This is a genomic window from Sphingobium fluviale (assembly GCF_004122115.1).
Classification (GTDB): Bacteria; Pseudomonadota; Alphaproteobacteria; order Sphingomonadales; family Sphingomonadaceae; genus Sphingobium; species Sphingobium fluviale.
The window spans coordinates 276,422-332,938 of record NZ_SBKP01000001.1 but is presented as its reverse complement, the minus strand read 5'-3'; the positions used below and the strand labels follow the sequence as shown (position 1 = coordinate 332,938).

Annotated in this window: 52 protein-coding genes (2 of these 52 only partly in view); 35 read left to right on the top strand and 17 right to left on the bottom strand. The window is 62.3% G+C overall.

Annotated features, from left to right (window positions below; all coding sequences use genetic code 11):
* Window positions 1–964, top strand: partial view of a nucleotidyltransferase domain-containing protein gene (locus tag EQG66_RS01755; RefSeq protein ID WP_129402795.1) — the 3' portion only. It extends 32 nt beyond the left edge of the window; only the last 964 of its 996 coding nucleotides appear in the window; its start codon lies off the left edge, out of view; its stop codon occupies window positions 962–964.
* 140 nt (window positions 965–1,104) lie between these two features.
* Here EQG66_RS01755 and EQG66_RS01750 read toward each other — a convergent pair whose 3' ends face one another.
* Window positions 1,105–1,770: an HAD family hydrolase gene (locus EQG66_RS01750; protein WP_129402794.1), complete on the bottom strand. Its 666-nt coding sequence runs from the start codon at window positions 1,768–1,770 to the stop codon at window positions 1,105–1,107.
* Between the two features lie 150 nt (window positions 1,771–1,920).
* Here EQG66_RS01750 and glmU point away from each other — a divergent pair, with 150 nt between their 5' ends.
* From glmU to glmS, 3 genes are read left to right on the top strand one after another with little or no spacing between them, the layout of a single operon-like run.
* The gene (gene glmU, locus EQG66_RS01745; protein ID WP_245987797.1) at window positions 1,921–3,216 is read left to right on the top strand and encodes a bifunctional UDP-N-acetylglucosamine diphosphorylase/glucosamine-1-phosphate N-acetyltransferase GlmU; all 1,296 of its coding nucleotides are present in this window, start codon (window positions 1,921–1,923) and stop codon (window positions 3,214–3,216) included.
* A 32-nt stretch (window positions 3,217–3,248) separates the two neighbouring features.
* Window positions 3,249–4,079, top strand: coding sequence for an AIM24 family protein (locus EQG66_RS01740; RefSeq protein ID WP_129402942.1), 831 nt, complete (start codon window positions 3,249–3,251; stop codon window positions 4,077–4,079).
* Between the two features lie 35 nt (window positions 4,080–4,114).
* The gene (gene glmS / locus EQG66_RS01735) at window positions 4,115–5,938 is read left to right on the top strand and encodes a glutamine--fructose-6-phosphate transaminase (isomerizing) (protein WP_129402793.1); all 1,824 of its coding nucleotides are present in this window, start codon (window positions 4,115–4,117) and stop codon (window positions 5,936–5,938) included.
* 186 nt (window positions 5,939–6,124) lie between these two features.
* On the opposite strand, the gene EQG66_RS01730 is transcribed toward glmS, so the two are convergent.
* Together EQG66_RS01730 and EQG66_RS01725 are read right to left on the bottom strand one after the other, a co-directional pair.
* Window positions 6,125–8,536: a TonB-dependent receptor gene (locus EQG66_RS01730; protein WP_129402792.1), complete on the bottom strand. Its 2,412-nt coding sequence runs from the start codon at window positions 8,534–8,536 to the stop codon at window positions 6,125–6,127.
* An 83-nt stretch (window positions 8,537–8,619) separates the two neighbouring features.
* Window positions 8,620–8,796 carry a YezD family protein gene (locus EQG66_RS01725; protein WP_129402791.1) on the bottom strand — a complete coding sequence of 59 codons (177 nt, stop codon included), beginning with the start codon at window positions 8,794–8,796 and terminating at the stop codon, window positions 8,620–8,622.
* Window positions 8,797–9,010: 214 nt separating this feature from the next.
* Here EQG66_RS01725 and trxB point away from each other — a divergent pair, with 214 nt between their 5' ends.
* On the top strand, window positions 9,011–9,976 hold the full coding sequence (gene trxB / locus EQG66_RS01720) for a thioredoxin-disulfide reductase (RefSeq protein WP_129402790.1): 966 nt from the start codon (window positions 9,011–9,013) through the stop codon (window positions 9,974–9,976).
* Window positions 9,977–9,988: 12 nt separating this feature from the next.
* On the opposite strand, the gene EQG66_RS01715 is transcribed toward trxB, so the two are convergent.
* Window positions 9,989–10,285, bottom strand: a complete 297-nt coding sequence (locus EQG66_RS01715) for a phosphopantetheine-binding protein (RefSeq protein WP_129402789.1) — start codon at window positions 10,283–10,285, stop codon at window positions 9,989–9,991.
* A gap of 16 nt (window positions 10,286–10,301) precedes the next feature.
* Entirely contained in the window at window positions 10,302–11,306 is a 1,005-nt protein-coding gene (locus EQG66_RS01710) for a GNAT family N-acetyltransferase (RefSeq protein WP_129402788.1), read from the bottom strand.
* Between the two features lie 30 nt (window positions 11,307–11,336).
* Between EQG66_RS01710 and EQG66_RS01705 the strand changes: the two genes are divergently transcribed.
* The 12 genes from EQG66_RS01705 (at window position 11,337) to EQG66_RS01650 (ending at window position 26,862) form a co-directional block, all read left to right on the top strand.
* Complete coding sequence (locus EQG66_RS01705; RefSeq protein WP_129402787.1) at window positions 11,337–12,884, top strand: acyl-CoA ligase (AMP-forming), exosortase A system-associated; 1,548 nt, start codon at window positions 11,337–11,339, stop codon at window positions 12,882–12,884.
* Window positions 12,885–12,886: 2 nt separating this feature from the next.
* Window positions 12,887–14,125, top strand: coding sequence for a pyridoxal-dependent decarboxylase, exosortase A system-associated (locus tag EQG66_RS01700; protein ID WP_129402941.1), 1,239 nt, complete (start codon window positions 12,887–12,889; stop codon window positions 14,123–14,125).
* A gap of 206 nt (window positions 14,126–14,331) precedes the next feature.
* Window positions 14,332–14,928, top strand: coding sequence for an XrtA/PEP-CTERM system exopolysaccharide export protein (locus EQG66_RS01695; protein WP_425470204.1), 597 nt, complete (start codon window positions 14,332–14,334; stop codon window positions 14,926–14,928).
* 27 nt (window positions 14,929–14,955) lie between these two features.
* Window positions 14,956–16,476 (top strand): XrtA system polysaccharide chain length determinant, encoded by a 1,521-nt coding sequence (locus tag EQG66_RS01690; protein ID WP_129402785.1) that lies wholly within the window; start codon window positions 14,956–14,958, stop codon window positions 16,474–16,476.
* Window positions 16,477–16,490: 14 nt separating this feature from the next.
* Complete coding sequence (locus EQG66_RS01685; protein ID WP_129402784.1) at window positions 16,491–17,453, top strand: tyrosine-protein kinase family protein; 963 nt, start codon at window positions 16,491–16,493, stop codon at window positions 17,451–17,453.
* Between the two features lie 6 nt (window positions 17,454–17,459).
* On the top strand, window positions 17,460–19,052 hold the full coding sequence (locus tag EQG66_RS01680) for a hypothetical protein (RefSeq protein ID WP_129402783.1): 1,593 nt from the start codon (window positions 17,460–17,462) through the stop codon (window positions 19,050–19,052).
* Between the two features lie 28 nt (window positions 19,053–19,080).
* Window positions 19,081–20,304, top strand: coding sequence for an XrtA/PEP-CTERM system-associated ATPase (locus tag EQG66_RS01675; RefSeq protein WP_129402782.1), 1,224 nt, complete (start codon window positions 19,081–19,083; stop codon window positions 20,302–20,304).
* Window positions 20,305–20,329: 25 nt separating this feature from the next.
* A complete protein-coding gene (locus EQG66_RS01670; RefSeq protein WP_181951766.1) occupies window positions 20,330–21,199 on the top strand; it encodes an XrtA system polysaccharide deacetylase in 870 nt (289 codons plus the stop codon).
* Window positions 21,181–22,242, top strand: a complete 1,062-nt coding sequence (locus EQG66_RS01665) for a FemAB family XrtA/PEP-CTERM system-associated protein (RefSeq protein ID WP_129402781.1) — start codon at window positions 21,181–21,183, stop codon at window positions 22,240–22,242. Before EQG66_RS01670 ends, EQG66_RS01665 begins: the two co-directional genes overlap by 19 nt.
* Before the next feature lie 6 nt (window positions 22,243–22,248).
* The gene (locus tag EQG66_RS01660) at window positions 22,249–23,460 is read left to right on the top strand and encodes a TIGR03087 family PEP-CTERM/XrtA system glycosyltransferase (RefSeq protein WP_129402780.1); all 1,212 of its coding nucleotides are present in this window, start codon (window positions 22,249–22,251) and stop codon (window positions 23,458–23,460) included.
* Window positions 23,457–24,956: an exosortase A gene (xrtA, locus tag EQG66_RS01655; RefSeq protein WP_129402779.1), complete on the top strand. Its 1,500-nt coding sequence runs from the start codon at window positions 23,457–23,459 to the stop codon at window positions 24,954–24,956. Before EQG66_RS01660 ends, xrtA begins: the two co-directional genes overlap by 4 nt.
* Window positions 24,957–24,969: 13 nt before the next feature.
* Window positions 24,970–26,862, top strand: coding sequence for an XrtA/PEP-CTERM system amidotransferase (locus tag EQG66_RS01650; RefSeq protein ID WP_129402778.1), 1,893 nt, complete (start codon window positions 24,970–24,972; stop codon window positions 26,860–26,862).
* Here EQG66_RS01650 and EQG66_RS01645 read toward each other — a convergent pair.
* Genes EQG66_RS01645 through argJ form a run of 3 tightly spaced genes read right to left on the bottom strand, consistent with a single transcriptional unit; the run spans window position 26,859 to window position 29,516 of the window.
* The gene (locus tag EQG66_RS01645) at window positions 26,859–27,656 is read right to left on the bottom strand and encodes an inositol monophosphatase family protein (protein ID WP_129402939.1); all 798 of its coding nucleotides are present in this window, start codon (window positions 27,654–27,656) and stop codon (window positions 26,859–26,861) included. The two genes, EQG66_RS01650 and EQG66_RS01645, sit on opposite strands and share 4 nt — an antisense overlap.
* Window positions 27,656–28,285, bottom strand: coding sequence for a LysE family translocator (locus tag EQG66_RS01640; RefSeq protein WP_129402777.1), 630 nt, complete (start codon window positions 28,283–28,285; stop codon window positions 27,656–27,658). The genes EQG66_RS01645 and EQG66_RS01640 overlap by 1 nt, the downstream gene beginning before the upstream one ends.
* Before the next feature lie 7 nt (window positions 28,286–28,292).
* On the bottom strand, window positions 28,293–29,516 hold the full coding sequence (gene argJ / locus EQG66_RS01635) for a bifunctional glutamate N-acetyltransferase/amino-acid acetyltransferase ArgJ (protein ID WP_129402776.1): 1,224 nt from the start codon (window positions 29,514–29,516) through the stop codon (window positions 28,293–28,295).
* Window positions 29,517–29,621: 105 nt separating this feature from the next.
* On the opposite strand from argJ, the gene EQG66_RS01630 reads away from it, so the two are divergent.
* Together EQG66_RS01630 and secA are read left to right on the top strand one after the other, a co-directional pair.
* On the top strand, window positions 29,622–30,566 hold the full coding sequence (locus EQG66_RS01630; protein ID WP_164975557.1) for an energy transducer TonB: 945 nt from the start codon (window positions 29,622–29,624) through the stop codon (window positions 30,564–30,566).
* A gap of 104 nt (window positions 30,567–30,670) precedes the next feature.
* Entirely contained in the window at window positions 30,671–33,388 is a 2,718-nt protein-coding gene (gene secA / locus EQG66_RS01625; protein ID WP_129402774.1) for a preprotein translocase subunit SecA, read from the top strand.
* A 9-nt stretch (window positions 33,389–33,397) separates the two neighbouring features.
* Here secA and EQG66_RS01620 read toward each other — a convergent pair whose 3' ends face one another.
* Window positions 33,398–33,916, bottom strand: a complete 519-nt coding sequence (locus EQG66_RS01620) for a GNAT family N-acetyltransferase (RefSeq protein WP_129402773.1) — start codon at window positions 33,914–33,916, stop codon at window positions 33,398–33,400.
* Window positions 33,917–34,030: 114 nt separating this feature from the next.
* Between EQG66_RS01620 and EQG66_RS01615 the strand changes: the two genes are divergently transcribed.
* Complete coding sequence (locus EQG66_RS01615) at window positions 34,031–34,423, top strand: dihydroneopterin aldolase (protein WP_129402772.1); 393 nt, start codon at window positions 34,031–34,033, stop codon at window positions 34,421–34,423.
* A 129-nt stretch (window positions 34,424–34,552) separates the two neighbouring features.
* Here the strand turns inward: EQG66_RS01615 and EQG66_RS01610 are convergent, their stop codons facing one another.
* A complete protein-coding gene (locus EQG66_RS01610) occupies window positions 34,553–36,343 on the bottom strand; it encodes a cation:proton antiporter domain-containing protein (protein WP_129402771.1) in 1,791 nt (596 codons plus the stop codon).
* Window positions 36,344–36,485: 142 nt separating this feature from the next.
* Window positions 36,486–37,706 carry an NADP-dependent isocitrate dehydrogenase gene (locus EQG66_RS01605; protein WP_129402770.1) on the bottom strand — a complete coding sequence of 407 codons (1,221 nt, stop codon included), beginning with the start codon at window positions 37,704–37,706 and terminating at the stop codon, window positions 36,486–36,488.
* A gap of 171 nt (window positions 37,707–37,877) precedes the next feature.
* On the opposite strand from EQG66_RS01605, the gene EQG66_RS01600 reads away from it, so the two are divergent.
* The 14 genes from EQG66_RS01600 to rpmE all read left to right on the top strand — a co-directional run bounded on the left by EQG66_RS01600 (window position 37,878) and on the right by rpmE (window position 50,942).
* Window positions 37,878–38,633, top strand: a complete 756-nt coding sequence (locus tag EQG66_RS01600) for a phosphatidylserine decarboxylase (RefSeq protein ID WP_129402769.1) — start codon at window positions 37,878–37,880, stop codon at window positions 38,631–38,633.
* Window positions 38,630–39,406 carry a CDP-alcohol phosphatidyltransferase family protein gene (locus EQG66_RS01595; protein ID WP_129402768.1) on the top strand — a complete coding sequence of 259 codons (777 nt, stop codon included), beginning with the start codon at window positions 38,630–38,632 and terminating at the stop codon, window positions 39,404–39,406. The genes EQG66_RS01600 and EQG66_RS01595 overlap by 4 nt, the downstream gene beginning before the upstream one ends.
* A gap of 449 nt (window positions 39,407–39,855) precedes the next feature.
* Window positions 39,856–40,617 carry a 30S ribosomal protein S2 gene (gene rpsB, locus EQG66_RS01590; RefSeq protein WP_129402767.1) on the top strand — a complete coding sequence of 254 codons (762 nt, stop codon included), beginning with the start codon at window positions 39,856–39,858 and terminating at the stop codon, window positions 40,615–40,617.
* Between the two features lie 100 nt (window positions 40,618–40,717).
* Entirely contained in the window at window positions 40,718–41,644 is a 927-nt protein-coding gene (gene tsf, locus EQG66_RS01585; RefSeq protein ID WP_129402766.1) for a translation elongation factor Ts, read from the top strand.
* A 104-nt stretch (window positions 41,645–41,748) separates the two neighbouring features.
* The gene (gene pyrH / locus EQG66_RS01580) at window positions 41,749–42,483 is read left to right on the top strand and encodes a UMP kinase (RefSeq protein WP_129402765.1); all 735 of its coding nucleotides are present in this window, start codon (window positions 41,749–41,751) and stop codon (window positions 42,481–42,483) included.
* 21 nt (window positions 42,484–42,504) lie between these two features.
* Entirely contained in the window at window positions 42,505–43,062 is a 558-nt protein-coding gene (frr, locus tag EQG66_RS01575; RefSeq protein WP_129402764.1) for a ribosome recycling factor, read from the top strand.
* On the top strand, window positions 43,052–43,783 hold the full coding sequence (gene uppS, locus EQG66_RS01570) for a polyprenyl diphosphate synthase (protein WP_425470201.1): 732 nt from the start codon (window positions 43,052–43,054) through the stop codon (window positions 43,781–43,783). The genes frr and uppS overlap by 11 nt, the downstream gene beginning before the upstream one ends.
* Before the next feature lie 41 nt (window positions 43,784–43,824).
* Complete coding sequence (locus EQG66_RS01565; RefSeq protein WP_342775092.1) at window positions 43,825–44,499, top strand: phosphatidate cytidylyltransferase; 675 nt, start codon at window positions 43,825–43,827, stop codon at window positions 44,497–44,499.
* The gene (locus EQG66_RS01560) at window positions 44,496–45,665 is read left to right on the top strand and encodes a 1-deoxy-D-xylulose-5-phosphate reductoisomerase (RefSeq protein ID WP_129402763.1); all 1,170 of its coding nucleotides are present in this window, start codon (window positions 44,496–44,498) and stop codon (window positions 45,663–45,665) included. Before EQG66_RS01565 ends, EQG66_RS01560 begins: the two co-directional genes overlap by 4 nt.
* Window positions 45,662–46,795, top strand: a complete 1,134-nt coding sequence (gene rseP, locus EQG66_RS01555; RefSeq protein ID WP_129402762.1) for an RIP metalloprotease RseP — start codon at window positions 45,662–45,664, stop codon at window positions 46,793–46,795. Before EQG66_RS01560 ends, rseP begins: the two co-directional genes overlap by 4 nt.
* A gap of 73 nt (window positions 46,796–46,868) precedes the next feature.
* The gene (gene bamA / locus EQG66_RS01550) at window positions 46,869–49,421 is read left to right on the top strand and encodes an outer membrane protein assembly factor BamA (protein WP_129402761.1); all 2,553 of its coding nucleotides are present in this window, start codon (window positions 46,869–46,871) and stop codon (window positions 49,419–49,421) included.
* Complete coding sequence (locus EQG66_RS01545) at window positions 49,421–50,116, top strand: OmpH/Skp family outer membrane protein (RefSeq protein ID WP_129402760.1); 696 nt, start codon at window positions 49,421–49,423, stop codon at window positions 50,114–50,116. Before bamA ends, EQG66_RS01545 begins: the two co-directional genes overlap by 1 nt.
* Window positions 50,117–50,165: 49 nt before the next feature.
* Window positions 50,166–50,606, top strand: a complete 441-nt coding sequence (fabZ, locus tag EQG66_RS01540) for a 3-hydroxyacyl-ACP dehydratase FabZ (protein WP_129402936.1) — start codon at window positions 50,166–50,168, stop codon at window positions 50,604–50,606.
* Between the two features lie 111 nt (window positions 50,607–50,717).
* Window positions 50,718–50,942, top strand: a complete 225-nt coding sequence (gene rpmE, locus EQG66_RS01535; protein ID WP_129402759.1) for a 50S ribosomal protein L31 — start codon at window positions 50,718–50,720, stop codon at window positions 50,940–50,942.
* Window positions 50,943–51,143: 201 nt separating this feature from the next.
* On the opposite strand, the gene dcd is transcribed toward rpmE, so the two are convergent.
* The 3 genes from dcd to EQG66_RS01520 form a co-directional block, all read right to left on the bottom strand.
* The gene (gene dcd / locus EQG66_RS01530) at window positions 51,144–51,698 is read right to left on the bottom strand and encodes a dCTP deaminase (RefSeq protein ID WP_129402758.1); all 555 of its coding nucleotides are present in this window, start codon (window positions 51,696–51,698) and stop codon (window positions 51,144–51,146) included.
* 75 nt (window positions 51,699–51,773) lie between these two features.
* The gene (locus tag EQG66_RS01525; RefSeq protein ID WP_164975556.1) at window positions 51,774–52,451 is read right to left on the bottom strand and encodes a GH25 family lysozyme; all 678 of its coding nucleotides are present in this window, start codon (window positions 52,449–52,451) and stop codon (window positions 51,774–51,776) included.
* A gap of 20 nt (window positions 52,452–52,471) precedes the next feature.
* Window positions 52,472–52,954 (bottom strand): UPF0262 family protein, encoded by a 483-nt coding sequence (locus tag EQG66_RS01520; protein ID WP_129402935.1) that lies wholly within the window; start codon window positions 52,952–52,954, stop codon window positions 52,472–52,474.
* A gap of 137 nt (window positions 52,955–53,091) precedes the next feature.
* Between EQG66_RS01520 and EQG66_RS01515 the strand changes: the two genes are divergently transcribed.
* Entirely contained in the window at window positions 53,092–54,579 is a 1,488-nt protein-coding gene (locus tag EQG66_RS01515) for a replicative DNA helicase (protein ID WP_129402934.1), read from the top strand.
* 16 nt (window positions 54,580–54,595) lie between these two features.
* Here EQG66_RS01515 and EQG66_RS01510 read toward each other — a convergent pair whose 3' ends face one another.
* The 3 genes in view from EQG66_RS01510 to EQG66_RS01500 are tightly spaced (at most 3 nt apart) and all read right to left on the bottom strand, a layout consistent with a single transcriptional unit that may run on beyond the window.
* Window positions 54,596–55,378: a phosphoadenylyl-sulfate reductase gene (locus EQG66_RS01510; protein ID WP_129402756.1), complete on the bottom strand. Its 783-nt coding sequence runs from the start codon at window positions 55,376–55,378 to the stop codon at window positions 54,596–54,598.
* Between the two features lie 3 nt (window positions 55,379–55,381).
* The gene (locus EQG66_RS01505) at window positions 55,382–55,813 is read right to left on the bottom strand and encodes a DUF934 domain-containing protein (protein WP_129402755.1); all 432 of its coding nucleotides are present in this window, start codon (window positions 55,811–55,813) and stop codon (window positions 55,382–55,384) included.
* Window positions 55,806–56,517, bottom strand: partial view of a nitrite/sulfite reductase gene (locus tag EQG66_RS01500; RefSeq protein ID WP_129402754.1) — the 3' end only. 920 nt of this gene lie beyond the right edge of the window; the window shows 712 of its 1,632 coding nt (coding positions 921–1,632); its start codon lies off the right edge, out of view; its stop codon occupies window positions 55,806–55,808. The genes EQG66_RS01505 and EQG66_RS01500 overlap by 8 nt, the downstream gene beginning before the upstream one ends.

The following is a 56,517-nucleotide window of genomic DNA, read 5'->3' as shown; positions in this document are numbered from 1 at the left end:
CACACCGGAATCCGCCGCTGCATTGCGCGCGGATCAGTGGAACGGCATCCTTTCTGCCGCGCGTGCAGAGCGGCTGCTCGGTACGCTGGCGGCGCTGCTGGAGTATGTGGCGGTGCCCGATGCGGTGCGGGCAATCCTTGCCGATGCGCGCCGCGATGCCGAGCGGGAACAACGCATCGCCCTGTGGGAGGCGAACCGCGCGGTGGAAGCCCTCGCGCCGCTAGGGCTGGAGCCGATATTGCTGAAAGGCGCGGCCTATGCGGCGGCGGGTCTGAACGCAGCGCGAGGGCGCATGATCGGGGACCTCGATATCCTCGTGCCGCGAGATCGGCTGGAGGAGGCTGAGGGCGCGCTGCTGGCCGCAGGATGGGAGTGGGTGAAGCCGGACCCCTATGACGACGCCTATTACCGCCGCTGGATGCACGAGCTGCCGCCGCTTATCCACCGCGAGCGGGACCGGATGATCGACGTCCATCACACGATCCTTCCCCTCACTGCGCGGCCCCGGCCAGACGCAGCGGCGCTGATCGCGCAGAGTGTGGAGATTGGCGGGGGGCTGCGTGTGCTGTCGCCAGCGGACAGGATAATCCATGCGGTCGCGCATATGCTGGCCGATGGAGATTTATCCGGCGGTCTAAGAAACCTATGGGATATTAAATGCTTGTTTGCAGAAATTGAGGATAAATCTGAATTAGAGCGTCGGGCCGCGCGCCATGGCCTGACTGCGCATCTCGCCCGCGCGCGGCGACTGGCCGATCATGTTTATGGGCAGGGCGAAACGCGCGTCACTTTGGCCGACCGCGTGTTCCTCCGCCGCCTGCTATCCCGTGACGCGTGGGGGCGAGACAGCCGCAAATGGCTGGGCCTTGCCTTCTATATCCGCTCGCACCTGTTGCGTATGCCGCCGCTGATGCTGATCCGGCATTTGTGGACGAAATGGCGCAAGGGCCATCGGCCGGTTTAGCCCCAACGTCATCCCGGACTTGATCCGGGATCCCGCTTCTGTAGTCGGGGCTTCGATTTTGGATCCCGGATAGCGCGATTTTCTGACCAAATCCCAATGGATTTGGAGAAAATCGGCTTCCGGGATGACGGTGCGGGAATCTAACGCTCCCATCCCTCCAGCAGCGTCACCAGATCCTCGAACCGATGCAAAATCGCGTCCGCGCCCAGTTCGTGGCTCACATCCACAAAGCCAAAGCTCACCGCAACGCTCGCCAGCCCGGCATTTTTCGCGCCGTCTATGTCGTTCGATGTATCGCCCAGAAACACACAGCGCCCGCCGCCCGCGCGCCGCACCATCTCGTGCAGCGGCTCCGCATGCGGCTTGGCCTTGCCGACGGTATCGCCGCCGATGATCGCATCGAAATGCGGCTCCAGCTCCAGCGCCCTCAACAGCGGCAGCGTGAACCGCTCGAACTTGTTGGTGCAGATGGCGAGCCTGATCCCGCGCCCGCGCAGCTCCGCCATAGCCTCTGCCGCGCCGGGATAGAGCCGGGTATGGTCATGGAGATGCTCCTGATACCACGCCATGAGCACGGGCGTCAGTTCGTCCAGCAGCTCTGGCGTATAATCGCCCGAAGCCTTCAATGCGCGCTCCAGCATCACGCGCGTACCCTTGCCGACGAAGCGCTTGATCTCGTCTACCTCGTGCAGCGGCAAGCCGACGGTGGAGAGCGTGTGGTTCACGGCGGCGGCCAGATCGAGGCTGCTGTCCACCAAGGTGCCATCAAGGTCAAAGCCAACAATGTCGAAAGGAATTTGTGCCATAGGCGCGCCCATGCCTTCTCGCATGTGGAAAAGGCAAGCCAAACATGGCAGAGGGCATATTTCATACAGGCACGGGACTGAATCGTGAATAGCGCATCGAACGAACGGCCGCTGGCGGTCATCATATTGGCGGCCGGGCAGGGCACGCGGATGAAATCCGGCCTGCACAAGGTGCTGCACACCATTGCCGGGCGGCCGATGCTGATGCACCTCCTTGCCACGGTCGAGGCGCTGGGGGTGGAGCGCAAGGTTGTGGTCGTGGGCGCAGGGCGTGAGCAGGTCGAGGCAGCCGTCGCTGGGCATGGCGTCGATATCGTGGTGCAGGCGCCGCAGCTCGGCACCGGCCATGCCGTCGCGCAGGCGCATGATGCACTGGCCGGCTTTGCGGGCGATGTGCTGATCCTCTATGGCGATGTGCCGCTGGTGCGCGCCGAAACGATGCGCGCGATGATCGAGCGGCTGAACATGGGCGATGCCCCGCGCAGCGTGGTGCTGGGCTTCCGGCCCGATGACGCCGCCGCTTATGGCCGGATCATTGCCGATGCGCAGGGGCTTATTGGCAAGATGGTGGAGTTTAAGGACGCTTGCGCAGAAGAACGCGCGGTGACTTTATGCAACAGCGGGCTGATGGCGGTGCGCGCGACCGATCTGTTCATTTTGCTCGATCAGATCAACAACGATAACGCCGCCGGGGAATATTATCTGCCGGATATCGTGATGCTGCCCGGCAGCCAGAGCGCGGTGATCGAGACGGACGCTGACGAGGTGGCGGGCGTCAACAGCCGGATCGAGCTGGCGGCGGTCGAGGCGCGCTGGCAGGCGCGGCGGCGCGATGAGGCGATGCGCGAAGGCGCCACGCTGATCGCGCCGGAAACGGTGTTTTTCGCGCACGATACCGTGCTGGGGCGTGATGTGGTGGTGGAACCCCATGTCGTGTTCGGGCCGGGCGTGGTGATTGAAGATGGCGTGACGATCCACAGCTTCTCGCATTTGGAGGGCGCGGTGGTGCATATGGGCGCGCAGATCGGCCCTTATGCGCGGCTGCGGCCCGGCGCGGATATCGGCAAGAAGGCGCGGGTGGGCAATTTCGTCGAGATCAAGAAGGCGAGCCTTGGCGAGGGCGCGAAAGCCAATCACCTCTCCTATATCGGCGATGCGTCCGTGGGTGCGGGGGCGAATATCGGCGCGGGCACGATCACCTGCAACTATGACGGCTTCCTCAAATACAAGACCGAGATCGGCGCGGGCGCTTTCATCGGCTCCAACAGCGCATTGGTTGCCCCGGTGAAGATCGGCGACGGCGCGATTATCGGCGCGGGCAGCGTGGTAACGCAGGACGTGGCGGCGGATGCGCTGGCGCTCGTCCGCGCGCCGCAACAGGAGAAACCGGGTTGGGCCGCCAGGTTCCGCCAGATCATGACGGCTCGCAAGGCCACAAAGTCCTAACCCCCAGTCTCATTCGTTTCGAGGAGCATGTGATGCAGAACAGCCCGTGGAGCCATCAACGCAAACCCGGCGTGGCCGACGATATCGACTTCGAGATCAAGGGGCAGGAGCTTCAGTTCCTTGAGGTAGAGCTGGATCCAGGCGAAAGCGCCATATCCGAGGCGGGCGCGATGGTGTGGAAAGACGCGGCCATCACAATGAGCACCGTGTTCGGCGATGGCAGCGGCGGCGCCGACCAGGGCTTCATGGGCAAGCTGCTCGGCGCGGGCAAGAGGCTGGTGACGGGCGAGAGTCTGTTCACCACCGTCTTCACCCATCAGGGGCAAGGCAAGGCGCGCGTCGCCTTTTCGGCGCCCACGCCGGGCGCGATCCTTCCGCTCAAGCTTGATCAATATGGTGGCACGCTGATTTGCCAGAAAGACAGTTTCCTGGCGGCGGCGAAAGGCGTTTCCATCGGCATAGCTTTTCAGCGGCGGGTGATGACCGGCCTGTTCGGCGGCGAGGGCTTCATCATGCAGCAGCTGACCGGCGATGGCTGGGTGTTCGTGCAGATGGGCGGTACGGTGGTGGAGCGGGAGCTGGCGCCCGGCGAGGAAATTCATGTCGATACCGGCTGCCTTGCCGCCTATACCGCCAATGTCGACTTCGATCTGGTCGCGGCGGGTGGCATCAAGTCCATGCTGTTCGGCGGCGAAGGCGTGTTCTTCGCGCGCCTGCGCGGGCCGGGGCATGTCTGGGTTCAGTCGCTTCCCTTCGCGCGGCTTGCCGGGCGGATGCTGGCGGCGGCGGGCAGCCGGGGCGGTCAGAACCGCGGTGAGGGATCGGCGCTCGGCAGCCTGGGCGATCTTATCAGCGGCAACTGAACAAAACGAACACTTGAAATCGAAGGCTTGAGACGATGTGCGGCATTATCGGAATTGTGGGGAAGGAAGATGTCGCGGAGCGGCTGCTGGATGGTCTGAAGCGCCTCGAATATCGCGGATATGACAGCGCGGGCATCGCCACCGTGTTTGACGGCGCGATTGAGCGGCGGCGGGCAGAGGGCAAGCTGGGCAATCTGGCCAGAGAACTGCGCGACGAGCCGCTGCCCGGCACCATCGGCATCGCGCACACCCGCTGGGCGACGCACGGCGCGCCGACGACCGCCAACGCCCATCCCCACGCCACGCGCGAGGTGGCGCTGGTCCACAACGGCATCATCGAGAATTTCAAGCAGCTGCGCGAGGAGCTGATCGCGCGCGGACGGCATTTCGATAGCCAGACGGATACGGAGGTTGTCGCGCATCTGGTGAGCGAGCGGATCGAGCAGGGCGCCTCGCCGGAGGAGGCTGTGCGCGATGTGCTGCCCCGCCTGCATGGTGCCTTCGCGCTCGCCATCCTGTTTCGCGCGCACCCGGATTTGCTCATCGGCGCGCGATTGGGTTCCCCTCTGGTGGTGGGCTATGGCGATGGCGAGACCTATCTGGGCTCCGACGCGCTGGCGCTCGCGCCATTGACGCAGAAAATCGCGTATCTGGAAGAAGGCGACTGGGTGGTCATCACCCGGACAAGCGCGCAGATCTTCGACCGTGACAACAACCCTGTCGAACGCCCCGTCACCGTCTCCGGCGTGTCGGGCGCGATGATCGACAAGGGCAACCACCGCCACTTCATGGCGAAGGAGATTTACGAGCAGCCCGTCGTCGTCGCGCAGACGCTGCGCTCCTATCTGCGGCGCATGGAAAATCAGGTGTCGCTGCCCGATATGGATTTCGACCTGGGGCAGGTGAAGCGCGTGACGATCGTGGCGTGCGGCACGAGCTTTTATGCGGGGTTGGTCGCGAAATATTGGTTCGAGAAGTTCGCGCGCGTACCGGTCGACATCGATGTGGCGAGCGAGTTCCGCTATCGCGACCCGGTGCTGGAGCCGGGCGGGTTGGCGCTGTTCATCAGCCAGTCTGGCGAGACGGCGGATACGCTGGCCGCGCTGCGTCATGCCAAGGCGCAGAGCCAGATCATCGCCGTCGTCGTCAACGTGCCGACCAGCAGCATGGCGCGCGAGGCCGACTTGCTGCTGCCTACCCATGCCGGGCCGGAGATTGGTGTTGCCTCGACCAAGGCGTTCACCTGCCAGTTGGCCGTGCTGGCTGCGCTCGCCGCCAATCTGGCGCGGGCGAACGGCCGGTTGAGCGCGGAAGAAGAAGCTGAAATCGTCTGGCACCTGTCCGAAGCGCCCGCCGCGATGAATCAGGCGCTCTCTCACGATGCGGAGATCGAGGCGATGGCGCATCTGGTCGCGCATGCGCGGGACGTACTCTATCTTGGGCGCGGGCCGGACTATCCGATGGCGCTCGAAGGCGCATTAAAGCTCAAGGAGATCAGCTACATCCATGCCGAGGGCTATGCGGCCGGAGAGATGAAGCATGGCCCGATCGCGCTGATCGATGACAATGTGCCTGTGATCGTCATTGCGCCGTCCGGTCCGCTGTTCGAGAAAACCGTCTCCAACATGCAGGAGGTGCAGGCGCGCGGCGGCAAGGTTGTGCTGATCTCGGACGCGGAAGGCATTGCGCAGGCGGGCGAAGGCTGCATGGCGACGATCGAGATGCCCAAGGTCCACCCCTTGATAGCGCCCCTGGTCTATGCCGTGCCGGTCCAGCTGCTTGCCTATCATGTCGCGGTGGCGAAGGGCACGGATGTCGACCAGCCGCGCAACCTCGCCAAATCCGTGACGGTGGAGTAGCGGGGCCGGCCATCGCCCGGCCCCACACCCGGCTCAGGGGTGCTAGGGCCGATCGACATTCAGATGATGACGTGACGAAAATGGTGGTTTTGCGTGACCCGGAGCGCAGCGTACTACAGGTACGTGAGCACCGGAAGCTCGGAAAATCGCCATTTGCAGGCCGTCAGGGCTGAATGTCGATCGGCCCTAGAAAACGGCCCTCACGGTTGCGCCCCAGGTGCGTGGGTCGCCCGGCAGGCCGGCGATCAGGCCCGTGTTGCCGGGGCCAACGAACAGCTGTTCGAAATAATCCTTCTTGAAGGCGTTGCGCACCCATCCATAGATGTCGAACCCTTCCTCGGTCCGGAAGCCCACGCGGAAGTTCGAGAGCGAATAGCCATCGACCCATGTATAGCGTGAGGGCGTGGGGTTCGAAGAAAAGTTGGAGCGATAGCTGCCGTCATAACCGAGATAGACCTCGCCACTCTTGCCGAGCAGCTGGGCTGGCACATTGCCCTCTGCCCCGAACGAGAACGACCATTTGGATACGCCCGGAAGCCGCTGACCCGAAATGTCGCAGTTCGCCGGGCTGCTGGTTCCGCCGGAAAGCTCTGGCGGGCAGGGAGCGTCAGTGAACTTGCGATAGGTCGCGTCAGTGTAAGCGCCATTGACGAATGCGTTGAAGCGCTCGCTCGGCCGCACCGAGAAGTCCCACTCCAGCCCCTGCGAACGCACCGCCCCCGCATTGGCGAGATAGCCGCGCAGCACACCGAACTGGCCGTTGTTCACGTTGGCCTGATAGTCCTTGATGTCGGTGCGGAAGAGCGAGACGTTGAGGATCGCGCGGCGATCCAAAAACTCCGTCTTCACGCCCAGCTCGTAATGATCCACCGATTCCGGCTTCACGGTAGCCGCGGCCAGGATCGGGTTGTTGGCCGCATCGACAGGCACGCCGTTCTGATTGATGCCGCCAGACTTGAAGGTCTTGGCATAGGTTGCGTAAAGCAGCACGTCGCGGGTGGCCTTATAGCTCGCGGTGAAATCATAGCTGAAGTTCCAGTCGCTGAACTTGGGCGCGATCGTCTGCGGCGTGAAGATGGCAAGTTGCGCGGTTGTGACAGCGCTGGATGGACCGCCGATAACTATCTCCGTGCCCGTGCCGGTGAAGACACGCCGCTGATAAAAGCCGTCCTTCTTGTCATAGTTGAGGCGAACGCCGGGTTGCAATGTGATCTCCGGAGTGACCTTCCAGCTCGCCTGACCGAACAGCGCGAGGCTGGTGTTCTTGAGATACTGGGTGTTGCGGGCGGTCAGGCCATCGAGCACGTTCGAATTATACAGCGCGTTCGTGGGAGCCAGGTTCCACCTGGTTGATGCGCTGCCATGCGCTTCGGTCCCCTGTGTATCGATGCGCTGATGAAAGCCGAACGCCCCGACCACGAAATCCAGCCCGTCGCCGCTATAGTTAAAGCGCAACTCCTGGGTATACTGGTCCTGCTGCGAAGGGTTCTGGGATCGGGTGACGATGGGCAGCCCGGTGAAATCGCGGTCATTCTGCGGCCTCCAATCCCAGAAGCGCCACGCGGTAACGGAGGTGAGCGTGCCCGGCCCGACATCCCAGTTTGCCTTCAGCGATACGCCACCGATCTTGTTGCCCGCCTGAAGTGCGGCATCGAGATCGGTCACGCGAGCGAAGGGGTTGAGGCTGGGAACGGCATAGCCCTGCGCGGCTGCAAGCGCCGCGAACTGGCGGTTGGTGGCGCGCTGGGTTGTGCCGGTGCGCACGAACACAGAGCCGCAGCAGACGGCATCCTGCTCGGAAAAGTCGGCAGCAAGCGTCAGGTTGAACGCCTCGCTGGGCTTGAACAACAGCTGGCCGCGCAGTCCGAGATTGTCCTGGCTCTGAATCCAGCGGTTGGTGGTGACATTATAGATCGTGCCGCGACGGCTGGTAGTAGACAGGGCGACGCGCGCCGCCAGCGTTTCGGTCAGCGGACCGGAGACTGCCGCCTTGGCCTGCTTGAACCCATAATTGCCGAGTGAGATCTCAGCGCGACCCTCGAAATCAAAGGTCGGCTGGCGGGTCGTGATGTTGATGGCGCCTGCGGTCGTGTTCTTGCCATAGAGCGTGCCCTGCGGCCCGCGCAGCACCTCGACCTGTGCGACATCGAGAAAATCGAAGGTCGCGGACGCCACGCGCGAATTATACACATCGTCCACATAAATGCCGACGCCCTGCTCGATGCCATCGTTGGTGAGGCCAAACGGCACGCCGAGGCCGCGAATGTTCACGGCGGTGTTGCGCGGGTTCGATGAGTAGAATTGCAGCGTCGGCGTCAGCTGCTGAAGGCGGCCCACATTGAAGCTGCCGGTGCTGTCGATATGTTCGCCGCCCACGACGGAGATGGCGAGCGGAACATCCTGCGAGGTTTCCTGGCGGCGGCGGGCGGTTACAGTGATAACCTCATCATCGCGCTGGCCGGTGCCGATGGATGTCTGGTCTTCGGGAGCGAATGCGGGATCTTCTGCTGCGGCAGCCGGGGCTTCGGCAGCGAAAGCGGGAGTGGCTATGAGCGTCAGCAATGCCGCGCCTGCGAGAAAATATGAACGGGAGGTCATCGTATGTCCTTTGGATGAGGGTCACGATGCCTCCGGTGGTCCGGTCGGCTTGTGGTTGAAAAATGAGTTTGGAGCTTGTGTGTTTAGCTCGGTTTGAGCCGTTTCTTCTCGGTTACGTCTATCTGGACGACGCGGCCATCATGGACCGTCACGAGCACAGTGCCGAACTGCATCCGGGCAAGCGCCTCGTGGATCGACTGAAGACTTTCGTCCAGCCCGGTGAGCGCAGTCGGCGGCGGCTTTTCGGGCAGCGAATCCATAGAAATCTCCTTCCTGAATGACATGTTTATAATCTATCATATAAGTAGACAATAAAGAAATCAAGAGGGGGCAGGAGTTTTGCTTTCCGCTCTGCTTGCAGGCGGTGCGGGTGGTCGGGTGTTGCCGCTGCGCATGGACCGGCAATTTCCCCTTGCGTTCGGACCGCTGGCGCCTATCTCAGGCGAAGATCAAGACACGCAAAAAGGCGCCCGCATGACCACATCTCGCCATACCCGCATGCTCATCCTCGGCTCTGGCCCGGCGGGCTTATCTGCCGCCATCTATGGCGCGCGGGCGGGCATGAAGCCGCTGGTGGTGCAGGGGATGCAGCCCGGCGGCCAGCTGACCATCACCACCGACGTAGAGAATTATCCCGGCTTTCGTGACGTGATCCAGGGGCCGTGGCTGATGCAGGAGATGCAGGCACAGGCCGAGCATGTCGGCGCGGAAATGGTGTGGGACCAGATCGTCGATGTCGATCTGTCCCGCCGACCGTTCCGTCTCACGGGTGACGGCGGCAGCGTCTATACGGCGGACACGCTGATCATTTCCACCGGGGCGCAGGCGCAGTGGCTCCATGTCGAGGGGGAAGAGGCGCTGTCTGGCAAGGGCGTCTCCGCATGCGCAACCTGCGATGGCTTCTTTTATCGCGGCAAGAAGGTTGTGGTGATCGGCGGCGGCAACACGGCGGTGGAGGAGGCGCTTTACCTCACCAACCATTCCACGGACGTGACGCTGATTCACCGGCGCGACAGCCTGCGCGCCGAAAAGATATTGCAGGAGCGCCTGTTCGCCCACCCGCACATCAAGGTGCTGTGGAACAAGCGGGTCGAGCGGTTTGTCGGCGGTGGCAACCCGGAGGGACTGGTCGGCGTCGATCTTGTCGATACTGTGACGGGCGAGGCGTCTTATGTGGGGATTGATGGCGCATTCGTCGCGATTGGCCACAAGCCCTCGACCGAGTTGTTCGCGGGTAAGCTGCCGCTCGATAATGGCTATCTTGTCGTGGAAAAGGGCGGATCAAAAACCGCGATACCGGGTGTGTTCGCTGCAGGCGACGTCGCCGATCAGGTCTATCGTCAGGCGGTGACGGCGGCGGGAATGGGCTGCATGGCCGCGCTGGATGCCGAGCGGTTCCTCGCGGAAGCTGAGTTCGAGGCGGCGCAGGCGGCAGAGTAAGGCAGTCGCCGCTCAGCGTCGGGCGGCGAGTTTGCTTTCGACGAACGCGGCCAGTGTGCCAAATGTTTCGAAGGTTTCGCCGTCCACATCGTCATCATCGATAACGATGCCAAACCGATCCTCTATCTCGGTAAGCAGAGTCGCGACCGCCATCGAATCGAGTTCCGGCATCGCGCCGAACAGCGGCGTATCGGCCTCCAGCCCCGCCGCTGTGCTCTCCGCGAGCGCGAGCACGTCCCGCAATGTATCACTTAGAAGCGCTTTGACGGGCAGCGGCATCGCGTTCTTTTCCTGAGATTTCTTGCGCATCCGCGCGCCTCTAACCTCAAGATGGGCGTCGGACAAGCTGAGAAATGCGGGTTCTGAGCGCGGGCAGCCATTGGCGCGCGCTGCGGGGATCAAAGCAATCGAGCCTCAGCATTGGTCGCTCCTGCTCCATCCAGTCCCGCTTATAGGCGTTGCCGCCCGTGCCGTAATCGATGCGGGCGACTTTCTCGTTGCCGATCATGTGGGCGAACATGTGGTGGCTGAGAAGCGTGCCGGGGGAATGGATGTCCTCCGCATTGTCATGCGCTATCTTGTGGATGCAGGCGGTAGTGCCCTCTAATGTCCAGAGCTGCGCGGCGATGGCGCTCTCCCCCCTGCGCGCGATTCCGAGGCGCAGCGCATCGCGTTGTGCGGCCTCGGCCGCGATCGCGCGGATCATGTCGGGGTATGGCTCGGCATTTTTCCAGCTCGCACCATAGACCGAGCAATATTCCTGCCACAGGCGCTCATCGATCTGCCGGTGGATATGAAATTCATATCGCGCGGCACGGCTTTTGCGTCTGACGGAGGTGCGGAGCGCGCCGGGCCGTTTGCGCCAATAGGCGTCAAAGGATCGCCCATTGATGTCAACGATATGGTTGCTGTTCTGATCGGTCAGCAACGCGATCCACCCCGCAGCGGCAAAGGCGCGGCGCAGCAGCTCCGGCATGGCATCGCCATCATTGTCGATAAGCGGATAAAGGCTCACCCGCCCGGCGGACCCACGCAACCCCACCGCTATCTGGCGGACCAACGCCTCGCGTTCGCCCACATCCTTCGCCCTTTCGAACATCGGCGAATAGGAAAAGCTGTAGTAGTTAGCGAGCGCAGTCAGACGGCCATCGTCGGCATCGCGCACCAGCGGCAGAACCGCGGACGCATCGCCGATCCGCGCCTGCGGCATCATGACGTCGCTCCCGGCAAAGCAGTGTCGCGCCAGCATGTCGAACCACGCGCGCCGGTGAAAGCCGTTTGCGGTGCTATCGTCTTTCCGTGGCGGGGAAATGTCTCTATCCCGGTTCATGATGCGTCTGCATAGCGTATAGTCGTGCACATGGAGTTAAGTGATTTGTCCCTGAACCCGATAGACCATCTGCCGCTCGCTGGCATGGCCACTGTTGGCGCAGAGGGGCAGGCGATAGCGGGCAAGGCAGGCGCGCTGAGCTACGCGGCGCTGGAGGAAGCGGTGGGCCGGACGGCGGGCTGGCTCGGTTCAATGGGCTTTGCGCCGGGCAGCCGGATTGCAAGTTGGCTCGCGAAGGGAAAGCTCGCCTGCATCCTGCCGCTTGCCGCGCCGCGCGCCGGGCTGATCCATGTGCCGATCAACCCCCTGCTCAAGCGCGCGCAAGTGGCGCATATCCTTTCCGACAGCGGTGCCGCACTATTGATCGGCACGGGCGCGCGGCTTGCGGCGCTGGAGCCGGGCGATGTGCCGCATGAGTGCCGGACAATTGCCGATGACGCGGCGCTGGCCGGAGCGCAAGCCAGCGCTGCCTTACCACCCTCTGGCGCCGGGCCGGATACGCTCGCCGCCATTCTCTATACCTCTGGTTCGACAGGCAGGCCCAAGGGCGTGATGCTGAGCCATGCGAACCTCTGGCTCGGCGCGGTTTCTGTCGCGGAGTATCTGCGCCTGACACCCGCAGACCGTGTGCTTGGCGTGCTGCCGTTCAGCTTCGACTATGGGCAGAACCAGCTCCTGTCCACCTGGGCCGCTGGCGGCACGGTGGTTCCGCTCGATTACCTGACCGCGCGCGATGTGGTGAAGGCGGTGGAGCGGGAGGAGATTACCACGCTCGCCGGAGTGCCGCCGCTCTGGGTGCAGCTCACCGAGGCGGACTGGCCTGCCGAAACAGCGGGGCGGCTACGGCGGATCACCAACAGCGGCGGGGCATTGACCAAAGCCCTGATCGGGCGGCTGGCCGCACTGTTTCCCAACGCCGACATCTACCCCATGTATGGCCTGACGGAAGCGTTTCGCTCCACCTATCTGCCGCCGGAACTGGTGGCGACCCACCCAGAGAGCATGGGCCGCGCGATACCCCATGCGGAGATCCTCGTCTGCCGCCCTGACGGCAGCCTGACGGCAGATGACGAGCCGGGCGAGCTTGTCCACTGCGGGCCGCTGGTGGCGCAAGGCTATTGGAACGATCCCGTGCGCACGGCGGAGCGGTTTCGCCCCGCGCCGCCCTCATCAAGCTATGACGGAGTGGCGGTGTGGTCCGGCGATACGGTGCGGCGGGATAGCGAAGGCTTGCTCTATTTCGTGGGGCGCGAGGATGCGATGATCAAATCAGCAGGCAACCGCATCAGCCCCACGGAGGTTGAGGAAGCGGCGCAGTCTGTGGCGGGTGTCGCCGAGGCAGTGGCCTTGGGTGTCTCGGACGCGCGTCTGGGGCAGGCGGTGGTGCTTTTGGTACGGGTAACACAGGAGGGAGCGCTGGATGCGCTGCGGGAAAGTTTGAAGAAGGAGCTGCCCAATTTCATGATACCGTCTGATATCCGCGTGGTCGAGGCCTTCCCGCGCAACGCCAATGGCAAGATCGATCGTGTGCTGGTGGCGCAGGACTGGCGCATGCTGGCCGGGGAGAGCGTAGCATGAGCATGAAGCCGATGGGGCCGATCCCGCCCGGTTACGAAGCAGAAGACGGCATGCTCTTGATCGGCGGCTGCGGCGCGGCTGCGCTGGCTGATGAAGCGGGGGATACCCCGCTCTTCGTCTATGACATGGCGCTGGTGCGCGCGCGTATAACGATGCTGCGCGCGGCGATGCCCGATGGGCTGCACCTGCATTATGCGATCAAGGCCAACCCTTTCCCGCCGCTGCTTGCCGCCATGACGGAGCTGGTCGACGGGTTCGACATCGCCTCTGGCGGGGAGCTCAAGCATGCTCTTGATGCGGGCATGAAGGCGGAAGCGATCAGCTTCGCGGGGCCGGGCAAGCGGGATGACGAGCTGCGCGCCGCGATCCAGGCAGGGGTAACGATCAATCTGGAGTCGGAGGGCGAAGCGGCGCGGGCCTTGCGGATCGGGGAGGCGGTGGGCGTTGCTCCGCGCCTTGCCGTGCGCGTAAACCCGGATTTTGACCTCAAAGGCTCCGGCATGAAGATGGGCGGCGGAGCAAAGCCGTTCGGTGTCGATGCGGATCGCGCCGCGGCGCTGGCGCGGCGGGTGATCGCCGCCGGGGCGGACTGGCGCGGCTGGCATATCTTCGCGGGCAGCCAGGCGCTAGATGCCGTGGCGATCATAGAGGCGCAGGCGGCAACTGTGGGGCTGGCGGCGCGGCTGTCGGAGGAGGTGGGCGCGGTTCCGCCACTTGTTAACCTGGGTGGCGGATTTGGTGTGCCCTATTTCCCCGGCGATCTGCCGCTCGATATCCGCGCGGTCGGCCTCGCGCTGGAGGAGGGGCTGACGCTGGTGCCCGCTGCGCTGGAAGGAGCCGCCTTCGCGCTGGAGCTGGGGCGGTATCTGGTGGCCGAGGCGGGCGTTTATCTCACCCGCGTGATCGATGTGAAGGAGAGCCACGGTGAGCGGTTTGCCGTGGTCGACGGCGGCCTGCATCATCAGCTTGCGGCGAGCGGCAATTTCGGCACCGTGGTTCGGCGCAATTATCCCGTTGCCATCGCCAACAAATATGGGCTGGCAGATGGGGTGGAAGAGCCGGTGAGTATCGTGGGCTGCCTGTGTACCCCGCTTGACCGGCTGGGAGAGCGCGTGCAGCTTCCCGCGGTGGAGGCAGGAGACCTCGTCGCCATCTTCTGCGCCGGAGCCTATGGCGCCACCGCATCGCCCGCCGCCTTCCTCGGTCATGCGCCCGCGCGCGAGATTTTAGTCTCGGAATGAGGAATTCCGCCGGGCATACGAGATTTTACAGCCAATCCTAACGCAATGTTCACCGTTTCCGGGCAATAGCAGCTAATATTGCTGACCTGTGTGTTTTGGCCGTTTTCAGTGAAGACGCCCGGAAGCACGGTGTTGAACGTGGGATGGATGGTATGAAGCGAGCGGGATTTTCCAGATTAGTCATGGGGTTGGCGGCATCCGCGACGATGCTGGCGGGCTGCTCCGGCGGCGGACCCTCGACGAACGCGCAGCTTCCGCCCGCAAGCTTCGTCGGCACGCAGGAAGCGCCGGGCGAGGAATATATCATCGGCCCGCTGGATGAGCTGACGATCTTCGTCTGGCGTAACCCGGAGCTGGGATCGAAGGTGCAGGTGCGCCCCGATGGCCGGATTACAACGCCGCTGATTGCGGATATGCCCGCCGTGGGCAAGACGCCCAAGATGCTGTCCGAAGACATCAAGCTGGCGCTGTCCAACTATATCCAGAATCCGCTGGTATCGGTGATCGTCAACAACTTCTCCGGCACTTACAGCCAGCAGATCCGCATCGTCGGCGCGACAGAAAAGCCCGCCTCGCTGCCCTATCGCGCGAACATGACCCTGCTTGACGCGATGATCGCGGTCGGCGGCCTTTCCGAATATGCCGCCGGCAACCGTGCGCGCCTCGTCCGCTATGACAAGACTAGCGGCAAACAGAAGGAATATAAGGTGCGGATCAACGACCTCATCAAGCAGGGCGACATCAAGGCCAATGTTCAGCTCTCGCCCGGCGATGTGATCATCATCCCAGAGAGCATGTTCTGACCCGCGAGAAAGACCGGACGACCTATTATGCCCAGCCTCTATGACGAACTGCTGATCGCGCTCCACGGCGTCTGGAACCGGCGCTGGCTGGCGCTGGCGGTGGCATGGGGCGTGTGTGTCGCGGGGTGGCTGGCCGTCTCGCTGATCCCCAATGCCTATGAATCGAAGGCGAAAGTCTTTGTCGCCACGCAGTCGGTGATTCAGGACAAGATCGGCATTTCGGCGGTTGAACAGCAGAAAAACCTCGATGCCATCCGCCAGACTTTGGGCAGCGCGGCCAATCTGGAAAAGGTGGTGCGCGGCACCGATCTGGCAGGCACGGTGGCGTCAGAGGCGGATATTGCCGCGCGCGCCGGGTCGCTGAAAGACAAGATCGCCATCGTCTCCAGCGAGAACAACCTGTTCGAGATCACCACCACAATCGCGGACAGCGGCAATTCTGACCGTGCCAATGCGCGCCTTGCCAACCAGATCACGCAGAAGCTGCTCGACATCTTTCAGGAAGAGAACATCACCGGCAACCGCGATGAGACGAAACAAGGCCTCGCCTTCCTCGATCAGCAGATCGCGCAGACCGGCAAGGCGCTGGCCGACGCGGAAAAGAAGCGGGTGGAGTTCAACCAGCAGTTTGCGGGGATTTTGCCCGGCGCAGGCTCGATCTTTGACCGCATGGCAGCGGCGCAGACCGAACTGAACCAGATCGAGTCTCAGCTCATGGGCGCGCAGAGCGCATTGGCGGCGATGAACGGCCAGCTTGCGGGAACGCCCGCGACGATTCCGGGCGGCAGCGTTGGCGGCGGCAGCCCCTCGGCCTTGGCTCAGGCGCAAGGAGAACTGGCGTCTGCCAAGGCGCGTGGCTGGACCGACAATCACCCTGACGTGATCGCGATGAAGCGCCAGATTGCCGCGATCAAGGCGGCGGGCGGTGGCGCGGCGAACGCAGGCAGCAGCGCGCCCAACCCGGCCTATCTCTCGATCCGTTCGATGCAGGCAGAGCGCGCGGCGGCGGTAAATGCGCTTTCGGCGCGCAAGAGCCAGATCGAGGCCGATCTTGCGGCGATCACCGCGCGGCAGATCGCCGACCCCGGCCTCGCTTCCGAAGGCGAGCGGCTGGACAGGGATTATGACGTCCTGAAGGCCCAATATGACAAGCTGCTCTCTGACCGGGGCGAAGTCCGCCTGCGTGGCGACGTGCAGAGCGAGACCAAGGGCGCGAGCTTCCGCATCATCGACCCGCCGAGCATGCCGACCGCGCCTGCCTCGCCCAACCGGCCGTTGCTGCTCGTTGGTGTGCTGATCGTCGGTATTGGCGCGGGCGTTGGCACCGCGTTCATGCTGGGGCAGGTGCATCCCACCTTCCCGACGGCGGCGCGGCTGGCGAAAGCGGCTGGCCTGCCGGTTATCGGCACGATCACAGAGACGCTGAACGCCACGCAGATTGCGGAGCGCAAGCACAAGATGAAGCTGTTTGCAGGCGCGAGCGGCGCGTTGGGCGCGGCGTGCATGCTGCTCATCGTCGTCGAGTTCATCCAGCGCGGCATGGCATGAAGGAGCCGCCAGACATGGGCAAACAGGATTTTCCGCATAGCGACCGCGACGCTGCCACCCCGGCCAAGGGGCTGCTGGAGCGCGCGTCTGACATATTCGATTTCGGCGGCGCGCTGAAAGGGCAGGGGCTGCCGCCACTCGCGGTGCCGCAGGAGCTGATTCCGCCGCCGCCGGTTTATACACCCGCGCCTGTTGCGCAGACGAGCGCGCCCGGCATCGCGCCCAGGCCGCGCGCGGCAGACTGGACCGGCCCGGTGCAAAAGCTTGACCGCGATGTGCTTGGCGAGAACGGCTTCATCGTCCCCGGCGCGCCGATCACCGGCTTGGCCGAGGAGTTCCGCATCATCAAGCGCGAATTGCAGGCGGGTTTGCGGTCAGAGGGCAGCCCTCATGAGGATGGGCGCGTCGTGCTCGTTGCGTCTGCGCATCCCGGTGATGGCAAGACCTTTTGCGCGGTCAACCTCGCGCTCTCGCTCGCTGCCGAGAGCAATATCGAGGTGCTGCTGGTCGATGGCGATGTCGCCAAGCCCGATGCGCCGCGCGTGTTGGGGCTGGAAGTACATAAGGGTTTGCTCGACGTGCTGGCCGATCCGGCGCTGCGCGTTGAGGATTATGTGATCCGCACCGATGTGCCCGGCCTTTCCGTCCTGCCGGCTGGAACCGGCACGACGCGCGATGGCGAGTTTCTTGCCTCGGCGCAGATGGACTCTGTGATTGCGGCGCTGGTTTCAGGCCGGCCAGAGCGGATTGTCATCATCGATTCCGCGCCCTTGCTGGCCGCTTCCGCTGCCTCTATCCTCGCCGCGCATGTTGACCTGACGCTTCTGGTTGTCCGCGCAGATCGCACCAGCGAGACGGCGCTGCGCGATGCGGCAGAGCTTCTGAACGGCTGCCGCAACGTGCAACTGATGCTCAATGGCGTCAAATTCTCCGCCAGCGGACGCCGCTTCGGCACCTATTATGGCCGGGAGGGCTGATACGCCGTGCGCAGTTCCCTCCTCGCCCTGACAGCACTTGCCGCCACCGCCTCCTCGCACCCTGTGCTGGCGCGGACCGAGGTGCATCCCTATATCGAGGCGAACCAGACCTTTGTGGCGAACCTCAAGGGCGGCGCGGAGGATGTGCTGACCTACACCTCGCTCGCGGCGGGCGTGGACGCCACGTTCCAGACCGCCCGCACCGAGGTGCGTGCCGACGCCCGCTATGAGCATCAATTCGGCTGGGGCAAACGCGCACCCGACAGCGATATCCTCTCCGGCATGCTGCGTGGCCGCTATGCGGTGATCCCCAGCAAACTGTCCATCGAGGGCGGCGCGCTCGCCACGCGGGTGCGTACCGATGGCCTGTCGAGTGCCAATGGCGGCACGCTTATCACGGCGGGCGACTCTGTGTCGCAGCTTTATTCGCTCTATGCCGGGCCGACGCTCACCACCCACGTCAACGATCTCTCGGTCAACGCGGCCTACCGCATCGGCTATACGCGGATCGAGGATGATGTGAACCTGAGCGTAGGCGGCATCCCGGCGTTCGGCGTGTTTGACGAAAGCGTCTACCAGAGCGCAACCGCATCCGTCGGCATGCAGCCCGGCCCGCTGCCCTTCGGCTGGGCGCTCGGCGTCGGCTATGACCGCGAGGACGCGAGCGAGCTCGATCAGCGTTATCAGGATAAGTGGATTCGGGGCGATGTGACCGTGCCCGTCTCTCCCACGCTCGCACTGGTGGGCGGCGTTGGCTATGAGGACATCAAGATCGATCAGCGCGCCGCACTGGTGGATGGCGCGGGCAACCCGGTGCTCGATGGCAAAGGGCGGTTGATCTCGGATACGTCCGTGCCGCGCCTCATCGCCTATGACACGGAAGGCCTCATCTGGGATGCGGGCGTACTCTGGCGCCCCAGCCGCCGCACTTCGCTGGAGGCGCGCATAGGCGAGCGCTATGACAGCATGCACTATATCGGCAGCTTCACCTGGCGCGCCAGCCCGCACAGCCTGTTGCAGATTGCCTATTTCGACCGGATCGACAGCTTCGGCCGCGCGCTGCACGGCAATCTCGTCGCTCTGCCGACGGATTTTACCGCCGGACGCAATCCGTTCAGCGGCGACCTGACCGGATGCGTCAGCGGCCAGAACGGCGGCACCTGCCTCAACGATACGCTGGCCGCGATCAACGGCTCCAACTTCCGTCATCGCGGCATAGCGGCGCAATATGGATGGACAGGGCGCCGGTGGAACTGGGGCGCCGCCGGTGGGTGGTCCCAGCGCAAGTTCCTCGCCCCACGCGGCTCGATCTTCACCGGCGTCAGCGGCGCGCACAGCGACTATTATTACGCGCAGCTGTTCGGCGGGCACAAGATCGACATCGCGTCGAGCCTGGGCGCCAGCCTCTATGCCAACTATCTCGATGCGCCGGTGGGCGGCATTGATGTGACCAATTACGGGGCGTACACCACTTACAACCGGCAATTCGGGCGGCACTTAAGCGCGCAGGCCTCGCTGGGGCTGGATGCGCTCGATACCACCGCCATCGAAACCGTCGTCAACCTGCTGGGGCAGGTGGGCGTGCGCTATACATTCTAGGGGCGCGGCCCCGTGGAGAAACACGACGATGTATGACCAGTTTTACGCGCTGAAGGGCCGCCCGTTTCAACTGACGCCGGACCCGCATTTCTATTTCGAGAGCGGCACGCACCGCAAGGCGCTGTCCTATCTCGGCTATGGGCTGGCGCAGGGCGAGGGCTTCATCGTCATCACCGGCGAGATCGGCGCGGGCAAGACGACTCTGGTCGGCCATGTGATGTCGAGCATCGACCCGCAGCGCCTCACCGCGGTCAAGATCGTCTCGACGCAGGTGGAGGGGGATGACCTGCTCCGCCTTGTCGCGCAACAGTTCGGCGTCACCGAAGAGCATCTGCCCAAGGCGCAACTGCTTCAGAGGATCGAGGCGTTTCTGCATGCGCAAGCGCGCAAGGGGCTTCGCACGCTCCTGATCGTCGATGAGGCGCAGGGGCTTTCGGTCTCCGCCATCGAGGAGCTGCGGATGCTCAGCAATTTCCAGCTCGGCGGGCAGGCGCTGCTGCAGATCTTCCTGCTCGGCCAGCCGGAGTTCCGCGATCTGATGAACGCGCCGGAGCTGGAGCAGCTGCGCCAGCGCGTGATCGCGACGCATCACCTTGAGCCGATGCTCGCCAACGAGGTGGAGCCGTATATCCGTCACCGGCTTTCGCTTGTCGGCTGGACCGGCAATCCGCATTTCACGGGTGATGCCTTTGCCGCCATCTATGCGGCGACTGACGGCGTGCCCCGCCGCATCAACGCGCTGATGAGCCGGGTGATGCTGCTTGGAGCGGTCGATCACTTGACTGAGATCGGCGCGCAGGCGGTGCAAGCCGTCGCTGCCGATATGGGGCTGGACGATAGCGGTGCCGTCGCCGCATCTACATCTGCGTCTGAGCCGGTGGCGACCGAGGTCGTGGCGACAGAGGACCCCGTTGCCGCGCCAGACGCGCTTGCCGAGGAAGTCGAGCCGCTGCATATGGCCGATGTGACAGAAGATGATGTGTCAGTCGTCGATCTGGACGATGCGCCAGATGCCGCCCCGCTGGAGCTGTACCGCATCCGCGAGGAGCTGGACGCGCTGCGCCGTGTCATCAACCTCAGCGGCGATCGCGCGCCGGAGCAGCGGGCGCTGGCCGAGCGTCTTGACGCCATCGAGGCGCGGGTCCACGGCCTTGAGGCGCGTGGCGACGAGCAGGAAGCAGCGCTGCGCAAGGTGCTGAACCTGCTGGTCGACTGGGTGGAAAATGAAAACCCGGAAAGCCGCGCGGCCTGAGGGCGGATTCTGAGCAGGGGCGTTGATGTCAAATATAATCAATGCTTTATCTATTGATGTTGAGGACTGGTTTCAGGTTGGTGCCTTTGAGACCACGTTCTCGCGCGCTGACTGGTGCCACTGCGAATCCCGCGTGGTTGGCAATACCGACCGGCTGCTCGATCTGTTTGCCCGCCGCGATGTGAAGGCGACGTTCTTCACGCTGGGCTGGGTGGCGGAGCGGCACCCGGACCTCATTCGGCGCATCGTTGCCGCTGGGCATGAATTGGCGAGCCATGGTTATGATCACCAGCGCGTCTTCACTTTCAGCCCTGAGCAATTCCGTGCGGACCTGCGCAAATCACGCACGCTGCTGGAACAGGCGGGCGCGGTTCCGGTGCGTGGCTATCGCGCGCCGAGCTTTTCCATCGACGCACGCACCCCATGGGCGCATTCCGTCCTTGCCGAAGAGGGCTATAGCTATTCGAGCAGCGTCGCCCCGGTGCGCCACGATCATTATGGCTGGCCGGAAGCGCCGCGCTTTGCCTATCGCCCACTCAATGATTCACCGCTGATCGAACTGCCAGTGACGACGGCGCAGCTTCTGGGTCGCACCATTGCGGCGGGCGGCGGCGGGTTTTTCCGGCTGATGCCTTATGGCTTCACCCGCTGGGCCGTGGGGCAGGTGAACCGCACCGATCAGCGCCCGGCGATCTTTTACTTTCACCCGTGGGAGATAGACGCGGATCAGCCTCGCGTGAGGCACGCGCCGCTCAAGTCTCGCCTGCGCCACTACACCAACCTTGCGACCACCGAGGCCAAGCTTGACCGGCTGATCGCGGCGTTTCGCTGGGGCAGGGTGGACGCGGTCGCAGCCGATCAGGCAAAAGATGCGCCATGCTGGCCCGCCGCATGATCGTCTCGCGCGCCAATCTGGATGACGCGGCGCAAGTCGCCGCGCTGGAAGCGTGGATCGGCGCGCGCTCGGACTCCACCCCCTTTCATCGCCCGGCGTGGATCAGCGCAGTGGCGCGCGGCACCGGCCAGCAGGCGATGATGCTGGTGTGCCGTCATGGCGGCGGAGACATTGCTGGCGTGCTTCCCCTCAATCTCATCCACTCGCCCCTGTTCGGGCGGGCTTTGGTATCCAGCGGCTTTGCTGTCGATGGCGGGATCCTCGCAGAGGATGCACCAGTTGCGGAAGCTCTTGCCGCCGAATGCTGGCGATTGGCGGAGGCGATGAGCTGCCCCACGGCGGAGCTGCGCGGCGGGGCGCTGCCACGCGAGGGCTGGGCGCTCAAGACCGGCGCCTATCTCAATTTCGCCAAGCCACTGGAGGCGGATGACGAGGCGCAATTGCTCGCCATCCCCCGCAAGCACCGCGCAGAGGTGCGCAAGGGGCTGGACAATGGCCTCGCTATCGAATTCGGCCGCAGCAAGCGCCTACTCGATATTCACTATCGTCTCTATGCCGAGAATGTGCACCGGCTCGGCACGCCGGTTTTCCCCAAAGCGATGTTTGCTGAAGTGCTAGCTGCCTTTGGCGAGGATGCCGACATCGTGCTGGTGAGCAAGGACGGCGCGCCGCTCACCACCATTTTCAGCCTCTATCACAATGGCGTCTGCATGCCCTATTGGCAGGGCGCGACGCTCGCCGCGCGCAAGCTGCGTTCCAACGAGTCAGGCTATTTCCACCTGATGAGCCATGCCCGCCAACGTGGATGCACCCACTTCGATTTTGGCCGCTCCAAGGTCGGCACCGGCCCGGCGGCGTGGAAAAAGACCTGGGGCTGGGAGGGCGAACCGCTGACATACGCCACCCGCGCCGCGCCGGGCCGCGAGGCGCGCGACATCAACCCGCTTTCGCCGCAATATCAACGCAAGGTTCAGCTGTGGAAAAGGTTGCCGCTTCCTATCGCGAGCTTCATCGGCCCCTACATATCGCGCGGGCTGGGCTGAGGCGTCATGGCGGCAGGGGGCGAAATATTGTTTCTGGTGCATCGCATCCCGTTCCCGCCGGACCGGGGCGACAAGATCCGCTCGCACCATATCCTTCATGCGTTGCGGGAGATCGGGCCGGTGCATGTCGGCTGCTTCGCCGATGACGCGCGGGACATGGGCTTCGCGGAAGAGATGGCGGCGCTGACGGCCAGCCAGTGCGTAGTGATGCGGGAGCGGTCGCGCGCGGTGGCGGGCGTGAACGGTTTGCTCAGGCGCCAACCCATGCTGGTTGCGATGTACGAGAGCGCGGCGATGCACCGCTGGGTGCGGCATGTGCTGGCAACGCGCCCGATCCGCGCCGTGGTCGCGTATTCGGCGCAAATGGCGCATTTCGTGCCGCGCGATCTGCCAGAGGGCGTTCGCTTCGTGATGGATTTCGTCGATTTCGACAGCGCGAAATATGCGGCTTATGGGACGGGGCAGGGCGGCGTGATGGGCTGGGTCAACCGGCGCGAGGGGCGCGTACTGATGCGCTTTGAGGCGGAAACGGCGCTGCGGGCGGATGTCTCAACCTTCGTCAGCGCGGCGGAGGCAGATATGTTCGTGCGCACCGCCGGGGTGCATGGCGCGGATGTGAGGGCGCTCGATAACGGCGTTGATCTGAAGTATTTCAGTGTGTTGGAAAAATATCCTGCGATTGAACCTCAGGAAGGGCCGCTGCTCGTCTTCACCGGGCAGATGGACTATCGCCCCAATATCGAGGCGGTGCAGAGCTTTGCGCACGAGGTTTTTCCGGCCGTCCGTTCGCTGTATCCAAAGGCCAGCTTCGCGATCGTCGGCCGTAGCCCCACGGCGGAGGTGAACGCACTGGCCGAGCTGCCAGGCGTGATCGTTACCGGGAGCGTACCCGACGTGCGCGGCTGGCTGGCGGCGGCGGATGTGGTCGTCGCGCCCCTGCGGATCGCGCGCGGCATCCAGAATAAGGTGCTTGAGGCGATGGCGATGGCGCGGCCCGTGGTCGCTTCTCCGCAGGCGGCGGAGGGGATCGATGCCACGGCTGGAGAGCATCTGCTGGTCGCGCCGGACCCCGCTTATGAGGCGCTGTCGATCATCTCTCTGCTCGGTGATCCGGAAAAGGCCTCCAAGATCGGCGCGGCGGCGCGTGCGCGCATGGAGGCGCGCTATGACTGGGCGGCAACCCTCGCGCCGTTGCGGGATATGGTGACGGGCGGATGAGCGGGGAAGGCTGGCGCGGGCAGTTGATCCTGCTCGGCGGCCTCGCGCTCGCCGTGCTGCTGCTGTTCCATCATGACGCCGCGGACATGGCGCATATCTGGTGGGCCAGCTCAACTTATGGCCACTGCCTGTTCATCCTGCCGCTGATCGGCTGGCTGGTGTGGCAACGCGCCGGGCAGATCGCACAGCTCACGCCCGCCACATGGACGCCGGGGCTGGCGTGGCTCGGCGCGGGCGCGTCGTTGTGGCTGCTGGGTGATGCGGCGAGCCTTGGGGTGCTGCGCCATGGCGGCCTGATCGTGATGCTGCAAGGGGTGGTGATGGCCTCACTCGGCCCGCAGGTAAGCCGCGCCCTGCTGTTCCCGCTCTTTTACGCATTTTTCCTCGTGCCGGTGGGCAGCGAGCTGGAACCCGTTCTGCAACTGCTGACCGCAGACATGGCGATGGCGCTGCTGCGCCTTGTCGGCATCCCCGCGCATATTGAGGGTATCTTCATCACGACGCCGACCGGCTATTTCGAGGTGGCCGAGGCATGCTCCGGCGCGAAGTTCGTCGTGGCGATGACGGCCTATGGCGTGCTGGTGTGCCATGTCTGTTTCCACTCATGGGCGCGGCGGGCGGCCTTCCTCGCCTTTGCGCTGGCGGCGTGCATAGCGGCGAACGGTGCGCGCGCCTTTGGCACCATCTACATCGCGCACAAGCGCGGCATCGAGACGGCAGTGGGCGTCGATCATGTGGTGTGGGGCTGGCTATTCTTCGCGGTGGTGATGACGCTGGTGATGCTGGCAGCCTGGCCGTTTTTTGATCGCAAGCCCGGCGAACAGACGCTGGATTTGGGCGCGCTGCGGCGGATGCGCGTTCGGCGCGGACCTCCCGCCTCCATTATGGCGGGCATGGCCCTTGCCGTCATGACCGCTGCACCGGCTTGGAGCCATGTCTCGGCGCTGGCGGGCAGGGGCGAGCTTGCCACCATGGCACCTCCAGCCATCCCCGGCTGGCAGCGCACCGATGCGCCGATGGCCTATGTCTGGGCGCCGCATTTCGCCGGGGCCGACCGCTCGGTTCAGGCCCGCTATGCCGACCGCCAAGGCCATATCGTCGATCTGGCCATCATTGCCTATGATCGCCAGTCCGAAGGTCGTGAACTGATCGGCTTCGGGCAGGGCGCGGCCGATCCCGCGAGCGAGTGGGCGTGGTCATCGCCTGCATGGTCGCCAGCTGATGCGCGCGGCGAAATCATCACCGCGCCCGGCCCGGTGCGGCGGCATGTCGTCAGTTTCTACCGCGTCGGCGGATCGGGGATGACGGGAAGCAGCGCGCAGATCAAGCTCGCCACCATGAAGGCAAAGCTGTTGATGCGCGACCAGCGCGCCATTGCGATACTGATCTCCGCTGAGGATAGGGAGGGCGCGCCCGCCGACGCGGCGATCCGCGCGTTCCTTGATTCTTTGGGCAACCCGCAATCGCTGGCTGACGCCATCGCGCCAAGCCGCTAAGGGCCAGAGCATCATGTGTGGCATCGCGGGCATCTTTCATCTCGAAACGGCAAAGCCGGTCGATCCCGCGCGCGTGCAGGGCATGATCGACGCCATGCCGCATCGCGGGCCTGACGGCACCGGCGTGTGGACCGCACCGGGCGTGGGGCTGGGCCATTGCCGCCTGTCGATCATAGACCTTGCGGGCGGCGCGCAGCCGATGGCGAACCAGGACGCCAGCCTCATCGTAACCTACAATGGCGAGATTTATAACTTTGCCGAGGTGCGCGCGGAGCTGGTGGCGCTAGGGCATAAGTTCCGCACCACGGGGGACACAGAGGTCATCCTTCACGCCTATCGCCAATGGGGCGAGGCGTGCGTGGAGCGGTTCAACGGCATGTTCGCCTTCGCGCTGTATGACGTGGCCACGCAGTCGCTCTGGCTGGTGCGGGACAGGCTCGGCGTCAAGCCGCTCTACTATGCGCAGGTGTCTGACGGCAGCGTGATTTTCGGCTCGGAGCTTAAGGCGCTGCTCGCGCATCCGCTGCTGCGCCGCGCGCCGGACCTGAGCGCGGTCGAGGATTATATCGCGCTTGGCTATGTGCCCGATGACGCCTGCATCGTCGCGGGCGTGAAGAAGCTGGGCGCGGGCGAGCATCTCCGCCTCGTGCGGGGCAGGGCGCTTGCAAGCCCCAAGCGCTGGTGGGATGTGAGCTTTGCCGATCGTTCCACTGCGAAGCCAACGACGCTGGCCGAGGAACTTGTCGCGCTGATGCGCGATGCGGTGAAGCTGCGCATGGTGGCGGATGTGCCGCTGGGCGCATTTCTATCGGGCGGGGTGGATAGCAGCTCCGTCGTCGCGATGATGGCGGAGCAATCGCCGAGAGCCGTCAAGACCTGTACCATCGGCTTCGATGTCGAGAGTCTGGACGAGCGCGGCTATGCCGATCATGTCGCGCGGCGCTTCGCCACCGATCACCGCACGCGCATCGTTTCGCCCGATGATTACGGCCTGCTCGACCGCATCGTAGGCCATTTTGACGAGCCGTTCGCCGATGCCTCCGCGCTGCCGACCTACCGCGTGTGCGAGCTGGCGCGTGAAGAGGTTACTGTCGCGCTATCCGGCGATGGCGCGGACGAGGCGTTCGCGGGCTATCGCCGCCACCTGTTCCAGCATCGTGGCGAGGGGCTGCGCAGCCTGCTGCCGCAGGGCTTGCGCGGGCCGCTGTTTGGCGCGCTGGGCCGCGCCTATCCCAAGGCAGACTGGGCGCCGCGCTTTCTGCGCGCGAAATCGACCTTTCAGGAGCTGGCCATAAGCGGCGGCGAGGCTTATGCGCGCGCGGTCGGCTTCACCACGCCGGAACTGCGGGCAAGGCTCTATGGCGCGGAGTTCGCGCGCTCCATCTCCGGCCACCGCGCCGAGGACAGGATCGTCGCCGCGATGGACGCCGCTCCCGCGCGTGACCCGCTCGACCGCGCGCAATATGCCGATCTCAAGATCTGGCTGCCGGGCGATATCCTCACCAAGACGGATCGCATGAGCATGGCCGTCAGCCTCGAAGCGCGCGAGCCTTTGCTCGACTATCGCCTTGTCGAGTTCGCCGCGCGCCTGCCCGTCAGCCAGCGTATTCACGGCAACACCGGCAAATACCTGATGAAGCGGGCGATGGAACCGCATCTGCCGCACAATATCCTCTATCGCGGCAAGATGGGCTTCGTCACGCCGATAGCGCAGTGGTTTCGCGCGGCGTTGGCGGATGAGGCGGCGGCAGTGGCGGATGGCTCGATGCTGGCGCGCACCGGCTGGTTCGACCGCACCACGATGGCCAAGCTCGCGCAGGATCACAAGGCGGGCCGCGCCGATCACGGTCGCTTGCTGTGGCAGCTGCTGGTGTTGGATAAATCTCTGGCGCGGCTGTTCGGTTAGCCGAACAAGATTTTTGCTGTCCGGTCCCACATCGCGGGAGAGGCCGCGGCAAGCATGCCGGTCGCATCCGAAGAGGCGAGATAGGGCGCACCGTCGAACCGGCAGGCCATGCCGCCAGCCTCGTTGAGGAACAGCACGCCCGCCGCATGATCCCAGGCCAGCGTCCGTTTGAACAGCGCCAGATCGTTCTGCCCCAGCACGATGCGGGGATATTGCTCCGCCGCGCAACGCGGGATGCTGACGATATCGAGCTGTCCTTCCAGCCGCGCCTCAATGTCTGCGCGCTCCTGCGGGTTCAGGAACAATGTCGAGATGCCCGCGAGCGGCAGTTCCGCGCCGCTGGTCTGCGCGACGACGGGCCTGCCATTGATGCTTGCGCCGTGCCCGCGTGCGGCATGACACATGCGCCCGGTTAGCGGATCATAGATCCATCCCGCAATCGGCTCGCCCCGTTCGGCCAGCGCGATGATGATGCCAAAGGGCGCGCGACCAGCAGCGAAATTGCCGGTGCCGTCTATCGGGTCGATGATCCAGCACAGCTCGCTCGCCAGGCCATCGAGCAAGGCCGGGTCGGCCGCGCAGGCTTCCTCGCCCACGATCAGCGCTTCGGGCAGCAAGTGCGCCAGCCCTTCGGACAGGCGCGCTTCGCTCTCCCGGTCGGCGATGGTGACGAGATCGTTCTTCGCCTTCTCGATCACTTCATGCGCGGCAAGGTTCTGATAGCGCGGCAGAATGACTTCTTCAGCGACGGTGCGCATCAGGGAGGAAACGGCTGTGTGGATCGTGTGGTTCATCATTGCTGCAATCGCATCAAAGCCATGCCAAGCGCAACCAGTATGAAAACAGCCCCGGAAACGCGCGCGACAGTCCGTTCCGCAACAGGCGATAGCGAGAGCGCCCCCAGCCGATAGGCAAGCAGACCATAGCCGGTCAGCACCAATATTTCGAGGGCGATGCCGATTGCCGCCAACACCAGAAGCTGCGGCGCAATCGGTCTGTGCACGTCGATAAAGGGCGGGAGGAAGACCGTGAAAAACAGCATGGCCTTGGGATTGGAAAGCTGAACCGCGATCGCGCTGGCGAAGCCGCGCCCCATGCCGATCTTGCTCCGCGCCCGTCCTGCTTCCAGATGAGCGTGCGCGCGCCATGTCTGAACGCCCAGCCAGAGGAGGTAGCCGATGCCCGCCCAGCCGAGCAGTGCGAAAACCACAGGTGCGCGGTCGATCAGCGCGACAAGGCCGGTGCCGATCATCGCATACCACAGCGCATTGGCCACGTTGATGCCCGCAATCGCGCCCGCCATTCCGCGCAACGAGCCGCTTAGCGCTATGCCCGAAACAAATGCCACCGCCGGTCCAGGCATCAGGCAGGCAATCAGATCGGTAATCGCGTAGACCGCAAGCAGATGTGCCGCTTCGCCCACCCGTTGATCAGCTTCGGTAATCGGCGTTGATGGATATGTAGCCGTGGGTCAGGTCGCAGGTCCAGACGCTGGCGCGTCCATCCCCCAGCCCGATGTCGACGCCGATGGTGATGTCCTGACCCTTGAGATGCGCGGCAACGGGCGCTTCGTCATAGCCCTCGACCGGATAGCCATTGGCGGCAACCTGTGTGGTGCCAAAGCTGATCGAGAGCCTGTCCCGGTCCGCCGGTTCGCCCGCCTTGCCGACCGCCATGACGACCCGACCCCAGTTGGCGTCCTCGCCCGCAATCGCTGTCTTGACCAGCGGCGAATTGGCGATGGAGAGGCCGATGCGCCGCGCGCTCACGTCAGACACCGCTCCAGTCACGCGGATTTCTATGAACTTCTGCGCGCCCTCGCCATCCTTCACCACCAGATGGGCGAGCTGGGTACAGATGTCTGTCAAGGCCGCCTGAAAAGCATCCGCGCCGGGGCTGTCGCGGTTGACGAGCGGGGCGTTGCCCGCCTTGCCGGTGGCGAAGACGAGTACGGTATCTGAAGTAGAGGTGTCGCCGTCCACGGTGATGCAGGAATAGCTCTCGGCGTTCGCTTCGTTGAGCATTTCCTGCAAGATGGCCGGTTCGATGGCGGCATCGGTAAAGATATAGCCGAGCATCGTCGCCATATCGGGCGCGATCATGCCTGACCCCTTGATGATGCCGGAGAGCGACACCTTCTTGTCGCCGATCATCGCGGAAGCAGTTGCGCCCTTGGGAAAGGTGTCGGTCGTGCCGATGGTCCGCGCCGCGTCCTCCCAGCTGCACGGCGCAGCGGCGAGCGCCGCCTCCACGCCCGCGCGCGCCTTGTCCTTGGGCAGTGGCACGCCGATGACGCCGGTGGAGGAGACGAACACCTCAGACGGAGCGCAGCCGAGGTGCCCCGCAACCTGGCCCATGATCTGCTCCACCGCCTCGCGCCCGCGATAGCCGGTGAAGGCATTGCTGTTGCCCGCATTGACGATGAGCGCCCGCGCCCGGCCGCCCTTGATGCCCTCGCGGCACAGCTCCACCTCGCTGGAGCAGCAGAGGTTTTTCGTCGTGACGCCTGCCACAGCCGTTCCCTCCGCCAGCTCGGCATAGGTAAGGTCGCACCTGTCCCACTCCTTGTACCGCGCCTGCGCGATGCGCAGAGTGACGCCTTCGATATCGGGCAATGCGGGAAAGGCGGCAGGGGCGAGAGGCGAGCGTTCCATATGGTTCGCGATTAGCGGATTTGGGGCAGGGGTCAACATGCTGCTTGTGCCGCGCGCAGGGCGGTGGCACGAATGAGGCGGGAAGGCGAACGGGCAGGGGGAATTATGAAGGCGATCGGGGGCATCATGCTGGTGGCCATTGCGTTGCTTTGCATCGGCAGCGCGCAGGCGGACATTCCCAAGGGTGCGCCGGTAACAGCGCCGCCGCCTATCCCCATGGCCCCGCCGCCCGCGCTCTCCAAGCCCGCACCGCCACTGCCGCCGACACCCAAGGTGCGGGCCAAACCAGCTGAATCGCCGGGCACATGGATTAACCCGGATGACTATCCCAAGGCGGCGCTTTATAATGAGATGACCGGCAATTCCGCCTTCCGTCTGTTCATCGATCCCACGGGGAAGGTCAGCCACTGCCAGATCACCGTGAGCAGCGGTTTCGAAGTGCTGGACAACGCAACATGTGAGCGCCTGATCGAACATGGAAAGTTCACGCCCGCGCGAGATGGCAAAGGCAAATTAGTTGCCGATGTTTGGAATAGCCGCGTCGTGTGGAAGATGCCGTTCGCCACCCCGCAGCCGATAAGGGAAGGAACCGGGATCGCAACCTTCCAGATCAACAAGCTGGGTGTAGTGACAGACTGCGCGGTTAAGGTGAAATCCTGGGATGCCGAAACATCGCAGGAACCATGCTGGAACTCTGATAACATGCCGCCCCTCGCTGGGCTGGAAATGCGGGGATACGGTGAAGAGCCGATCGTGGAGGTTGACATGGAATGGTCTTCCTCCTTCAGCAGTGCGGGTCGGGACCGCCTTATGCAGGATCGACCCGGCTATCAAACGCGTTCGCTCCTTGTGTTCCGGTTTGAGGTCAATGCCGAAGGCAGGATGACCCAGTGTGCGATGGAGCGGCAAAGGGGAAGTGAAAAGCTGATCCACAATATATGCTCTCAAGCAGTCAAACAGCTTTACGCGCCTTTGAAGGACGCAACCGGCACCCCTGTTTCCACCCCCGGCTGGATCATCAACCGCATCTTGCGCAAACTCGGCCCATAACCCGGCCTTCAATTGACTTCCCGCCGCCCTGATCCTACATCGCGGCGGTGTTTTAAGCGCGCGCTCCGCGAGGGGCGGCGCACCCCGTCAGTCAGGATGGTTTCATGCTCGGCGCGCTCGCCAAATCCCTCTTTGGTTCGTCCAATGATCGTTATGTCAAATCGCTGGGCAAGCTGGTCGCCCAGATTGGCGGCTTTGAAGCCACCATATCGGCGCTGACAGACGATGAGTTGCGAGGCCAAACGGTCAAGTTCCGGGAGCGCCTCAAGGGCAAGGAAACGCTGGACGATCTGCTGCCCGAAGCCTTCGCCACGGTGCGCGAGGCGGGCAGGCGCGTGCTGGGCATGCGCCATTTCGATGTGCAGATGATCGGCGGCATTGTGCTTCATCGCGGCGAGATCGCGGAGATGCGCACCGGCGAGGGCAAGACCCTCGTGGCTACGCTCGCGACCTATCTGAATGCGCTCGAAGGCAAGGGCGTTCATGTCGTTACGGTCAACGACTATCTGGCCAAGCGCGACTGCGAGTGGATGGGCCAGATCTATCGTTTCCTCGGCCTCACTACCGGCGTGATCGTTCCCGGCCTGCGCGAGGATGAGCGGCGCGAAGCCTATGCGGCGGACGTGACCTACGCCACCAACAACGAGCTGGGTTTCGATTATCTGCGCGATAACATGAAATATGAGCGCGCCCAGATGGTGCAGCGGCCTTTCAACTACGCGATTGTCGACGAGGTGGACTCGATCCTGATCGACGAGGCGCGCACGCCGCTCATCATCTCCGGCCCGACAGACGACAAGTCAGAGCTGTATATGGCTGTAGACGCGCTGGTGAAGCAGTTGTCCGATAAGGACTATGAGAAGGACGAGAAGCAGCGCAACATCGTGCTGACCGAGGATGGCACAGAGACGATCGAGCGGCTGCTGGAGAGCGCCGGGCTGCTTCAGGGCAGCAACCTCTATGACTTTGAGAACACGCAGGTTGTCCACCACGTCAACCAGTCGCTGCGCGCGAACAAGATGTTCAAGCGCGACATCGACTATATCGTCAAGGACGGCAAGGTCATCATCATCGATGAGTTCACCGGCCGCATGATGGACGGGCGCCGCTGGTCGGATGGCTTGCATCAGGCTGTCGAGGCCAAGGAAGGCGTCAATATCGAGCCGGAGAACCAGACGCTCGCCAGCATCACCTTCCAGAATTACTTCCGCATGTATCCAAAGCTTTCGGGCATGACCGGCACCGCCGCGACCGAAGCGACCGAGTTCCACGAGATCTACAAGATGAACGTGGTGACGATCCCCACCAATGTGCCGGTGCAGCGGAAGGACGAGGAAGACCTGTTCTACAAGAGCATCGAGGACAAGTTTGCCGGCATCGCCAAGACGATCCGCGAGCATCAGGCCAAGGGCCAGCCGGTGCTGGTTGGTACGGTCAGCATCGAGAAATCGGAGATGTTGTCCGAGTTTTTGCACAAAGAGGGCGTGAAACACAGCGTTTTGAACGCAAGATTCCACGAAAGCGAGGCGCATATCGTGGCGCAGGCCGGGCGGCTGGGCATGGTGACGATCGCGACCAACATGGCCGGGCGCGGAACCGACATCCAGCTCGGCGGAAACCTTGAGTTCCGCATCGAGGATGAGCTGAAGGACCTGGCCGAAGGGCCGGAACGCGACGCCGCAATAGAGCGCATCCGCATCGAAATAGCAATGGAAAAGGCGCAGGTTCTTGAGGCGGGCGGGCTGTGCGTCATCGGCACCGAGCGGCACGAAAGCCGCCGCATCGACAACCAGCTGCGCGGCCGTTCGGGGCGGCAGGGCGACCCCGGCCTCTCGCGCTTTTACCTCAGCCTCGATGACGATCTGCTGCGCATCTTCGGCCCGGACACCCTCTTCGCGCGCATGATGCGCTCTTCCCTTGAGGATGGCGAGGCGCTGCCCCCGTCCAAGTGGATGTCGAAAGCCATCGAGACCGCGCAGAAAAAGGTCGAGGCGCGCAACTATGACGTGCGCAAGCAGGTCGTCGAATATGATGACGTGATGAACGACCAGCGCAAGGTGATCTATGAACAGCGCGGCGACATCATGGATGCCGAGACGGTGGACGATGTCGTCGTCGACATGCGGCACGAGTGCGTGAACGACATTGTCGGCGCGCATTGCCCGCCCGGCACCTACCCTGAGCAATGGGACGTTGCGGGACTGAAGGCTGCGGTGTTGGCCAGGCTCAGTCTTGAGCCGGATATCGACGGTTGGCTGACAGAGGATGCAGTCGCGCCCGACATCATAGAGGAGCGGCTGGTCGCGCTGGCCGATGCCGCGGCAGCGGAGAAGGCGGCGGCGCTCGATGTGGTGAGCTGGCACAATATCGAGAAGAGCATATTGCTGCAAAATCTCGATCATCACTGGAAAGAGCATCTGGCGACATTGGACGCGCTGCGTCAGGTGGTGCATCTGCGTGCTTATGCCCAGAAGACGCCGATCAATGAATATAAGGCGGAGGCATTTGCGCTGTTCGAGCGGATGTTGAGCAATATCCGCGATGACGTGACACAGACGATAGGGCGGGTCCAGTTCCAGTTTGAGAATGCAGCCGATGTGCCTGAGCTGCCTACCTTGCCTGATTTCATCACCAACTATGGCGCGGATGGCGGCGCAGGAGCGGGTGTCGATGAAAACGGCTTTGTCACTACGCGGATTCCCGGCATTTCGGCTGGGTCAGGCGGGGGTGATCCCTATGCGCATATGGGCATCAGCCGCAACGCACTGTGCCCGTGCGGCTCTGGCAAGCGGTATAAACATTGCCACGGGGCGCTAGCATAACCATTGAACTTAGGGGTTTTGCCTTGGCCCCAGCCTCCCGCCGATGGTCTCAAGTGTTGCTGCTCGCGGTACATCGCGCGCGAGCAGCCGGCGCTGCTCCACTGGGCCGGGTGCGCGCCAGAGAGCGGTTGCGTCTGCACTAAAACCCCAGAAGCGGCCATAATATTCCGGATCGCCGATCATCATCAGCGGGGCATCCGCTAGGGCATCGGCGTCCAGGATCAGCCTGTCCATCAGCAGCTTGCCAAAGCCCTCGCCCTGCCGCTCTGGCATCACCGCGACCGGCCCGACCATGATGAGCGGAGTCTGCGCACCATCGTCGCGGTGGAGCGCGACAGGCCAGCTTTGCAGCAGCCCCACAAACTCGTCCGCATCGTCCAGCAGTGCATAGCTCAGTTCCGGCAGCCAGCGCATGCCCGTGCGGATCGCATAGGCGGTTCTGCCATGCCGGTCTCGCCCGAAGGCAGCATCAAGAAGGGCTTCAGTTGCTGCTTCGGTCTGGCTGTTCAGGGGGAAAAGGGTCGTCACGCTTGCTGTTCTGTCACTAAAAGGGCATGAGCGCCCGGAAGCCGCGCGCTTTAGCGCGCGAACCGTAAAATGAAAGACAATTCTGCGTCGCAACGCACCGGAGCAGGGATACGCATGGCCGCTTATCGTATATCTGAAGACAATTTTCTGGCACTGGAGGTCGATGACCTGCATGTCGACATCCTCACCGGCGTCTACTCCGAAGAGACGCATTTGCCGCAGCCACTGAAGATTTCGGTTCGCGCGCTGATCCGGCAGGAGGCGCATTACGAGCCGGATACGCCACTGATCCTCTCGAAAAACTATATGGACCTGAAGCACGCGGCGACGGATGCGCTGCCTAAAGACCGGCATTTCAAACTGATCGAGGCTGTGGCGGATCACATTATCGATACCATCCTGATGCAGGATGACAAGGTGCTGCACGTGCAGGTTAAGATCGTGAAGCTTGCCCTGTCAGAAAAGGGCGAATCGATCGGCATCACCATGGCGCGCGCGCGTCATTGATTGGAAGTCCGCACCAGCCCTCTCCCCCGCCCAACCTCCCATAAGATAGCCTGTCGGGAGGTTGGGCGGGGGAGAGGGCCGGAACTGCAAATAAGAAACGCAGCCAAGCAGCTTGTTTTGGATCAAATACTAACCCGCATCCCCCTTGCGCAACCGGCGCAGACGAGGCGTGTAATCGAGCTTTGCAGCCTCGCGGATATCCTGCCTAAGGTCTTCGCGACGTTGGTGAATGGAGGCGATGACCGGTCCCATCGCGACACCCAGCTCTACCAGCGCCGTCTCCGCAAGCTGGAGCGAACTTTCCAGAGTCTCCGGTACAGCCTCGGTCGCTCCCGCTTTATAGAGGTGGCTGGCATGGTCCGCATCGCGCGCACGGGCAATGATTGGAAGATTGGGATAAGCCTCGCGCACCGCCTGAGTAATGCGCACGCACAGCACCGGATCGTCCATCGTCAGGATTAGCACACTTGCACTTTCGAGTGAGAGGCTATCGAGCGTCTGCGGCCGGGTGACGTTGCCGAAGCGGACGGCATATCCCTCGCGCCGCCCTTCCAGCACGATATCCGGGTCTGAATCGACCACCACATAGGGCTGGTCGTGCCCGCGCAAAAGATCGCACACCATCCGCCCCACGCGCCCGAATCCAAGGACGACGGTGCGCTGGCCGCTCTCCAGCCCGTCTGCCGCAACGTCTGCAGTGGCATCTCGTGCATGGGCGCGATGCTCGATCCGTCGGGCGACGTCATGGCCGATCCGCGCCAGCAACGGCGTCAGTGTGAGACCGATTGCAGTGGCGATCTGCCAGAACACCGCAGCGTCCTGATTGATGATGTTGGCGGCAGATGCGGTGGCGAGCACGATTAGCGTAGTTTCCGAAGGGCTAGACATTAGCAGGCCAACCTCCGCTGCAAGGCTTCTGCGCGCGCCATTCAGGCGCAGCAGAACCGCCGTCACGACCGTTTTGATCGCCACCACGCCGAATATGGCGAGCAACAAGGCAGGCCATTGCGCGGCGATTATCTTGAGGTCGAGGCTCATGCCGACCGTGAGCAGAAACACGCCGAGCGCCAGTCCGCGGAACGGCGCGGTAATGCCTTCTACCTCGCCGCGATAGTCCGTCTCGGCGATCATCAGCCCGGCAAGCAGAGCGCCGACGATAGGCGAGAGGCCGGTCAGAGCGGTTATCAAGCTCGCCATGATGACTACAAGCAGGCTGGCGGCGAGGAATACCTCCGGGCTTTTGGTGCGTGCCGCTTGTGCAAAAATCGTCGGCAGCACAAATGGCCCGGCGAGCAGCATCGCGATAACGGTCGCGCCGCCGATCAGTAAAGTGTTCATCAATCCGGCGAGATCGCCGCCGCCACTCGCAGGGGCGATGGCGCCCAGCAGGAAGATGATCGGCACCAGCGCCAGATCTTCGAACAGCAACATAGAGAATGCCGTGCTGCCGACCTGCGTCTTGGTGCCGACCATAGGCAGCACCAGGGCGGTGGACGAGAGCGCCAGCGCGAGGCCGAGGCCGATGGCCGCCGGGCCGCTATTGCCCATCAGTGTCAGGATGATCGCGATCAGCAGCGCCGAGCCGCCCAGCTCCAGCGCGCCGACGCCGAACACCATGCGGCGCATTGACCACAGCCGTTTGAAACTCAACTCCAGCCCGATGGAGAACAACAGCAGGATGATGCCCAGCTCAGCAAAGGGTGCGATCGCCTCAGGGCGCGATATGGTCACATAATGAAGCCAGGAATATTCCTTCGTCATCGCCCCCAGGCCGGAGGGGCCGACAATCAGGCCAGCCAGAATGAAACCGATCACCGGACTGATGCGGAAGCGCGCGAACATCGGGATGACGATGCCCGCCGCCCCCAAAATGACGAGAGTATCGCTCAGCCCGCTTGTGCCATGAATCTCCAGTGCCATAGCTTATCTATAAAGCAGGCGTGAGCGGTCCTGTCATGGCCCAAATCAAAAAAGGACCAGATAAACAAACGCCCGCGCGGGTGAGGCGCGGACGTTTTTTATATGTTTTTATATGTCCGTGGCGTCCAAAAGTCGTTGAGGCTTACTTCCAGCTATCCATTTCGGCTTCGAGATTGGCGCGGATCGCCTCAAAGAACTGCTCGGTGGTCATCCAGCTTTGTTCCGGGCCGATAAGGAGCGCGAGATCCTTCGTCATCGCACCGCTTTCCACGGTTTTGATGCACACCTTTTCCAGCGTCTCGGCAAAACGGGTGACTTCGGGCGTTTCGTCGAACTTGCCACGATAGACCAGACCCTGCGTCCATGCGAAGATCGACGCGATCGGGTTGGTTGAGGTCGCTTTGCCCTGCTGGTGCTGGCGGTAATGGCGGGTCACGGTGCCGTGCGCGGCTTCGGCCTCGATCGTCTTGCCATCGGGCGTCATCAGCACCGAGGTCATCAGACCGAGCGAACCAAATCCCTGTGCGACCTGATCGGACTGCACATCGCCGTCATAGTTTTTGCACGCCCAGACGAACTTGCCGCTCCATTTAAGAGCGGAGGCGACCATATCGTCGATCAGGCGATGCTCATAGACGATGCCGGCTGCCTTGAACTTGTCGGCGAACTCGGCCTCGAAGACTTCCGCGAACAGATCCTTGAAGCGGCCGTCATAGGCTTTCAAAATTGTGTTCTTGGTGGAGAGATAGACCGGCCAGCCGCGGCCAAGGCCATAGTTCATCGAGGCGCGGGCGAAATCGCGGATCGAATCGTCGAGGTTGTACATCGCGAGCGCCACGCCGGAGCTGGGATACTGGAAAACTTCCTCGTCGATCACATCGCCATTATCACCCTCCCACACGAGGCGCAGCTTGCCGGGGCCGGGAACGCGGAAATCGGTCGCCTTATACTGGTCGCCAAAGGCATGGCGGCCGACGACGATCGGGTCGGTCCAGCCGGGGATGAGGCGCGGCACGTTGCGGATGACGATAGGCTCACGGAAGACGACGCCGCCCAATATGTTGCGGATCGTGCCATTGGGCGATTTCCACATTTTCTTGAGCTTGAATTCCTCGACGCGGGCTTCGTCCGGCGTGATCGTCGCACACTTTACGCCGATGCCATATTTTTTGATCGCGTTGGCGGAATCGACTGTAATCTTGTCGTCGGTGCGGTCGCGCTCTTCCATGCCAAGGTCATAATAATGCAGATCAATATCCAGATAGGGCTTGATGAGCCGCTCGCGAATCCACTCCCAGATGATCCGTGTCATCTCGTCGCCGTCGATTTCGACCACCGGGTTTTTGACTTTGATCTTCGCCATGGCTCTCTTTCCGCTTTCTATCTGGATATGGGGAGGATGCGAGCGCTCTAGGCAAAGCGCGTCCCGGATTCAACATCTCATCGCTTTATAGCGGGCAAACCTTGACAAAAGCCACATACACACGGCCCTACTACGTTGTATTGGCGTGCAGGAGCGCCTAAACAGTACCTTATGCAACCTGAAACAGACACTCTTTCCGCCGCGCCGGTGGTCGCCGACTCGCAATCCGGCATCAAATGGCGCTTCCCAGCCATCCATCCGGAGGGGCGCAAATTTGGCGCAATCGCTATCGGCATCACCTTGTTGTTGTGGCTGGTGGGATGGGAACCGCTGGCTTGGCTGATGGCGGGCGTCAGTATCTGGGTTTTTGCCTTCTTCCGCGATCCGGTGCGGGCAACGCCACAGGGAACAGACCTTCTGGTCGCGCCCGCCGATGGACTCATCACACTGATTCAGACTGTGCTGCCCCCGCGCGAGATTGCGGGCGAGGACGGCATCGGCACCGCGCCGATGGTGCGCGTGTCGATGTTCATGAGCGTGTTCGATGTCCATATCAACCGCACACCGATCAGCGGCACGATCAAGCAAGTGGTCTATATTTCCGGCAAGTTCATCAATGCCGATCTCGACAAGGCGAGTGAGGATAATGAGCGCCAGCATATCGTGGTGGAGCGTGCGGATGGACTGCGTATTGGCTTCACCCAGATCGCCGGGCTCGTAGCGCGGCGAATCGTGCCCTTTGTAAAGCCCGGTGCAGTGGTGGCCGCGGGCCAGCGCATTGGCCTCATCCGTTTCGGCAGTAGGGTCGACATGTATCTCCCCGCAGGCACAGTCCCACGCGTGGTGCTGGGCCAGCGCACCGTGGCGGGCGAGACCGTGATCGCGAAGCTCGGCGAGGCAGAGCCAATTCGCGGGATTTTGCAGTGAGGCGCCGCCGCGCGGTTCCAAGAGGGTTACGGCGCGGCATATCTTTGCGCCAGGTCGCGCCCAATGCTGTTACGGCGATGGCGCTGTGCTTTGGCCTTACCGGCGTACGCTTTGCCATGAGCGGGCAGTGGGAGCTGGCGGTTGGCAGCGTGATTCTCGCCGGGGTGCTGGACGGGCTGGACGGGCGGATCGCGCGGCTGCTGCATGGAGAGAGCCGTTTTGGCGCTGAGCTGGATTCGCTATCAGACAGTATCGCCTTTGGTGTTTCACCCGCGATCATCATCTATCTGTGGTCATTGCAATATCTGCCCAAGCTCGGCTGGGTTCTGGCTCTGGCGCATGCTCTGATGTGTGCGCTGCGCCTCGCCCGCTTCAACGCCGCGATCGACGCGGACGAGCAGCCGCACAAATCCGCCGGTTACATGACCGGCGTTCCCGCGCCGACCGGGGCGGGGCTGGTATTCGTGCCGATGTATTTGTGGTTTGTCACCGGAAACGAACTGTTTCGTTCCGTCTATGTCGTTGCGCCATGGACCGGTTTTGTCGCTTTTCTAATGATTTCCAGCATCGCTACCTTCAGCTGGAGCGCGCTGAGACTACGGCGCAACATTCGGCTGGAAGTGATTGCGGTAGCGGGATTGCTTGCCGCGCTGCTGCTCACGGAGCCATGGGCGACGCTGCTGGCGATCTCAGCTCTCTATTTAGCGATGATTCCGTTTGGCATCATGAGCTATCGCAAGGTGCGAATGGCAGCGCGCACCGCGACAGCTTGAGCCGCCAGGGTCAACGGAGCAGGTGCGAGGTTAGCCCGACGCGATGCGGCGCGGGGCGCCATCCTTAACGAGGGCAGCGGCGCCGCAGCCTCTGGAACGTAATGTTCCATCCGCAACGCGGCCATCATCTTGCTGCTATAAGTACGCAGCATTGCGCCTATCGTGCACAGTGCCATCACCAGTGCAATCGGGAAAATCAGTGCAGTTGCCATCATCATAGTCAACACCCGTTCGTTATATTCTGATCTGCAAACGCATATTTGCGCTATCCAGTTCTATGTTCACTATATGTTCTTATCTTTGACGCCTGTCAACATCCCATTTCACCTTGCAATCACGCGCTCGCCCGACTAATGGCGCCCCATTCCACATGGGATTCGCACATACCGGTGCCGGATCGGAAGATGCGGTTACTGAATCCCAGAGGCACAACCGGAAGGAGAAAGACCATGGCGGCCCCTGTCGTCACTATACAGCAATTGATTGAGGCCGGAGCGCATTTCGGCCACCAGACCCACCGCTGGAACCCCCGCATGAAGCCGTATATCTTCGGCGAGCGGAACGGTGTTCACATTCTCGACCTCAGCCAGACCGTGCCGCTGTTCGCGCGCGCGCTGGATTTTGTGGCAGGCACTGTGGCGGCCGGTGGTAAGGTGCTGTTTGTCGGCACTAAGCGGCAGGCGGCGGAGGCTATCGCCGAGAGCGCGCGCAAATCTGGCCAGCACTTTGTCAACCACCGCTGGCTGGGCGGCATGCTGACCAACTGGAAGACGATCTCCGGTTCGATCAAGCGCCTCAAGACGCTGGAAGAGAAGCTGTCGGGTGACACGCACGGCCTCACCAAGAAGGAAGTGCTCCAGATGACGCGCGAGCGCGACAAGCTGGAAATGAGCCTTGGCGGCATCCGCGACATGGGCGGCATCCCGGACGTGATGTTCGTGATCGACGCCAACAAGGAAGAGCTGGCGATCAAGGAAGCTAACACGCTCGGCATCCCGGTCGTCGCGATTCTCGATTCGAATGTCTCGCCAGATGGCATTGCTTTTCCGGTTCCGGCGAATGACGACGCCAGCCGCGCGATCCGTCTTTATTGCGATGCGATCGCGACTGCAGCCACCCGTGGCAACCGGGGTGCACAGCAGGCGTCGGGCGTTGACATCGGCGCGCTGGCCGAGCCACCAGCCGAGGAAGCCGTCGCCGCCGAAGCGTAAGTTTCGCCAGATTGCAATATTTTCTGGGCAGGGCGCTTGGCGGTGGAATACCGATAGGCGCCCGCCCGTTTGTAAAAAACCTCTTTCAAAGGAAATGATGATGGCCGAGATTACTGCCGCCGCTGTCAAGGAACTGCGTGATCGCTCTGGCGCGGGCATGATGGACTGTAAAAAGGCGCTTACCGAAGCCAATGGCGACATGGAAGCGGCTGTCGACTGGCTGCGCGCAAAGGGTCTGGCTGCTGCCGCCAAGAAATCGAGCCGCACCGCCGCAGAAGGACTGGTTGGTGTTGCCGTTGCCGGCACCAAGGGGGTTGCGGTTGAGGTAAACAGTGAGACGGATTTCGTCGCGAAGAACGAGCAGTTCCAGGATTTCGTGCGCAGCGTGACCAGTGTCGCACTGAGCAACGGCGCGGCCGATGCCGATGCGCTCGCTTCCGCCGACTATCCGGGTGGTGGCACGGTGTCGGAAAAGCTCGTCGCCAATATCGCGACCATCGGCGAAAACCAGACGCTTCGCCGCGTGGGTAGCGTGTCGGTGAGCAGCGGCCTTGTCGTGGATTATGTCCATAACGCGGTTGTGCCGGGCCTCGGTAAGATTGGCGTACTCGTGGCGTTGGAGGGCGATGCTTCAGCGGATGTGCTTCAGCCGCTTGGCAAGCAACTCGCGATGCACATCGCGGCGGCATTCCCGCTGGCGCTGTCTGCGGATCTGATCGACCCCGCCCTGCTGGAGCGCGAGCGCGCAATTGCTGCGGAGAAGGCTGCCGAAAGCGGCAAGCCCGCCGAGATCGTCGCCAAGATGGTCGATGGCGCAGTGGCGAAGTTCGCCAAGGAAAACGCGCTGTTGTCTCAGCTGTTCGTGATGGACAACAAGACGCCGATCGCTGACGTTGTCGCCAAGGCGGCGAAGGAAGCTGGTGCTTCGATCGTGCTCAAGGACTATGTTCGCTTCCAACTCGGCGAAGGCATCGAGAAGGAAGAGAGCGATTTCGCGGCGGAAGTCGCGGCTGCTGCGGGCGTATAAGGCATCACATTTATTCTGAACAGGCGCTATGGGCGCTTGGCACTGTGGCGCGCTCCTACTAAGGTGCGCGCCATTCCTGTATCTAAAGCGGATTCACACACCCTATGACACGCTCGACCCCCAAACGCATTCTGCTGAAACTGTCCGGCGAAGTGCTGATGGGCGAGGGGGCGTTCGGTATTGACCCCACGACTGTGGATCGGATTGCAGGAGAGGTTGCTGCAGCCAAGGAGGCGGGGTTCGAAATCTGCATGGTCGTGGGCGGGGGCAATATTTTTCGTGGCCTTGCCGCCGCCGCCAAGGGCTTTGACCGCACCAGCGCCGATTATATGGGCATGCTCGCCACGGTGATGAACGCGCTTGCGGTGCAGAATGCGCTGGAGCGCATGGGGCATCAGACCCGTGTGCAGTCCGCTATCCCCATGGAAACCGTGTGCGAGCCGTATATCCGCCGCCGTGCGGTGCGGCATATGGAGAAGGGCCGGATCGTGATCTTTGCGGCGGGCACTGGCAACCCGTTTTTCACGACCGACACTGCCGCCGCACTGCGTGCCGCCGAAATGGGCTGTGACGCACTGTACAAAGGCACCTCGGTCGATGGCGTATATGATGCCGATCCCAAGAAGGTTTCCTCAGCAAAGCGTTATGAATCAGTGACGTTTGACCGAGTGTTGAATGATAACCTCAAGGTGATGGACGCCTCTGCCGTGGCGCTTTGCCGCGAGAACAATATCCCCATCGTCGTGTTCAACATCCGCGAGACGGGCAACCTTGCCCGCGTGCTGAGCGGCGAAGGCGTGGCGACTATCGTCGGCCCGGCTACTGTCGAGGCTGCGTGAATTACCGATAAGGAGAGCGAAATGGCCCAGTTTGACAAGGCAGACCTCGAACGCCGCATGAAGGGCGCAGTGGAATCATTGAAAGGCGATCTCTCTGGCCTGCGCACTGGCCGCGCCAACGTGTCGCTGCTCGATCCCGTCAATGTCGAGGTTTATGGAGCGCATATGCCGCTCAATCAGGTGGCGACCGTCTCCGCACCGGAGCCGCGCATGCTCTCGGTCCAGGTATGGGACCGCAGTAATGTGACCCCGGTCGAAAAAGCGATCCGCTCGGCGGGCCTCGGCCTCAACCCGATCACCGATGGGCAGACGCTGCGTTTGCCGATCCCGGATCTGACCGAGGAACGCCGCAAAGAACTGGCGAAGCTCGCCAGCCAATATGCCGAGAAGGCCCGCGTCGCCGTGCGCAATGTGCGCCGCGATGGCAACGACAATCTCAAGGTAGACGAGAAGAAGGGCGAGATCAGCGAGGACGAGCGCAAGCGATCCGAGACAGATGTGCAGAAGCTGACCGACAGCACTATCGCCGAGATCGACGCTGCGCTCGCACATAAGGAAAAAGAGATCCTTGGCCAGTAAAGCCGCGCCTGCGTCTGTTCCCGCCGCTGCTGGAGGTTCCGGCCCCGTGCATGGCGCGCGCCATGTCGCCATCATCATGGACGGCAACGGGCGCTGGGCGAAGAAGCGTTTCCTGCCGCGCGTGGCCGGGCACAAGGCAGGCGTGGAGGCCGTGCGCAAGACGGTTCGCGCTGCGCAGGAGCTGGGGCTGGAATGCGTCACACTCTATGCCTTTTCCTCCGAAAACTGGAAGCGGCCGGAGCAGGAGATTTCAGACCTTACCGGCCTGATGAAACATTTCATCCGGGCGGACCTGGAAGAATTTCACGCTAACAATGTGCGCCTGCGTATCATTGGCGATTACACCGCGTTTGAGCGAGAGGCGGTAGAGCTGATCGACCGGGCGCTGGAGCGGACCAGTGGTAACACCGCCTGTACCCTCGTCATCGCGCTGAATTACGGCTCGCAAGATGAGCTGGCGCGGGCAGCGGCGAAGGCAGCGGCCAAGGGGGCGATCACTCCCCAAACGATCGAAGCCGAACTGGACACGGCGGGCTTGCCACCGCTCGATTTGCTGATCCGCACATCGGGGGAGGTGCGTCTCTCCAACTTCCTGCTGTGGCAGGCGGCCTATGCTGAGCTCTATTTCACCGACCTGCTCTGGCCGGATTTCGACAAGAAGGCGCTGGAAGCCGCGCTTGAGAGTTTTGCCGCGCGCGAACGTCGCTATGGTGGGCTATGATGAGTGAAGCAGCGCCCACAGCGAAGCTATCGGACTTGGGCGTGCGAACAGTTTCGGCCGTGATGATGGTCCTCATTGCCGGTGGAGCGTTATGGGCCGGTGGATTTGTGTTCGCGCTGTTCGTTTGGCTGATAGGACTTGGCCTGCTCTGGGAGTTTGGCGGGCTGGTGGCGCGGATCACATCGAATTGGGGTGAACGCGCATTCTGGATGGCGGGAGGTGTCGTTTATATCGGTGCGGCCTGCTTCGGCCTGCTTCTGTGTCCGCCTGAGCTGCGTTGGCTGGTGATATTGGTGGTGATCGCGACAGACACCGGCGCCTATTTCGCCGGGCGCAAGTTTGGCGGCGCGAAGATCGCCCCTGCGATCAGCCCGTCGAAAACATGGGCGGGCCTGTATGGAGGCATGGTGTATGCCATGTTGGTGATGCTGGCGGCCTTCGTAAAATCCAAGTCCACAGTTTTGGGCGGGCCTGACGCGATTACACAGGTTTTCAGGGATTTTCCGCTAACCCTGGCAATGATGATGCTGGCGGGCGCGGTGCTGGCGGTGCTGGCGCAGACGGGGGACTTTTTCGAGAGCTGGATGAAGCGGCGGGCAGGAGTGAAAGATAGCGGCACGCTGATCCCCGGCCATGGTGGCCTGTTTGACCGGCTCGATGGCCTGCTACCGGTAGCCATCGCTGCCGGTCTGTTTGCTTGGACCACAATTTTATGAGCACTGCCCGCCGCAGTATCTCCATCTTTGGCGCGACGGGGTCTATCGGCGCATCGACGCTTGATCTGATCGGGCGCGAGCCAGACAGCTTTGAGGTGCTTGCTCTCACCGCCAACAGCGACCCGCAAGGGCTGGCGCAACTGGCGATAGAGCATGGCGCGAGCGTCGCTGTTATCGCAGACGAAGGCCATTATTCAGCATTGAAAAACGCTCTTGCAGGGTCTGGCGTAGAGGCTGCGGCGGGGGCGCAGGCACTGGCCGATGCCGCACGGCAGGGCGCGGACTGGACCATGGCGGCAATTGTCGGCTGCGCAGGACTGGAGCCGACTTTGGCAGCGCTGGAATGTGGCAAAACCGTCGCGCTTGCCAACAAGGAGGCGCTTGTTTCGGCTGGCGGGCTGATGATGGAGACGGCGCGGGCGTCTGGCGCGACATTGCTGCCGGTCGATAGCGAGCATAACGCGATTTTCCAGTGCCTTGCGGGCGGCGATCTGAACCAGGTGCGGCGCATCATCCTGACCGCAAGCGGAGGGCCGTTTCGCGCGATGCCGATGGACGAAATGGCGCGCGTCACGCCGGAGGCGGCAGTGCGTCACCCCAACTGGTCGATGGGCGCGAAGATCAGCATCGACAGCGCGACAATGATGAACAAGGGACTTGAGCTGATTGAGGCTGGCCACCTTTTTCCGGTCGGGCTGGATAAGATCGAGATACTGGTGCATCCGCAGTCCGTGATCCACTCACTGGTGGAATATAGTGATCGCTCGACTTTGGCGCAGTTGGGTTCGCCTGATATGCGCATTCCCATTGCTCACGCGCTCGCCTGGCCTGCACGGATGGAGGGACCGAGCGCCCCACTCGATCTTGCTACTATCGGCAGGCTTGATTTCGAGCAGCCAGACGAGGCGCGCTTCCCCGCTTTGAGGTTGGCTCGGCAGGCAGGAGAGGCGGGCGGGGCGTTGCCCGCTGTGCTCAACGCCGCCAACGAGGTCGCTGTTGCCGCATTTCTGAACCGTCGCATCGGCTTTCTCGACATCGCCGCCATTGTTGAGCGCGTACTCTGCGGCTATAGCGGCGCAAACCCGCGCACGATTGGTGATGTGCTGGAGATAGACCGGGCTGCGCGGACAAGCACACTCGGCATGATGGAGAGCGTAAGAGCCTGATGTCCTCACCCGGTTTCCTGATGACTGTATTGGCGTTCATTGCCGTGATCGGTCCGCTCGTGTTCGTGCACGAAATGGGGCATTATCTCGTCGCGCGCTGGTGTGGCGTGAGGGCGGAGGTCTTTTCGATCGGCTTCGGCCCGGAAATCGCGGCTTGGGTCGATCGACGCGGGACGCGGTGGCGTATCGCGGCGCTTCCGTTGGGCGGCTATGTCAAGTTTGCGGGCGATATGGGCGTTGCCAGCCAGACCGACCCGGCATGGCTCGCCTTGCCGGCGGCAGAGCGCGCTCAAAGTTTTCCCGCCAAATCCGTGTGGCAACGCATGGCGATCGTGGCCGCCGGGCCGTTCATAAATCTCGCATTCGCGGTTCTGATCCTAGGTGGCCTCGCCATGACCTATGGGGCGCCGGTGAGTGAACCGGTGATCGGCAGGGTGGCGGCAGGCAGCGCTGCGGAGAAGGCAGGGCTGAAGCCCGGAGACCGTATCATCAGCATCATGGGCCGCCAGATCGATGATTTCCGCGATATTTCTTCCATCGTCAGCCTTCGCCCGGACGAGCTTCTGCCCTATGAGATAGAGCGCAATGGTAGCCGGTTTGGGCAAGACATTGCGGCGGGAGCGCGGATCGAGAAGGATCGTTTCGGCAACATCTATCGCATCGGTTTGCTCGGCGTCGGCTCCAGCACGGTCAAGCTTCAGCCGGTGGGCATACTGGAAGCGCCGGTCGTCGGCTTCAAGCAAGCGGTGGACGTGACCCGCACTGGGCTTGATGGCATGGGCCAGATCATCACCGGTCGCCGACCCGTCACCGAAATGGGCGGGCCGCTCAAAATCGCGGATATCTCAGGCCAGGCGGCTATGATGGGGGGCGCAAGCTTCCTGTTTTTCATGGCTTTGATCTCGATTAACTTGGGGTTCATCAACCTGTTGCCAATCCCCATGCTGGATGGTGGACATTTGTTTTTCTATGCAATCGAGGCGGCGCAGCGGCGACCGGTCAGCCCGCAGGTGATGGAGTGGGCCTATCGCTCTGGCATGGCCCTGTTGCTTAGCCTGATGTTGCTGGTGACGATCAACGATTTGGGGTCATTCGGGCTGTGGAAAAGCCTCTCGCGCTTGATTGGTTGACGCATATCGGGCAGGGCATGGGCGGCATCGGCTTTCGGATAGGATTGGGGTTAGCGTGAGACAAGACAGATATATGGCAAAGGCATTGCTGGCTGGGACTATCCTCGGCGGCATCGTCCTGTCTTCGCCTGTAGCCGCAACGACGGTTGTAACTCCCGCTCCGCCACCGCCGGTAACGTCGGTTCCGCCGCCGGTCCAAACGATCAGCAACATTGTCGTAGAGGGTAACCAGCGTCTGGAAGGAGAGACGATCCTTTCCTACACCAAGCTGCGCATTGGCAGCGCCTACACTCGCGAGAATCTCGACTCTGCCCTGCGTGACCTTTACGAGACTGAGCTGTTTGCAGATGTGCAAATCCGCGATAACGCTGGCGCGCTCACAGTTATCGTGCAGGAAAACCCCGTGGTGAACCGCATCGTGCTGGAGGGCAACAAGCGGGTCAAGGAAGACAAGATTCGCCCAGAGATCAAGATGGCTGCGCGCCAGATCTATACCCGGTCCAAGGTGCGCGCAGATGTCGCCCGCATCGTAGAGTTATATCGCCGTCAGGGCCGCTTCGCCGCCACGGTGGAGCCGAAGATGGTAAAGCTCGACCAGAACCGGGTCGACATCGTTTTCGAGATCAACGAAGGGCCAAAGTCAAAGGTTCGCCAGATCAATATCATCGGCAACGACAAATTCTCCGATGGCAAGCTGCGTAGCGAGATGGCGACCAAGCAGGCGCGTTTCACCCGCATCTTCTCTTCCGGCACCAGCTATGATCCGGATCGTATGGCCTATGACCAGCAGAAGATGCGTCAGTTCTATTTGACACAGGGCTATGCCGATTTCCGTGTGGTGTCCGCCGTGGCGGAGCTGACACCGGACAAGCAGGATTTCATCATCACCTATGTGGTGGAGGAAGGCGAACGCTACAAGTTCGGCGACGTGAAGGTGGAGAGCGATATTCGCGAGCTGCCGAGCGACCGGCTGAGCGCCACGCTGCCGATGAAAAAGGGCGAGTGGTATAACGCCAAGAAGGTGGAAGACACGGTCGATCTGCTGAGCGAGACTGCGGGCCTGTTTGGCTATGCCTTTGCCAGCGTTGATCCCGATTTCCAGCGCGATAAAGACAGCAGGACGATGGGTATCGCGTTTCGTATTGCCAACGCACCCCGCGTCTATGTCGAGCGGGTAGACATCAACGGCAACACGCTGACGCAAGACAAGGTGGTGCGCCGCGAGTTCCGTCTTGCAGAGGGGGATGCCTTCAACAGCTTTCAGGTCAAGCGCACCAAGGACCGCATCCGCTCGTTGGGCTTTTTTCAGGACAAGCTTGAGATCGAGCAGAAGCCCGGATCAGCGCCGGATCGCATTGTGCTGGAAGCGAATGTAGAGGAGAAGTCGACAGGCGAGCTGTCGCTCTCGGCTGGATATTCGAGCCTGGAGCGGATCATCTTTTCGGCATCCGTCACTCAGCGCAACTTCCGTGGCAAGGGGCAGGAGCTGAGCACCAGCGTCGATTATTCCAAATATTCAAAATCGGTGAATATTGGCTTCACAGAGCCATATCTGTTTGACCGGAATATTGCATTGGGCGGCGATGTGTATCGCAGAGACCAGAACAGCTTCCGTTACCTCAGCAATAATGATCGCAGCCGCACCTATCAGCAGGTGACAACCGGCTTTCAGCTCCGCGCGGGTGTGCCACTGACGGAATATACTTCGCTGTCCTTGCGCTATAGCCTCAACTTTGATGACGTGTCGCTCGATGAGAGCATCTACTACACCAATGGCCAGTGTGATGCTCTGCTTGCGGGGCGCTATCTGTGCGACGCCATCGGCAAGAGGACGACATCGTCGGTCGGCTATTCCTGGATATATGACAACCGCGATAACCGCCTGCGCCCGACCCGTGGTCACAACCTTGTTTTCAGCCAGGATTTTGCGGGTCTGGGAGGCAGCGTCAAATATCTGCGCTCGCGCGTGAATGGCGGTAAATGGTTTGGTCTGGGTAGTGGGTTCGTTCTTGGCCTGACTGCTGAGACGGGCTACATCATGGGCCTCGGCAAAAAATCGTCTGATCCGACGGTCGACAAGGTGCGCCTTACGGATCGTTTCTTTCTGGGGGAGCCGCAATTGCGTGGCTTTGACATCCGTGGCGTGGGGCCGCGGGTGATCCGCTATAATGTCGATCAGAACGGCAACCGCACCAGCCAACTATCCGACGATGCGCTGGGTGGCCGCTTCTATTATCTTGCTCATGCCGAAATTGAAATTCCGCTGGGTTCCGGAGCACGTGAGCTTGGGCTAAGACCGTCAATCTTTATGGATGTGGGTGCTGTAGGAAATCTGAAACGGCCCAAGACTATCAATTTCAATGGCTATTGCCAGGACAACACAAGCGGCGCGCGGAGGGAGCCAGCTACCCCTGCCGGATGTAACAGCGCATCGGAATTCCTGATTCTCTCTCCCTTTCAGGAAGGTTTTGTCGGCGATACGCTCTCGCCACGCCTTTCCGTGGGCTTCGGCGTCAATTGGAATTCGCCGTTCGGCCCGTTCCGTATCGACATCGCCAAGGCGCTGCTCAAGAAACCAGGGGACGACACCAAACTCATCACCTTCAATATAGGGACTCAATTCTGATGAAGACTTTTTCCAAGTTCGCGCTGGCGGCTGCGCCTGTGCTCGGTCTTGCGCTGGCCGCTACGCCCGCTCAGGCACAGATAGGCGGCATTGCAACTGCCAGCACCATTGGTGCCATCGTCAAGAGCAAAGCAATGGTGCAGGGCTATCAGACGATCGACACCACCTACAAGACCTATTACGATCAGCTTCAGGCTAAAGGCAAAGAGCGAAACGACCTGCTCGCCAAGCTCGACAAGAATGGCGACAAGAATGTCGATCAGGCTGAAATGGATGCCGCAGAGGCAGCCAAAGACCCCAACCTCGTTCTGATCGAGGCGAAGGAGAAGGAGATCGTCGCGCTGCAAGAGCCCATCGCCAAGGCCAAGATGTATGTGTTGAGCCAGATCATCGGCAAATATGAACCAGCTCAGCAAACGGTTGTTACTGCGAAGAAGATCAGCATGATCCTCGCGCCGGACGCGTTCATTTGGGCGCAGCCGACAGTAGATGTGACTGCCGCGATCACGGCGGAGCTGGATAAAGCGCTGCCCACGGCCGCCACCACCGTTCCGGCAGGTTGGAACCCGGACCAGCAGGTCTATGAGGTTTATCAGCGCGTTCAACAGATGATCGCCGCGGCCGTGCAGCAACAGGCTCAGGCGCCTCGGCCAGCAGCACCGGCATCCGGCAAGGCCGCGCCGACAGGCCGCTGATCCAGAGATGAGCGAAGGGGAAAGCAAGGACGCGGGCACGCGCGGCCCGATGGACATCATCGCCGTGATGGCTGCGCTGCCACATCGCTATCCGATGCTGCTGATTGACCGTGTGGTCTCGATGGTGCCCAACACCTCGATCCACGCGGTCAAGGCGGTGTCGGTCAACGAGCCGTTTTTTCAGGGGCATTTCCCGGCTCGGCCAATCATGCCCGGTGTGCTGATCGTCGAAGCAATCGCGCAGGCGGCGGGGATTTTGGCAGTCGAGTCGCTGAGTTTGGCGGGTACAGGCAGGCTTGTCTATTTCATGGGGATAGACGGCGCGAAGTTTCGCCAGCCGGTGGAGCCAGGCTGCTTGGTAGATTTTCATGTCGAGTTCACGCAGGTGCGTGGCTCGATCTGTAAATTTGCGGGCAAGGCCTATGTCGAGGGCAAGCTATGCGCCGAGGCACAGTGCACCGCGATGATCTCAGAAGCTCCGAAAAACTGAGCTTCCGCGTATACTTCTTGCCATTCCCGGCATCTCCCGCTAAGGGCGGCGCTTAAATTTTCGTTCCCCACGCTTGAGGCCGGTCGGAACCGGCCACTTATGGAGCATGACATGAAGCAAGATACTCACCCCGATTACCATTTCATCACGGTGCAGATGACCGACGGTACCACCTTCCAGACCCGCTCGACCTGGGGCAAGGAAGGCGATACGATGGCGCTGGAAATCGACCCCAAGTCGCACCCGGCATGGACCGGCGGCACACGCAACATCGATCAGGGTGGCCAGGTTGCCCGCTTCAACAAGCGCTTCGGTGGGCTTACGCTCAAGAAGTAAGCGGTTTTCGCTTAGCATATACGAAGAGGGCGCCCGAAACGGCGCCCTTTTTGTTTGGGGGTCGGGTGGGAGGCGCCCACCTCATTTGACATGCTGAACTTGTTTCAGCATCTATTCCGCCACACGCGCCATTACCCGATTGGGAGAAATGGACCCTGAAACAAGTTCAGGGTGACGATCAATGCGAGGAATCCTCCCCCCTCACAGCCTCGGTAGCGTCACCCCCCGCTGCCCCATATATTTCCCTGCCCGGTCCGCATAAGTCACTTCGCACGGCTCGTTGCCCTTTAGGAACAGGAACTGGCACGCGCCTTCATTGGCGTAAATCTTGGCGGGCAGCGGCGTGGTGTTGGAGAATTCCAGCGTCACATGCCCCTCCCAGCCCGGCTCCAGCGGGGTGACGTTCACGATGATGCCGCAGCGCGCATAGGTCGATTTGCCAAGGCAAATGACAAGCACATCCTTTGGCACGCGGAAATACTCCACCGTGCGGGCCAGCGCAAAGCTGTTGGGCGGGATGATGCACACGTCGGTCTTGCGATCCACCAGCGATTTGCCGTCGAAATTCTTGGGGTCCACCACCGCGCTATCGACATTGGTGAAGATCTTGAACTCATCCGCCACCCGCGCGTCATAGCCATAGGAGGAGAGGCCGTAGCTGATGCAGCCATCGCGCTTTTGCCCGTCAACAAAAGGCTCGATCATGCCATGTGCCAGCGATTGTTCGCGTATCCAGCGGTCTGAAAGGATCGACATGCGATAAGTGGTCTCTTGTGTCGTTGATGGGGTATGGCAAGTGCCTAAACAGGAAAGCCTGCCCCCGCAAGTCCGTCAGGCTGATGGAGCGACCACTACCCATTCTACCGGCGTCTCGATGCCCTTCAGGCGACGCGCACTGTTCGCACTCCACATCACCCACGGATGGCTGGCGTAATCGGGCTTGAGGAACGCGCGGTCGAGCCAGAGGGTGCGGTTGAAGCGGGCGCTGATGGCATAGAGAGCTTCAGCCTCAGCGGAGACGTGCAACACGGCGGGCTTGCCCATATGCGCCTCGACGAGGTTGATGAGCGTGTTGAGTTCGCTCACCACCTTGTCTGCCCCCGGTGCGGGGGTGCAGGTGGGCGCGCCATCCAGTCTGATCGCGGGGGGTAAGGCTGCGGCGTCACGCGGCACCGTGGTGAGGAACACCGTCGCCTGGTCGCTGGCGCGACCGCAGGGGTCGAACAGGATCTCCGCGCCATAGCGGATGCCAGAGGTTTGCGCGCCTGCCAAATTGGTGGCGAAGCGGGCATCACGGCCCTGCCGTCCCATCACCGCGCGGATATAGACGAAGTCAGGATTGTGGACCGCCAAGCTGCCCCATTCGATCACGCCTTGAGTGGCCGAAAGCGCCACGCCCTGCATCGGATACTCCGTGCGGGCGGGTGCCCAATGTTGAGCCTGCCGCCATCCCATGCCGCCAAGCGCTACCAATAGCACAATCAGTATGAGCGCGATGACGGCGCGCATCCTCGCTCTGCCCGGTGCGCTCATTGCTTGATGTGGAGAACGCAGATCAGGGTAAACAGCCGCCGGGCGGTGTCGAAATCGACCTCAATCTTGCCGTCAAGCCGCTCGATCAGCGTTTCCGCCGCCTCGTTATGGATCGCGCGGCGGGCCATGTCGACCGTCTCGATCTGTTGCGCGGTCGCCTGTCTGATCGCCTGAAAGTACGAATCGCAGATCGCGAAATAATCCTTTATCGGGCGCCGGAACCGTCCAAGGCCGAGGATCACCGCCTCCAACGGGCTACCATCCTGCCGGTCGATCTCTATCACCAGCCGCCCCTCCTGCACAGAGAGACGCACCTTGTATGGGCCTGCATAGCCATCGTCATGCACCCGCACCGGCTTGAAGAAATTCTCCTCTAGCAGGTCAAAAATAGCGATCCGGCGCTCCTGCTCCACATCGGCGCTGCGCCAGATGATGCTCTCCTGATCGAGAGTGATGTCGATGATGCGCGGATCAGCCATTGGCAAGCAGTGCTGCGATGCAACGGAAAGATCAAGCGGATAGTTTTCCACATGATCGCGCAAGCTGCCCACAGGCATGATGTTTATTGCGCATGTCGCGCTTGCATCTGGAACCACATGGGTCGACAATCGCGCGCATGGCCGAAGCACTGAAACTGGTAGAGGCGCCTGCCGGCGCTGCGAAAGAACTCCCGCGCAATATCGAGGCGGAAGCCGCGCTTTTGGGCGCGCTCCTCATCGACAACCGAGTCGCGGAGGATGTGCAGATGAAGCTCAAGCCCGCGCATTTTTTCGAGCCGGTGCATGGCCGCATCTATGAGGCGATCCTGAAGCTGCTCGACAGGAACATGATTGCGAGTCCGGTGACGTTGAAGCCTATGCTCGATCAGGACGAGGCTTTGCGAGGCCTTGGGGGCTCGGCCTATCTGGTTCAATTGACCGCGAGCGGCGCGTCGCTGATTGGTGCACGCGATTTTGCGCAACAGATTTATGACCTTGCCCTGCTGCGCGAGCTGGTTGGCGTGGGGCGCGAGCTGGTGGAGAATGCGCTCGATACCAGCGAGGATGTCGACCCCAAGGCGCAGATCGAGGCGGCCGAGGTCGCGCTTTATCGCGTGTCTGAAGGGGAGGGCGAGGTCGGCTCGGTCAAAAACTTCCTCCAGGCTTCCACAATGGCGGTTCAGGTGGCAGAGCGGGCGCTCAACAGCGGCGGGCACGTCTCCGGTATCACCACGGGGATCGACAGCCTCAATGCCAAGATCGGCGGCCTGCATAATTCGGATCTTATGATCCTCGCCGGAAGGCCGGGTATGGGTAAGACCTCGCTCGCGACGAACATCGCCTATAATGCCGCATCGCGCTGGCTGCGGGATGAGGCGGATGGCATCCCGCCGGAGAAGAATCTGGGCGCGCGCACCGCGTTTTTCAGCCTCGAAATGTCCGCCGATCAGCTTGCGACCCGTATTTTGGCCGAGCAATCCGGCATATCGGGCGAAGCGCTGCGCATGGGCAAGATCAGCCGGGCGGAGTTTCAGAACCTCTCCCGCGCGGCGCGCGAGTTGCAGGAACTGCCGCTCTATATAGACGACACGCCCGGCCTCACGATCGCCGCGCTGCGCACCCGCGCCCGGCGGCTCAAACGGCGGCACAATGTCGGCTTTATTGTGGTGGACTATCTCCAGCTGCTGCAAGGCTCATCAAAGTCGGGCGACAACCGGGTGCAGGAAATTTCGGAGATCAGCCGAGGGTTGAAAACGCTGGCGAAGGAGCTGAACTGCCCGGTTCTCGCGCTATCCCAGCTCAGCCGTGCGGTCGAGAGCCGCGAGGACAAGCGGCCTCAGCTCTCGGACCTGCGCGAATCAGGCTCGATCGAGCAGGATGCGGACATGGTGTGGTTCGTGTTCCGCGAGGATTATTACGAGATGGCGAAAGAGCCGAAGATGGAGGACGAGGGCGCCTATGCCATCTGGCGCGAGAATATGGAGCGCATCCACGGCCTCGCGGAGCTGATCGTCGCCAAGCAACGCCACGGCGCCACCGGCAAGGTGCGCATGAAATTCGATGCCAAGACCACGAAATTCAGCGACCTCGCCGAGGGCGAATATGCCGATTACGGCTACGACTGAGAACTAGAAAACGTCCTCAAAACACAGGCATATTGGCGGGATCATCCGGGTCCGCGATTGGTGTAGAGGCAGTGTGGATGCCACATTCCACCTTGTCCCACCCGCGCCAGCGGCCGGCGCGCGGGTCTTCGCCCGGCAGCACCTTTGAGGTGCACGGCTCGCAACCGATAGAGAGATAGCCCTGAGCCTCCAGCGGGTGGCGTGGCAGGTCATGCTCCGCGAAATAGGCTTCCAGATCGTTCTTGGTCCAGTCGCCCAGCGGATTGAGCTTCAGCCGTCCGTCCTCGATCTCGAAGCGGGGGATGTTCTGGCGCGTGACGGACTGGAACGCCTTGCGACCGGAAATCCACGTATCCAGCCCGCTCTTGGCGCGGGCTAGTGGCTCTACCTTGCGGATGTCGCAGCAGCCATCGGGATCGAACGACCAGCGCAGGCCGTTTGAGTCCTTCGCCGCCAGCACATCCTCCAGCGGTGTCACCACGCGGCTGTCGGTAAATCCGAACGCGCGCATCAATGTCTCACGATAATCGAGCGTTTCGGGGAACATCTTCAGCGTATCGACGAAGATCACCGGCACGCTTGTGTCTGCCTGCGCCACGAGGTGGAGCAGCACCGCGCTCTCCGTGCCGAAAGACGAGACGACCGCCACCTTGCCCAGCAGTTTTTCCGAAAACAGCGCCCGCAACATCGAGAGCGTATCGATACCCTCAAAGCGCGTATTGAGGGCGTCCGCATCGGCCTGTGTGAAGGCGGGGCGGGCGTCGATCACGTCAATCTGGCGGGCGGCGGTGGCAGTCATTGCTCAGGCGTCCTCGTGCCGCTTGGCCCAAATGGGGGTGCGGCCATCAATGGTTTTTTGATAGACATCCGGATAGCGGGCGAAGGCGGCCTCGACGTCGGCATCATCCAGCGGGGCATTGGGCTTGAAGCTGTCAAACCCGCAGCGGCGCATATAGGCAAGCTGATCGATCAGCACATCGCCGACGGCGCGCAGCTCGCCCGTGTATCCGCTTTCGCGCAGGATTTGTGCGGCGCTATAGCCACGGCCATCGGTATAGGCCGGGAAGTTCACCTCGACGAGCGAGATGCGATCAAGCTGACCCAGCAGCAGGCGCGCATCCTCGCCCGGCTCGATCCGCACGGCGGTGGCGTTGGACTGGCCCGCGAAGGATTCCAGCGTGACGACGGGCTCCTGCGTTGCTTCGTCTGAGCGCAGAGTAATGAAATCAGCCATAAATCGCTTCCTTGAACGGGGCCATGCCAAGACGGCGGTAGGTATCGAGGAACCGCTCGCCCTCCGTACGCTCCCGCAGATACAGATCAGTGGCTTTCTCGACCGCGTCGACAATGCCGTTTTCATCAAAGCCGGGGCCGGTGATCGTGCCCAGCGAGCAATCCTCCGCGCCCGATCCGCCGAGCAGGAGCTGGTAATTCTCCGTGCCCTTGCGATCGACGCCGAGGATGCCGATGTGGCCGGCATGATGATGGCCGCAGGCGTTGATGCAGCCGGAGATTTTGAGCTTCAGCTCGCCGATCTCTGCGTCTCTACCGTTCGAAGCAAACCGGGATGCGATCTTTTGTGCGACCGGGATAGAGCGGGCGTTGGCCAGCGAACAGTAATCGAGGCCGGGGCACGCGATGATATCCGTCACCAGATCAAGATTCGGTTCACCAAGGCCGTTCGCCTCCAGCTCTTTCCACAGGGCGTAGAGGTCCGCCTTCTTTACATAAGGCAGCACGATGTTCTGCGCGTGGGTGACGCGCAGTTCATCGAGCGAATAGCGCTCTGCAAGGTCTGCCATCAGCTCTATCTGGTCGGCCGAAGCATCGCCGGGGATGCCGCCAATGGGCTTGAGGCTGATATTGGCGATGGCATAGCCGGGCTGCTTGTGCGCCGTGACGTTGCGATCCACCCACAGCGCGAAGTCCGGGTCCGAA

What these genes read in the sequence shown, in the direction of transcription:
- rpsB (WP_129402767.1), top strand. Translation starts at nt 39,856, where the DNA reads ATGGCGGCCCCTGTCGTCACTATACAGCAATTGATTGAGGCCGGAGCG.
- rpmE (WP_129402759.1), top strand. Translation starts at nt 50,718, where the DNA reads ATGAAGCAAGATACTCACCCCGATTACCATTTCATCACGGTGCAGATG.
- EQG66_RS01510 (WP_129402756.1), bottom strand. Translation starts at nt 55,378, where the DNA reads ATGACTGCCACCGCCGCCCGCCAGATTGACGTGATCGACGCCCGCCCC.
- pyrH (WP_129402765.1), top strand. Translation starts at nt 41,749, where the DNA reads ATGACACGCTCGACCCCCAAACGCATTCTGCTGAAACTGTCCGGCGAA.
- EQG66_RS01740 (WP_129402942.1), top strand. Translation starts at nt 3,249, where the DNA reads ATGCAGAACAGCCCGTGGAGCCATCAACGCAAACCCGGCGTGGCCGAC.
- EQG66_RS01630 (WP_164975557.1), top strand. Translation starts at nt 29,622, where the DNA reads ATGAAGGCGATCGGGGGCATCATGCTGGTGGCCATTGCGTTGCTTTGC.
- trxB (WP_129402790.1), top strand. Translation starts at nt 9,011, where the DNA reads ATGACCACATCTCGCCATACCCGCATGCTCATCCTCGGCTCTGGCCCG.
- EQG66_RS01545 (WP_129402760.1), top strand. Translation starts at nt 49,421, where the DNA reads ATGAAGACTTTTTCCAAGTTCGCGCTGGCGGCTGCGCCTGTGCTCGGT.
- EQG66_RS01710 (WP_129402788.1), bottom strand. Translation starts at nt 11,306, where the DNA reads ATGAACCGGGATAGAGACATTTCCCCGCCACGGAAAGACGATAGCACC.
- tsf (WP_129402766.1), top strand. Translation starts at nt 40,718, where the DNA reads ATGGCCGAGATTACTGCCGCCGCTGTCAAGGAACTGCGTGATCGCTCT.
- EQG66_RS01600 (WP_129402769.1), top strand. Translation starts at nt 37,878, where the DNA reads ATGCAACCTGAAACAGACACTCTTTCCGCCGCGCCGGTGGTCGCCGAC.
- EQG66_RS01645 (WP_129402939.1), bottom strand. Translation starts at nt 27,656, where the DNA reads ATGAACCACACGATCCACACAGCCGTTTCCTCCCTGATGCGCACCGTC.
- EQG66_RS01695 (WP_425470204.1), top strand. Translation starts at nt 14,332, where the DNA reads ATGCTGGCGGGCTGCTCCGGCGGCGGACCCTCGACGAACGCGCAGCTT.
- EQG66_RS01700 (WP_129402941.1), top strand. Translation starts at nt 12,887, where the DNA reads ATGAAGCCGATGGGGCCGATCCCGCCCGGTTACGAAGCAGAAGACGGC.
- EQG66_RS01605 (WP_129402770.1), bottom strand. Translation starts at nt 37,706, where the DNA reads ATGGCGAAGATCAAAGTCAAAAACCCGGTGGTCGAAATCGACGGCGAC.
- EQG66_RS01505 (WP_129402755.1), bottom strand. Translation starts at nt 55,813, where the DNA reads ATGGCTGATTTCATTACTCTGCGCTCAGACGAAGCAACGCAGGAGCCC.
- secA (WP_129402774.1), top strand. Translation starts at nt 30,671, where the DNA reads ATGCTCGGCGCGCTCGCCAAATCCCTCTTTGGTTCGTCCAATGATCGT.
- EQG66_RS01665 (WP_129402781.1), top strand. Translation starts at nt 21,181, where the DNA reads ATGCTGGCCCGCCGCATGATCGTCTCGCGCGCCAATCTGGATGACGCG.
- fabZ (WP_129402936.1), top strand. Translation starts at nt 50,166, where the DNA reads ATGGACATCATCGCCGTGATGGCTGCGCTGCCACATCGCTATCCGATG.
- EQG66_RS01715 (WP_129402789.1), bottom strand. Translation starts at nt 10,285, where the DNA reads ATGCGCAAGAAATCTCAGGAAAAGAACGCGATGCCGCTGCCCGTCAAA.
- glmS (WP_129402793.1), top strand. Translation starts at nt 4,115, where the DNA reads ATGTGCGGCATTATCGGAATTGTGGGGAAGGAAGATGTCGCGGAGCGG.
- EQG66_RS01650 (WP_129402778.1), top strand. Translation starts at nt 24,970, where the DNA reads ATGTGTGGCATCGCGGGCATCTTTCATCTCGAAACGGCAAAGCCGGTC.
- EQG66_RS01660 (WP_129402780.1), top strand. Translation starts at nt 22,249, where the DNA reads ATGGCGGCAGGGGGCGAAATATTGTTTCTGGTGCATCGCATCCCGTTC.
- xrtA (WP_129402779.1), top strand. Translation starts at nt 23,457, where the DNA reads ATGAGCGGGGAAGGCTGGCGCGGGCAGTTGATCCTGCTCGGCGGCCTC.
- frr (WP_129402764.1), top strand. Translation starts at nt 42,505, where the DNA reads ATGGCCCAGTTTGACAAGGCAGACCTCGAACGCCGCATGAAGGGCGCA.
- EQG66_RS01675 (WP_129402782.1), top strand. Translation starts at nt 19,081, where the DNA reads ATGTATGACCAGTTTTACGCGCTGAAGGGCCGCCCGTTTCAACTGACG.
- EQG66_RS01525 (WP_164975556.1), bottom strand. Translation starts at nt 52,451, where the DNA reads ATGCGCGCCGTCATCGCGCTCATACTGATTGTGCTATTGGTAGCGCTT.
- EQG66_RS01670 (WP_181951766.1), top strand. Translation starts at nt 20,330, where the DNA reads ATGTCAAATATAATCAATGCTTTATCTATTGATGTTGAGGACTGGTTT.
- bamA (WP_129402761.1), top strand. Translation starts at nt 46,869, where the DNA reads ATGGCAAAGGCATTGCTGGCTGGGACTATCCTCGGCGGCATCGTCCTG.
- EQG66_RS01560 (WP_129402763.1), top strand. Translation starts at nt 44,496, where the DNA reads ATGAGCACTGCCCGCCGCAGTATCTCCATCTTTGGCGCGACGGGGTCT.
- EQG66_RS01685 (WP_129402784.1), top strand. Translation starts at nt 16,491, where the DNA reads ATGGGCAAACAGGATTTTCCGCATAGCGACCGCGACGCTGCCACCCCG.
- EQG66_RS01690 (WP_129402785.1), top strand. Translation starts at nt 14,956, where the DNA reads ATGCCCAGCCTCTATGACGAACTGCTGATCGCGCTCCACGGCGTCTGG.
- EQG66_RS01520 (WP_129402935.1), bottom strand. Translation starts at nt 52,954, where the DNA reads ATGGCTGATCCGCGCATCATCGACATCACTCTCGATCAGGAGAGCATC.
- EQG66_RS01610 (WP_129402771.1), bottom strand. Translation starts at nt 36,343, where the DNA reads ATGGCACTGGAGATTCATGGCACAAGCGGGCTGAGCGATACTCTCGTC.
- EQG66_RS01730 (WP_129402792.1), bottom strand. Translation starts at nt 8,536, where the DNA reads ATGACCTCCCGTTCATATTTTCTCGCAGGCGCGGCATTGCTGACGCTC.
- dcd (WP_129402758.1), bottom strand. Translation starts at nt 51,698, where the DNA reads ATGTCGATCCTTTCAGACCGCTGGATACGCGAACAATCGCTGGCACAT.
- glmU (WP_245987797.1), top strand. Translation starts at nt 1,921, where the DNA reads ATGAAATCCGGCCTGCACAAGGTGCTGCACACCATTGCCGGGCGGCCG.
- EQG66_RS01705 (WP_129402787.1), top strand. Translation starts at nt 11,337, where the DNA reads ATGGAGTTAAGTGATTTGTCCCTGAACCCGATAGACCATCTGCCGCTC.
- EQG66_RS01750 (WP_129402794.1), bottom strand. Translation starts at nt 1,770, where the DNA reads ATGGCACAAATTCCTTTCGACATTGTTGGCTTTGACCTTGATGGCACC.
- EQG66_RS01725 (WP_129402791.1), bottom strand. Translation starts at nt 8,796, where the DNA reads ATGGATTCGCTGCCCGAAAAGCCGCCGCCGACTGCGCTCACCGGGCTG.
- EQG66_RS01615 (WP_129402772.1), top strand. Translation starts at nt 34,031, where the DNA reads ATGGCCGCTTATCGTATATCTGAAGACAATTTTCTGGCACTGGAGGTC.
- argJ (WP_129402776.1), bottom strand. Translation starts at nt 29,516, where the DNA reads ATGGAACGCTCGCCTCTCGCCCCTGCCGCCTTTCCCGCATTGCCCGAT.
- EQG66_RS01515 (WP_129402934.1), top strand. Translation starts at nt 53,092, where the DNA reads ATGGCCGAAGCACTGAAACTGGTAGAGGCGCCTGCCGGCGCTGCGAAA.